The following is a 57,150-nucleotide window of genomic DNA, read 5'->3' on the forward strand; positions in this document are numbered from 1 at the left end:
GCCAGACGGGCTTCATCACCGGCTCGGACGGCATCGCCACCGCGAAGGAGGGCGAGCGCGCCGACGCTCCCGAGCTGTCCGGCGAGACCGTCGACGGCGGCCAGGTCGACGTCGCCGACTACAAGGGCAAGGTCGTCGTCCTCAACGTCTGGGGCTCCTGGTGCCCGCCCTGCCGGGCCGAGGCCAAGAACTTCCAGAAGGTGTACCAGGACGTCAAGGACCAGGGCGTCCAGTTCGTCGGCATCAACACCCGCGACACCTCCACCGGCCCGGCCCGCGCCTTCGAGAAGGACTACGGGATCACCTACCCGAGCCTGTACGACCCGAGCGGCAAGCTGCTGCTCCGCTTCGAGAAGGGCACCCTCAACCCGCAGGCCGTGCCCTCCACGCTGATCATCGACCGGGAGGGCAAGGTCGCCGCGCGCACCCTCCAGGCGCTCAGCGAGGAGAAGCTGCGCAAGATGCTCGACCCGTACCTCGACGGCGGGTCCGACGGGTCCGCCGACTCCGCCAAGCCGGAGAAGTGACGTGTCGGCAACGGTCACCCTCGCCGAGACAGCGGGCTACAACGGCACGGTGCTCAACGGCGCCCTGCTGGTGGCCCTCCCCATCGCCCTGCTCGGCGGCCTCGTCTCCTTCTTCTCCCCTTGCGTCCTGCCCCTGGTCCCCGGCTACCTCTCCTACGTGACCGGAGTCACCGGCACCGACCTCGGCGAGGCCCGGCGCGGCCGCATGGTCGCCGGCGCGTCCCTGTTCGTCCTCGGCTTCACCGCCGTGTTCGTCTCCAGCGGCGCGCTGTTCGGCTACTTCGGCCAGACGCTCCAGGAGAACCGGAGCGTCCTGACCAACATCCTGGGCGCGTTCATGATCCTCATGGGCGTCTTCTTCATGGGTCTGATGCCCTGGCTCACCCAGCGCGAGTTCCGCTTCCACAAGAAGCCGGTGAACGGCCTGGTCGGTGCCCCGATACTCGGTGCCCTGTTCGGCATCGGCTGGACGCCCTGCATCGGCCCGACCCTCGCCTCCGTGCTGGCCCTCTCCGCCGACCAGGGCACCGCCGGCCGCGGCGCCCTCCTGACCGTCGCCTACTGCCTCGGCCTCGGCGTCCCCTTCGTCCTCGCCGCGGTCGCCTTCCGCAAGGCGCTCGGCGCCTTCGGCTGGATCAAGCGGCACTATGTCTGGGTGATGCGCGTCGGCGGCGTCATGATGATCGCGACCGGCCTCCTGCTCCTGACCGGCGCGTGGGACAGCATCGTGCAGGACATGCAGACCTGGTCCAACGGCTTCACTGTGGGGATCTGAGCGATGAGCACCACTTCGAAATCCAGCCCCGGGACCGACCCCGGCACGCGGCCGAAGGCCGACGGCGACCCCCAGGAGCTCGGCGCCGCGGGCTCCCAGCTCTCCACCGCCCCCGCGGAGGAGACCCCGAACCTCCCCTCGCTCGGCGTGATCGGCTGGTCCCGCTGGTTCTGGCGCCAGCTCACCTCGATGCGCGTCGCGCTGATCCTGCTCCTGCTGGTGTCGCTGGGCGCGATCCCGGGGTCGCTGATCCCGCAGGACGGCGTCGACGCCATGAGGGTCGAGGAGTTCCGGGACAACCACGACATCCTGGGGCCGGTCTACGACAAGCTCGGGTTCTTCCACGTCTACAGCTCGGTGTGGTTCTCCGCGATCTACATCCTGCTGTTCGTCTCCCTCATCGGCTGCATCGTCCCGCGCACCTGGCAGTTCGTCGGCCAGCTCCGCGGCCGGCCGCCCCGCGCCCCCCGGCGCCTGGACCGGCTGCCCGCCTACACCACCTGGCGCACCGCGGCCGAGCCCGAGGAGATCCGCGAGGCCGCGCGGAAGCTGCTGAAGAAGCGCCACTTCCGCGTGGACGCCGCCGATGACGCCGTCGCGGCCGAGAAGGGCTACCTGCGGGAGGTCGGCAACCTCGCCTTCCACATCGCGCTGATCGTGCTCCTCATCGCCTTCGCCTGGGGCCAGCTCTTCAAGTACGAGGGCAACAAGCTGATCCTCGAGGGCGACGGCTTCTCCAACACCCTCACCCAGTACGACGACTTCAAGTCCGGGAACCTCTTCGACCCGGACCACGACCTGGCCCCCTTCAGCTTCACCCTGAAGGACTTCCACGGCACCTACGAGGCGACCGGCCCCAACCGCGGCACCCCGCGCATCTACGAGGCCGAGATCACCTACAGCGAGGGCGCCGACGGCGCCGTGAAGTCGAAGACCGTCGAGGTCAACAAGCCGCTGAACGTCGACGGCTCCAAGGTCTACCTGGTCAGTCACGGCTACGCCCCCATCCTCACGGTCAAGGACGCCAAGGGCGACGTCGTGATGGACAAGCAGGCCGTGGCCCTGCTGCCGCTGGACGGCAACGTCACCTCCTCGGGCGCCGTCAAGGTCATGGACGGCTACCGCAACGCCAAGGGCGAGAAGGAACAGCTCGGCTTCAACGCGTTCTTCCTGCCGACCTACGGCGGCAAGGGCAGCGGCATGCAGTCCACGTTCCCGGCGCTGATGAACCCGATGCTCGCGCTCTCCGCCTACCACGGCGACCTCGGCGTCGACGCGGGCATCCCGCAGAGCATCTACCAGCTCGACAAGACCAACCTGGAGGAGTTCAAGGACTCCGACGGCAAGCTGTTCAAGCAGCAGCTCGCCGTCGGCGACACCATGACCCTCCCGAACGGCGCCGGCACGGTCACCTTCAACGGCGTCCAGGAGTGGGCCGGCTTCCAGGTCACGCAGCAGCCCGCCAGCGGCTGGGCGCTCGGTGGCGCCGTCGTCGCCATCTTCGGCCTGGCCGGCTCCCTGTTCATCCAGCGCCGCCGCGTCTGGGTGCGGGCGGTGCGCGGCGCCGACGGCGTCACCGTCGTGGAGATGGCCGGTCTCGGCCGCAGCGAGTCCACGAAGCTCCCCGAGGAGCTCGGCGACCTCGCCGGGGTCCTGTACGACCGGGCACCCGGCGCGCCGGACTCCTCCGACGCGTCCGAGAACGACGACACTCCAGATTCCCCCGACACCCCCGACACCCACGCCGTCACTGCCGAAGGGGCTGAGAAGAAATGAATCTCGCCGCCGCGACCAACGAGGATCTCGCGAACCTCAGCAACACGCTGATCTACTCCGCGATGGCCGTCTACACCCTGGCCTTCTTCGCGCACATCGCCGAGTGGCTCTTCGGTAGCCGCAGCAAGGTCGGCCGTACCGCCGCCGCGCTCACCGCCACGAGCCGGGCCAAGGCGGGCGCCGCCAAGGCCGGACCGGCCGTGACCGTGAAGAAGGCCGGCGGTACCGCCGTACTGGAGCGCCCCGAGGTCGTCGTACGCACCGCCTCCGGCTCCCGCGACGTGCCCGACGGGCCGGGCGCGCACGGCGGCACCGAGAAGGGCGACCTCTACGGGCGGATCGCCATCTCGCTCACCGTCCTCGCCTTCGCCCTGGAGGCCGGCGGTGTCCTCACCCGCGCCCTGTCGGTGAAGCGGGCGCCGTGGGGCAACATGTACGAGTTCAACATCACGTTCACGACGGTCGCCGTCGGCGTGTACCTCGCGCTGCTCCTGCTGAAGAAGAACGTCCGCTGGCTCGGCCTGCCCCTGGCCACCACCGTCCTGCTCGACCTCGGTCTCGCCGTCACGGTCCTGTACACGGCGAGCGACCAGCTGGTGCCCGCCCTCCACTCGTACTGGCTGTACATCCACGTCTCGACCGCCATCTTCTGCGGCGCGGTGTTCTACGTCGGCGCGGTCGGCACGATCCTGTACCTCTTCAAGGACAACTTCGAGAGCAAGCTGGCCTCCGGCGGCACCCCCGGCCGGTTCGCCAGCTCCGTCCTGGACCGGCTGCCCGCCGCGGCCTCCCTCGACAAGTTCGCCTACCGCGTCAACGCCGCGGTCTTCCCGCTGTGGACGTTCACGATCATCGCGGGCGCCATCTGGGCGGGCGACGCCTGGGGCCGGTACTGGGGCTGGGACCCCAAGGAGACCTGGTCCTTCATCACCTGGGTCGCCTACGCCTGCTACCTCCACGCCCGCGCCACCGCCGGTTGGAAGGGCCGCAAGGCCGCCTACCTGGCCCTGGCCGCCTTCGCCTGCTGGATCTTCAACTACTACGGCGTCAACATCTTCGTCTCCGGCAAGCACTCCTACGCCGACGTGGGCCTGGGCGCCCTCCAGTCCGTCGGTTTCTGAGCTTTCCGAACAAGGCACGGCCCAAGGCCGGTTCCGGTGACCCAGGTCACCGGGACCGGCCTTTCGTGTGCCGTCCGGAGACGTGAGGTTTCCGGGGAGAGTCCGCCGTACGGGGGGTGACCGGTGCGCCGACCGGGAACCGTGGGGGTGTTACCGGGAGTCCGATGCGGGGAGGGCCCGCCCAGGGAGCGGGCCGCGGCATCGCGGGTGCGGGGAGGGCGGGGCGGTGGCGTCGGTACCACTGACGGCGGGGGATCCGGTACGCGTGGGGCGGTACCGGCTGCTGGCCAGGCTGGGCCAGGGGGGCATGGGCCGGGTGTACCTTGCCCGGTCGCCCGGTGGGCGTGCGGTGGCGGTGAAGGTGGTGCGGGAGGCGCTGCTGCGGGACGAGGGATTCCGGCGGCGCTTCGTCCGGGAGGTGGCGGCGGCCCGACGGGTGACGGGGTTCTTCACCGCCGCGGTGGTCGACGCCGATCCGGAGGGCGACCCCGCCTGGCTGGCCACGGAGTACGTACCCGGACTCTCCCTCCAGGACGCGGTGGCCCGGCACGGCGTGTGGCCGGGGGACGCGGTACGCGGCCTCGGCGCCGCCCTGGCGGAGGCACTGGCCGCGGTGCACGCCGCGGACCTGGTGCACCGTGACCTGAAGCCGTCCAACGTCCTGCTGGCACCTGACGGCCCCAGAGTCATCGACTTCGGCATCTCGGCGGCGGTCGGCGACACCGCCCTCACCCAGACCGGGACGGTGATCGGCACCCCCGGCTTCATCCCTCCCGAGCAGCTGCGCCACGAGGCCTCAGGACCGGCCGGTGACGTGTTCGCCCTGGGCGCGGTGCTGGCGTACGCGGCGGCGGGCGTCGGCCCGTTCGGCGCCGGGGCGTCCCACGCGGTCAACTACCGGGTCGTGCACGAGGACCCCGACCTGCGCGCCCTGCCCCCCGCCCTCGCGGACGTGGTGGCCCGGTGCCTCGCGAAGGAGCCGGCGCAGCGGCCCACGGTGGCGTGGCTGCTGGACGAACTGGGCGAGTCGGAGACCCCCGCGCCGGACGGGGACGTGACGACCGCCGGGTGGCTGCCGGGCCCGGTCGCCGAGTCGGCCGCCCGGCTGCGGGCCGGGACCCCCACCGAACCCCTGCCCCGCCCGGGGGACGCCACCACACGGACCGCTCCCGCCCCGGCCCCGGCACCGCCCCGCGCCCGGCACCGCCGCCTGCGGACGGTGCTCGCCACCGCGACCGCACTGGCCGTCACCGCGACCGCCGTCGTGCTGTGGAGGGTGACCGCCGAAAACAAGGAGCCCGGCCGGCCGCCCCACCTGGAGCAGCTCTGGACGCACACCCTGGCCGACGGACAGCGGCTGTCGGTTTCCTCTCAGGACACGCTCTACCTCGAGCACGAGAAGGACCACCGGATCACCGCCCTGGACGTCACCGACGGCTCGCGGCGCTGGGACCGCCGGGTACGGGTCGACGACGTCAGCCAGGACACGGGCCACCTGAAGAGCGTGGGCAACGACATCCGGATCACCGGCGTCTCGGGCGGCCTCCTGTTCTACGGCAGCAACGACCACCTGTACGCGGTGGACGCGGACGACGGCGACCACCGCTGGCGGTACGTGGACCACACCTTCCACCCGTCCCCGGTGGTGGTGGGCGACGCGGCCTACGCGGACATGGTTTCGTTCTTCTATGTCCTCGACACCCGCACGGGGGACAAGCTGTGGGACTACGGGTTCGGAGTCAACGCCGACGGCAGCAACATCGCCGTCACCGACGACGCGCTCCTCGTACACAGCAAGAAGAAGCTGATCGCCGTCGATCTCCGTACCCGCAAGCAGAAGTGGACCCACCAGGCCGCGAGCGAAGCGGAGACCGGTCTCGTGGTGGCGGACGGCAAGGTCTACTTCGGCACCCTGGACGGCGCCCTGTACGCCGTCGACGCGCGTTCGGGCGAGGAGGAGTGGCGCCGCACGTTCGAGGGCGAGTTGTGGGACGGCAGGCTCGGCGAGGGGGCGGGCATGCCCCGAGTGGCCGACGGCACGGTGTACTTCGAGAACGACGCCTACGTCTCCGCCTTCGACGCGGACACCGGATCGCAGCGGTGGCGGCGGAAACAGGAGGCCGACGAGGTGACGTCCCTGGAGGTCGTGGACGACACCCTCCTCGTCGACGCCTCGGACGGCGGACTGACCGCACTGGACACCGGGAGCGGAGAGACCGGCTGGCGGGAATCGCTGGGCGGGGGCGACGAGACGGACGTCCGGGTCATCGGCGACGTGGTGGTGACCGGGACCGACGGCCGGCTGACCGCTTACCGGGCCGCGACCTGAACCCGCCCCCGCACGGGGGGACGGCCGAGACGGACCGGCACGAGGGAGGAATGGCGGAGTGCAGGCGTACGTACCGCTTCAGACGGGCGACCCCGAGCGGGTCGGCCCGTACCGGATCGTCGGCCGGCTCGGCTCGGGCGGGATGGGCCGGGTGTACCTGGCCGGTTCGCCGGGCGGCCGGGCGGCCGCCGTGAAGGTGGTGCACGAGGAACTGGCCGAGGACCCCGCCTTCCGCAGGCGGTTCGGGAGGGAAGTGGCGGCGGCACAGCGGGTCTCGGGCCCGTTCACCGCGCCCGTGGTCGCCGCGGACCCGGACGCGGACCTGCCGTGGCTGGCCACCGCCTACGTGCCGGGCGTCGCGCTGGGCACGGCGGTCGCGGCGCACGGCGTCTGGCCCGAGCGGTCCGTGCGGGCCCTGGGGGCCGGGCTGGCGGAGGCCCTCGACGCGATCCACCGGGCCGACGTGGTGCACCGCGACCTGAAGCCGTCGAACGTGCTCCTGGCGCCGGACGGACCCCGAGTGATCGACTTCGGCATCTCGGTGGCCGCCGACGACACCAAGCTCACGACCACGGGCGTCATGGTCGGCAGCCCCGGCTACCTTCCGCCCGAGCAACTGGTCGGGCGCGAAGTGGGGCCGCCCGGGGACGTGTTCGCGCTGGGCGCGCTGCTGGCGTACGCGGCGACCGGGACCGGCCCGTTCGGCGGCGGGCCCGCGCACGGGGTCAACTACCGCGTGGTCCACGAGGAACCCGACCTGGAGCGCGTGCCGGGAGGCCTCGCCGAGGTGGTCGCCCGGTGCCTGGCCAAGGACCCGCGGCAGCGGCCCGGCGTGCCCGAACTCGTCGGGGAACTGGGCCGCTGGGAGGCGGCCGACGGCACCAGGGGCACGTTCACCGCCGGTACGTGGCTGCCCGCGCCGGTCGCCGCCGACGTCACCGCGCTGGGCGCCGAGCCGCTGCCGCAGGTGCGGCCGACCAACTCGGCGCGCGCGGAGGCCGACCTGCCGACCGTCACGGCGGGTCCGGCGCCGACCGCCGTCGCCACGGCGAGGCTCGGCACGCCGCCCGCCGGCCCCTCGTCCGCCTCCCGGTCGGCGCGGTGGGAGGGCCGGCGGCGTACGGCGGTCCTCGCCGCCGCCGGTGCCTTCGTCGTCCTGGCCGTCGTCGGCGGTCTGCTGCTGCCCCGTGCCTTCTCGGACTCCTCCGGGCCGGGCGGCGACGCCGAGAACTCCGGCACTCCCACGGCCGCCGCGAAGCAGCCGACGGTGCGGGAACTGTGGCCGTCGGAAGGGGAGTTGCAGCATCCGGAAGTCGCCCGGGGAAAGCTGGTCGGCGAGGGCGACGACGGCCGGCTGCACGCGCTGACGACCGCGGACGGTGACACCGAGTGGACGTACGACAGTCCGGACTCGGCGTACTTCGAGGGCATCGGCGACGGTGTCGCGGTGGTCTCCAGCGACGCGGAGCACACCATCCAGGGCATCGACGTGGACGGCGGCAAGCGGGTCTGGGAAGTGGACGCGCGGACGCACACGCCGTCCGGAACGGAGTTCAACCTCTACATGGGGGTCGTGGTCGCCGACGGCACCGTCTACCTGAACGCCATGTACGACCTGCCCGAGGGGTCCGACCGCTCAGCCATGTACGCCGTGTCGGCGGTGGACCTCGCGACCGGCCGGCTGAAGTGGACCAACAGGATCGAGAACATCCTGTCCGACGCGCTCGCGGTCGCGGACGGGGTCGTCTACGTCGGGGTCCGGGAGCCGGACGACACCTACTTCCACGCCTGGGACGCGGAGACGGGGGACCAGCTGTGGCGGTACAGCTCGAGAACGAGTCGGCCGTACCCGGGCGAGCTGTCGGCGGTCGCGGTCTCGGACGGCACGGTCTACTTCGGTGACGACCGCGGTGTCCTCCACGCCGTCGACGCCCGGCGGGGCACCCGGCGGTGGACCTACGACGCGGACACCGGCGGCGTGCGGCAGTGGCTCGATCCCCTCGTGGTCGCGGACGGTGTCGTGTACGGCGGGATCGGCGGCGTCACCAGCGAATACGAGTCGGGGGCCGTGCACGCGGTCGACGCCGGGTCCGGCAAACCGCTGTGGAGCGAGCGCACCGAACGCGACCCCGAGGTGCACGGTCTGCTGGACGGCTCGGTGCTCTTCAGTACCAAGGCCGGCGCCCTGCACGCCGCGGACGCCCGTACCGGAGCGACGGCGAAGACCCGGCTGTCGTCCGGCGATCCCGACGCGGCCCTCGACGGGGACCGGATCTACTTCGACGGCGGCGACGGGCGTCTGCACGCGGGCGGCGTCTCCCTCACCGAGCGGTGAGCGGCGGCCCGAAGTCCCCGCGGGCGACGCCCGTGACGACGTCCCGCAGCCGCTCCACGTACAGCCGCAGGTTCTTGTGGGCGACGTCGGTGTCCGGGTAGCGGCTCGCGAACCACAGGCCCTCGGGGAGCCGGGTGACCCAGGCGCACACCTGGTCGCCGTACGAGACCCTCAGCAGCGCGTACGCCGTCCGGTCCGACCAGCTGTCCGCGCCGGGGACGCCACGGGCGTCGACGTACGACACGATCGAGTACAGGTCGGGCGAGGTCGGCCGGAAGTCCGTGCCGAGCAGGCGCAGCACGCGGTCGATCGGCATGCGGGACAGCCGCCGGTTGGCCTGGAGTTCGGCGCGGACGGTGGCGAGGGCGCTGGGGAAGTCGTGGGCCCGGTCCACCGGGACCTCGATCGGCGCGCCGCCCACGTACCAGCCGACGGACTCCGCCCACTGCGACCGCGACCGGGTGTGGAAGGGCACGACCGTGCGGTAGACGGGCTCGCCGCCGATCTCGTGGACGATCAGCGCGGTCGCGGCCAGCACCCCGACCAGGCTGCCGCCGTAGGGGCGGCAGTACGCCTCGAACGCGGCGGCGTCGGCCGCGTCCACCAACGGCTCGCGCAGCAGCCGCTGTTCGGGCAGCGGATCGCCGGTCCTGACGCCGAGGTCGACGGGGAAGGACGGCAGCCGCCCGTCGCAGCGGCGGATGAACTCCCGCCAGCGGGCGACGACGTCGTGGCCGCCGTCGATCCGGTCCGCGTCCGCCCGCTCCGCCTCGCAGAAGTCGACGTAGGAGCCCACCCGGGGGTGCGGCACGGTCCGCCCCGCCACACCCGCGGCGTACAGCTCGCCGACCTCGGCGGGGATGCGGTAGATGGAGTACGCGTCGACGTTGCTGTGGTCGAAGGCCATGTAGACGCTGACGCCGTCGTCGCGGACGACCGCCGTGTAGATGAGGTTGGGCCAGCGCAACGCGTCCGCGACCCGGTCGAAGCGGTCCTGGAGATGCCGGGCCAGCTCGGCCGCGTCCGGGAAGTCGCCGACGTCCTCGCGGTGCAGGGCCACGGCGTCCGCGTCGAGGGTGAACCGCCGCATCGTGTCGCCGCGCTCGCCGCTCCACCGGAAACCGCTGCGCAGCGTCTCGTGCCGCAGCGTCCAGGCCCGCAACGCCTCCTGGAGCACGTCGAGATCGACCGGCCCCGGGATGTCGAAGGCGGCACCGAGCCAGGTCGGCACGAACAGGCCGTCCTCGCGCACCGACCGTGCCGTCCGGATGTGCGACTCCTGGATGTACGCGGGCGGGCGCGCGTCCTCGGGCAGCGCCGCCGCGATGTCGAGCGTCCTGGGACTGAGCGTCCACTCGACGAGGCGCCCGGGACGGATCTCGCAGCGCTGGATGTCGGTCATTCGCACGAGGAGGTCTCCGTTCGCAGATGTACAGACCCGACCAAGGGAATGCCGTCCGCGCGGCCGCGCACCCGCCGTGTCGGCACTGTTCAACGGAACGGATGGCCTCTCGAACGCCGATACGCCCCCACCGCCCGGCCGCCCTTCACCCTTCCCCCCTGCACCCTTCACGCCTCGCCCGTCACTTCAGGTACGCGTGCAGGGTGCCCGCCCCCGCCAGCATCGACCGCGTCCGCGCGGTGAGGGCCCGCCCGCGCGCCTCGACCGCCGTCCGCAGCACCTCGCTGCTCCCCGCGCGCCGCAGGTCCTCCAGCACGGGCCGGATCTGCTCGAAGAGGTGGTGGCTGCGGCGCAGGGTGCGCACCACCCGCGCGTCCCGTACGTCGGCGGGCCCGTACACCCGGTACCCGGTGCCGTGTTCCCGCCCGGGCACGAGCAGCCCCGCCGCCTCCCACACCCGCAGCGCGGAGGTCCGTACGCCGACCAGCGCTGCCACCTCGCCGATGCGCAGCCCGTGCGGTCCGTCGCCGGAACGGGGTGGTGGCGCGTCGGTGTCCCGGCCGGCCAGCGCCTCCAGGGCTTCGCCCGCGACCCGCAGCGCGACCCGCTCCTCGTGCAGCGCGGCGTGCGCGGCGTCCACCAGCGCGAGGGCACCGGCCACGTCCCCGGCGTGCACCGCCCGCATGACCCGCGTCGCCGTCACCGCCCCGTACCCCGGCTGCAACGCCCGGTACGCCAGCAGTGCCTCCCGGTGCCGCTCGCCGAACACCCGGTACCCGGCGTCGGTGCGTCCGGCCGGGGGCAGGACACCGGCGTCTTCGTAATTGCGCACCTGCTGCGTCGACAGCCCGGCCGCCCGGGCCAGATCGACGGTACGCAGACGACGCTCGCGGTTGCTCACCGGGGGCAGCCTATGCGCGGGACCGGGCGGCCCCGAAGGCCCTGGGCCGTGGCGGGGGAAGCCACGGCCCAGGGCCGGTCTGTGGAGGCGGCGGCTGTTACCGGGCGTCGGCGACGCGGTCGGTGACGCTCTGGACGGCCTCGAGGGCGAGGTCGGGGCGGTCGGTGTGGATGTAGTGGCCGCTGCCCTTGGCGGTGGTGAGTTCGGCGGCGGTGGAGAGCTGCCGCCACTCCTGCTGGCCCTTGGCCCACATCTTCTCCAGGGCGGGACCGTACTCCGGGACCGCGGCGTACTGGGACTCGTGCTTGAGGATCTCGACGGGGATGTCCCCGGCGGAGTGGACCGGGCCGTCGGCGATGACGAACTGCTCCGGGTTCTGGCCCTCGTTGGCCGCGAGCGCGCCGTCCCGGACCTGGGTCGCCGGGCCGGTGGCGTCGGCGGGGATGGTGCGCTTCATGTCGCGGGTGAGGTGGGGGACGGTGGCGTCCAGGAGGACCAGGCCCTTGACGCGGTCGGTGTGGTCGGGGGTGTAGCGGGCGGCGATGTAGCCGCCCAGGGAGTGGCCGGCCAGGACGACGGGGCGGTCGCCCGCGAGGTGGTCGAGGAGCGCGGTGAGCAGGACGCTGGTGTCGTTCACGGTCTGCAGTTCGTCCTTGGCGGGCTTGTCGCTCCTGCCCTCGCCGAGGCGGTCGTAGGAGCAGACCCGGTCCGTCTTGCTCAGGGACTTCTGCAGGGCGGCCATGTTGTCCAGGCCCTCGCCGCCGCCCGCCATCAGCATCACCAGCGGCCGGTCCGCGTCCCAGTGGCCGGAGCAGGAGACGTTGACCTTGTGGCCGTCGGCGTCGATCTTCTTCGTGCCGGTGAAGGAGGCTCCCGCGGAGGCGGTGGTGTCCTTCGCGTCGGAGTCGTCCTTGCCGTACTCCTCGTTCAGGACGAGTCCCGCGCCGGCCACGGCGCAGACGACGGCGATCGCGGCGGTCGCCTTGGCGAGGGTGCGGAACATGGGGGGCCTCCAGCGGGCAAGGGTGGGGTGGGGACGCGGTGTTGGGGGGTTCTTCCGGTCGGCCTGCGGTGCTCGGCGACTGATGAAGACTCTATGGATCCACCGGTCCCGGATCGTCACCCCGCGGTGGACACCTGCCCGTAGCTCCCTCGGGGGACAGCCCCGCCGTCCCGCGCGGCCCCTACGCCCCGTCCGCGCTGATCGACCGCCAGATCCGCTCCGGCAGGATGCGCGCCGCCTCGTCCAGGTCGACGTCCCGGACCCCGGACAGCCGGCGCCGGGCCACGGCCACGACCGGGCCCAGGACCAGGCTCTCCAGCAACGGCATCGGCAGCGGGGCCACTTCACCCGCGTCGATGCGGGGCTGGATCCACCGGGACATCGCCGAGACGGTCGGCTGCTGCGCGTCCCGTATCTCCCGGCCCCGTGCCAGCAGGCGCCGGTCGGCGCTCGGGGAGTGCACGAGGAGGGCCGCGCCGGGGTGGTCGCGGACGAAGGCGAGGTAGGCCCCGACCACCGCCCGGATTCCCTCGCGGGCGGTCTCGGCGCCGGTCAGCGCGGTGACCAGCTGCTCCAGGAGGCGTCCGGTCCAGCGCTCGGTGAGTGCGGTGAGCAGGCCGTCGAGGCTGCCGAAGTGGTGGTACAGGCTGCCGAGGCTGACCCCGCTGGTGCGGGTGACGGCGGTGACGGTGACGCCCTGTTCGCCCGACTGCGTGTAGAGCCGGAGGGCGGCGTCCAGGAGGAGGTCGGAGGTGACCTCGCCGCGGTGTTGTTTGGGGCTCATGGGCAGGCGCGCTCTCGTTTCCCGTTTTCTAGAACAATTTTCTAGAAGCTCCTTCCAATCCTAGGTCCGTCTGACTCAGACTGTCCCCTGCGGGACGCGCGAGTCCGCCCGGACTTCGGAGGGGAGCGGGCGGGCCGCGGGTCCCCGTCCGTCGGGACAACGGGGAGACGAGGCTGACGTGTTGGAGCTGGACGGCAGCGGGGCGGATCCGCTGGGGGACGGGGACCCGCGGTGGATCGGGCCGATCCCGCTGATCGGACGCCTCGGTGCCGGCGGCATGGGCCGTGTGTATCTCGGCGTCCACGAGGGCCGGTACGCGGCCGTCAAGCAACTCCTGCCCTCGGTCGTCGCCGAGGACGAGGACTTCCTGCGCCGCTTCGGGCACGAGCTGGACAACCTCGCCCGCTTACCCGGGGAGGCGACCGCGCCGCTGCTCGCGGGGGACCGGGAGGCCCGCCCGCCCTGGTTCGCCACCGCCTACGTGCCCGGCCTCACCCTGACCGAGGCGCTGGAGCTCCACGGCGGCCCGCTGCCCGCCGGTGCGCTGTGGCTGCTGCTGCGGGAGGCCGCCAAGGGGCTGGCGGCGGTGCACGCGCTGGACATGGTGCACCGCGACCTGAAGCCGTCCAACGTGATGCTGACGCTGGAGGGTCTGACCCTCATCGACTTCGGGGTCGCCCGGGCCGCGGAGCAGAGCCGGCTGACGAGGACGGGCATGGTGGTGGGCACGCCCGCCTACATGTCGCCGGAGCAGGCCTCCGGGAGACGGGCGTCCAGTGGAGCCGTGGACGTCTTCGCGCTGGGTTCGGTGCTGGCGTACGCGGCCGCGGGGCGGCCGCCCTTCGGTGACGAGTCGGGGCACGCGGTGCTGTACCGCATCGTGCACGAGGAGCCGGATCTCGGGCCGTTGCGGGAGCTGGATCCGGAACTGGCCGACGTGGTCGCGTCCTGTCTGGACAAGGACCACGAGGGGCGGCCCACCGCCGCCGAACTGCTCGTGACCGCCGAACGGCACGGACCGTACGAGCCGCCGCTGTGGCCGGCGGCCCTCACCGAGCGGCTGGCCGAACGGGCCGCCTTCGCAGGAACGTTGCCGCGGGCGGCGGACCTTCCCGCGCCCGAACCCGAACCCGAAGCCCCGGTGTCCGGGGGCACGGGTCCCGCACGGCGTGGGAACCGGCGCCGTAACCGTGTCTTCCTCGGTGTCGTCCCGATCGTGGTGGCTACGGGGACGACCCTCGCCTTCCAGCTCCTGCCGTACACCTCCGGCCCCGACGAGGCGGAGGCGGGCACCGCCCCGTCCCCGTCCGTCTCGGCGGCCCTGGATCCGACGGGTTCGCCCCCGGCGTCGGCGCGGGGCGGGCCGACCCCGAGCCCGGCCCCGTCGGACAGCGGGACCGGCAAGGCCGGGGACGACGGAGCGGACGGCCACGGCGGCGAGGACGGCAAGGACGGCAAGGACGGCGCGAGCGGCAAGAGTGCCGGAGACGGCGACAGCGACGGCGGGGGAGCGGACCGGGCCGGCGGCACGGGTGCCGGTGACGAAGACTCGTCCAGCGGCTCCGGCAGCGGCTCGGGAAGCGGCTCGTCCGGTGATTCCGGCGGGGCCGGGGACCCGCCCGGTTCCGGCGGATCGTCCGAGTCGGGCGGCTCGTCGTCCGGCGACGGTTCCGGAGGCGCCGGCACACCCTCTTCGGGTCCGTTCACCCTCAAGAACGGCGAGAACGGCAAGTGCCTCACCCAGGTCTACGGAGCGGCCGACGACGGCTCCTGCGGCAGCTCGACCGCGACCTGGAGCTTCCGGAGCGCGGCGGACGGCGCGGTCAAGGTCGTCAACGCGTCCACGGGGGCCTGCCTGAGCGCGAACATGATGGGCCAGTCCGTCGCCACCGTCGACTGCGGCTCCTTCGGCAACGCCCACCTGTGGCGTCCCGGCTCCGGGGGCAGCCTGACGAGTGTCTTCAACGACGGCTGCCTCGACCTGGCCTTCGGTGGCGGGGTCTCCTCGCAGCCCTGCCGGTCGGGAACGGCCTCGCAACGCTGGACGCGGACCTAGGGAGTGTCGTACACGGCGACCGCGAGCCTGACGAACGAGCGGATCAGCGGGTTCGGGTCGGTCCGGGGCCAGGCCACGACCACGGGGCTCGGCGGCAGGCCCGTCAGCGGGACCACGGTGAGCCCCTCCGCGGGCACGTGGTCGGCGAGGGTCATGCCGACCGTGCCGTTCCACAGCACGACCTGCTGACACTCCCGCACGGTGCGCACCACCGGCCCGGGCCGCGGCTCCCCGCCGTTCCAGTACGCCTGCCACAGCGGGTCCGTGCCCTCCGGGAAGCGGAACCAGCGGCGGTCGGCCAGCTCGACCGGCGTCAGGCTCGCCCGGCCGGCCAGCGGATCGTCGGCGCGCAGCAGGGCGCCCACCGGGTCGGCGCGCAACGTCCGCGTGGTCAGGCCGGTCGGGTCGAAGGGGCCGCGGGTGAGGGCCACGTCGACCAGTCCGGCGTGCAGCCCGCAGGTGGGGTCGGTCAGGTCGGTCTCGCGGACGGTGACCTCGACGTGCGGGTGGTGCCGGCGGTAGGCGTCCGCCAGCCGGACCACGTCCGGGTCGGTGCTGTCGCCGAGGATGCCGACGGTGAGGGTCGCGGCACCGGCCGCGGCCGCCACGCGAGCGGGCACGCGTGCGGCCCGGTCGAGCAGGGTGCGCGCCTCGTCGAGCAGCACCGCGCCTGCCCCGGTGAGGGTGACGCCCGCGGAGGTGCGGTGGAACAGCGTGGCGCCGAGGTCCGCCTCCAGTGCCCTGATCGCCCGGCTCAGCGGCGGCTGGCTCATGTGCAGGCGGACGGCCGCCCGGCCGAAGTGGAGTTCCTCGGCGACCGCCACGAAGTAGCGCAGCGTCCGCAGCTCGAGCCGGTCCATCCGGTTCACCCGGTCCATCCTGCGACGATACCCGCGCGGTATCGAGGGTGCGGAACGGGTCTTGGACGCTCCCAGTGCCCCGGCGGTGGAATCGGGGCATGAGCGACGAACCGCGGAACGACGAGAACAGCGAGAGCAACGAGAACGACGAGAACGGCGGGAACAGCGAGAACGACGAGAACGGCGAGAACAGCGCGACGGGCGCCGACCCCGCCGTGTCGGTGGTCGGCCCGGGAGACGGCGAGACGATCCTCCTCGGCACCACCCGCATGCGCGTCCTGGAGGACGGCAGCCACACCGGCCACCGCCTCGGCATGGCCGAGTCCGTACTCGCCCCGCACACCCCCGGGCCGCCCCAGCACCGTCACGCCCGGCACGACGAGGGCTTCTACGTCATCTCGGGCACGGTGCGGTTCACCGTGGGGGACGAGGACATCGACGCGACGGCGGGCACGCTCGTGATGGTCCCGCCCGGCGCGCCGCACACCTTCGCCAACACCACCGGCGAACCGGCCCGCATGCTCAGCACGTTCACCCCCGACCTGTACGTCCAGTACTTCCGGGACCTGGAGGAGCTGTACGCCGGCGGCCGCACCCCGACTCCGCAGGAGAGCCTCGGGACGATGAGCCGCTACGCGACCGAACCCGCCACCGACTTCGCCCCCCGGCCCACGCCGGCCCGGGGGACCGGGTCGTGAACGTCGCGTACTGGATCGCCGCCGGGCTCCTCGCCGCCTTCTACCTCTACGGCGGCGCGGTGAAGGCGGTGCGCGGCCGGGACGCGCTGCGGCCGATGATGGCCTGGGTGGACAGCGTGCCGATGCCCGCCGTCCGCACCATCGGCGTGGTCGAGCTGCTCGGCGCGGCCGGGCTGGTCCTCCCGCCGCTGACCGGCGTCGCGCCCGGGCTGGCCCCGGCCGCGGCCGTCGGGTTCGTGGTCCTCCAGATCGGCGCGACCGGGGTCCACCTGCGTCTCGGGGACCGGCAGGTCGCCCTCAACCTCACCCTCCTGGTCACCGCCGCCGTCACCGTCTGGCTCGCCGTGGCCCGGCCGTGACCCGGCGTCCGCCGTCAGTCGCGCGGCGGCGGAGTGCCCCGGGCCGCGTCCATCAGCCGGCCCGCGAGGTCCGCGACGAGACCGCGCAGCTCGTCCGGCCGCTCGACGGCGAAGGGGCGGTCCAGCGACGCGAGGAGGCCCGGCAGCCAGTCGAGCCGTTCGGCCCGGATCTCGACCCGGCACCATCCCCCGCCCTCGCCCTCGCCCTCGCCCTCGCCCTCTCCGTCCGCATCGGCGACGACGGCCACGCTGCCCGGCAGCAGGGCGCGGATCTCCTCGGCCGTTCCCCGGACCCGCACCGTGACCTCGTGCCGGTAGGGCGCGGTGGCCAGGGCCGTCAGTACGCGCTCCGCCGGACCGGGCCCCGGCGGCGGTTCGAAGGTGCCGGGCAGGACCCGCGCGCCGTCGATGCGGTCGAGGCGGAACGTCCGGTCCGCCCCGACCGAGAGGTCCCTGCCCGTCACGTACCACCGGCCCGCGTGCGCGACGAGCCCGTACGGGTACACGGTGCGTTCGCCGCTCCCACCGCGCCCGCCGGTGTAGCGGATCGCCAGCGGCCGGTGATGGCGAACGGCGTCCGCGACCGGGAGCAGCACGGCGGCCTCCGGGGCGGCGGACCCGGCGGGGGCGGCCGTGAAGGTGAGGGAGTCCAGCACCGCGTCCAGGCGGTGGCGCAGCCGCTCCGGCAGCACCCGCCGGACCTTCGCCGCCGCCGTCTCGCCCGCCGTGCCCGCCGCCGCCGTGATCCCCGTCCGCCGGCCCGCGACCAGGCCGAGGAGTACGGCCAGCGCCTCGTCGTCGCTCAGCATCAGCGGGGGCATGCGGTGGCCGGGAGCCAGCCGGTAGCCGCCGTAGCGGCCGCGCACCGACTCCACGGGGACGTCGAGGTCGACGAGGTGGTCGACGTACCGGCGCACCGTGCGCTCCGCGACGCCGAGCCGCTCGGCCAGTTCGGCCACGGTCCGCACACCGCCCGCCTGGAGCAGTTCGAGCAGGGTCAGCACACGGGAGACGGGACGCGACATGGCCCCAAGTCTGCCGCCGATACCGGCCGGATTGTGACCGGTATTGCTCCTAGCGTGAGGCCAACGCAGGACGCCGGTAGGCACTGATCAGCCCCAGGAGGCACCCCATGAACCTCGTCTCGCTCCGCGTCATCACGGACGACGTCGCCCGTCTCGTCGGCTTCTACGAGCGCGCCACCGGCCTGCGCGCGACCTGGGCCACCGAGGACTTCGCGGAACTGCGCACCCCGTCCGGGACGCTCGCGATCGGCAGCACCCGCACCGTGCCGCTCTTCGCCCCCGGCTCGGCCCACCCGGCCGACAACCGCAGCGTGATCATCGAGTTCCTCGTCGACGACGTGGACGCCGTGCACCGCAACCTGACCGGGTTCGTCGGGGAGTTCGTCAAGGAGCCCACGACCATGCCCTGGGGCAACCGTGCGCTCCTCTTCCGCGACCCGGACGGCAACCTGGTCAACTTCTTCACGCCCGTCACCCCGGCCGCCGTCGAGAAGTTCGCCGACGTCGCCCGCTGACGGCCCCCCTATGCTGGACCCGCCCGCAGGGGCGAGGAACCGCACGCCGGGAGGGATCTGTGTCAGCGCTGGAGCCGGACGACCCGCGCTCCGTGGGGGAGTACCGGCTGCTGAGCCGGCTGGGCGTGGGCGGCATGGGCAGGGTCTTCCTCGGCCGGTCCCCGGGCGGGCGGCTCGTCGCCGTCAAGGTGGTGCACGCCGAGCTGCTGCGCCGGCCCGAGTTCCGCGACCGCTTCCGGCGCGAGGTCCGGGCGGCCAGGACGGTCAGCGGTGCCTTCACCGCGCCCGTCGTCGACGCCGACCCGGACGCGCCGCTGCCCTGGCTGGTCACCAGCTACATCGCCGGGCCGTCACTGGAACAGGCGGTGGCCGAGCGGGGGCCGTTCGAACCGCAGGCCGTGCTCACCCTGGCCGCCGGTCTCGCCGAGGCCCTGGTGTCCATCCACGCCGCGCACCTCGTCCACCGCGACCTCAAGCCCTCCAACGTGCTGCTCGCCGAGGACGGGCCGCGCGTCATCGACTTCGGCATCGTCCGCAGCGTCGACGCCGACTCCCTCACCGGCACCGGGCACATGGCGGGCTCCCCGGGCTTCATGTCCCCGGAGCAGGTCAACGGGGACGAGGTCACCTGGGCCAGCGACGTGTTCTGCCTGGGCGCGGTGCTGGCCTTCGCGGCGACCGGCGCGGGCCCCTTCGGCGCCGGACCGACACCCGCGCTGCTCTACCGCGTCGTGCACAACGCCCCCGACGTGGACGCCGTCGCCGACCCCGCCCTGCGGTCCCTGATCGCCGACTGCCTCGCCAAGGACCCGGCCCGCCGTCCCGCCCCGCGCGAGATCCTGGCCCGCATCGGCCCGCTGGGCGGCGACAGCGCGACGGCCCTGCCGCACGCCCACCAGTGGACGCCGTCCGTCCGGCCGACCCGCGCGGACGCCGTGCCCACCCGGATCGTCCCGCCGGCCGCGGCACCTCCGGCGCACCAGGCACCCCCGGCGCACCAGCACACCCGCGTCGACACATCACGTCCGCAGGCGCACCCGTCGGCACCTCCACAGGCGTACCCGTCGGCGCCCGCACCGGCGGACGTACCCCCGACGGCGACCGGCGACGGCGGCCGCCGGAGCCGACGGGCCTTCCTGCTCTCCGGCGCGGGCGCGCTCGCCGCCCTCGGCGTGGGGACCGGGTTCTGGCTCAACCGCCCGGCGGACTCCGGCCCGGCGGACGACGCACCGCCCGCGCCGTCGCCGTCGCCCTCGTCCGCGCCCTCCCCGCCCCCGGGCCTGGTCGGACTCTGGCCCCTCGACGAGGCCTCCGGCCAGGTCGCGCGGGACACCGTCGGCGGCCACGACGGCACCGTGACCGGCGTCGCCTGGCAGGGCGCCGGGGGAGGCGCCGCCTTCGACGGGACCGGCAGCCAGATCGTGACCGACGGCCCGGTGCTGAAGACCGGCGCGGGCCGCGGCTTCACCGTCGCCGCCTGGGTGCGCCTCGCCGTCGTGCCCGGCGTCTTCGCCACCGCCGTCAGCCAGGACAGTGCCGACGCCAGCGGCTTCTACCTCCAGTACTCCAGCGAGGACCGGGGCTGGGCGTTCTCCCGCCCGGGCCTGCGCGCCGTCGGCCGCACCGCGCCCGCCGCGCACGTCTGGACCCACCTGACCGGCGTCTGCGACGGCGCCGGCCGCAAGCTGCGCCTGTACGTCGACGGCGTCGAGGAGGCGGTCGTCGACGACACCGCCTCCGCGCCCGCGACCGGCGCCTTCGTGATCGGCCGGGCCTCCTTCGACGGACAGCCCCGCGACTTCTTCCCCGGCGCCATCCGCGACGTACGGGCCTTCGACCGGGCGCTGGCCCCGGCGCGGGTCGCGAAGCTCGCGCAGTCCGGGTGACGCGGCATCACCGGCGGTCTGTCGAACGGTAGTTGGGACAGTGATCGGTGCTCCCGTGCTAAAGATGTAGCTTTCCGAGGAGTGGCCGCGGCATCCGCAGGGAGCACGCGGCGCCGGCGAACGGGGAGAGAGTTGAGCGGGGAAGCCGGAACCGGCCTCACGGGCAGTGGTGCCGAGCCGTTGGAGGACGAGGACCCGAGCCGGATCGGACCGATCCCGCTGCTGGGCCGGCTCGGGGCCGGTGGCATGGGCCGGGTCTATCTCGGCGTCCACGAGGGCCGGTACGCGGCCGTCAAGCAGGTCCTGCCGTCGGTCGCCGGCGAGGACAAGGAGTTCCTGCGCCGCTTCGGACACGAGCTGGACAACCTCGCCCGACTGCCCGACGGGGCCACCGCGCCGCTGCTCGCGGGAGACCGGGACGCCCGGCCGCCGTGGTTCGCCACCGCCTACGTGCCCGGCATCACCCTGCGCGAGGCCGTCGACCTGCACGGGCCGCTGCCCGCCGAGGCGCTGTGGCTGATCCTGCGGGAGGCGGCCACCGCACTGGCGGCGGTGCACGCCCTGGACATGGTCCACCGGGACCTCAAACCGTCCAACGTCATGCTGACCCTGGACGGCCTCACCCTCATCGACTTCGGCGTCGCCCGCGCCGCCGAGCAGAGCCAGCTCACCAGGACCGGCATGGTGGTGGGCACGCCCGCCTACATGTCGCCCGAGCAGGCCTCCGGCAAGCGGGCGTCCAGCGGAGTCGTCGACGTCTTCGCGCTGGGCTCGGTCCTCGCGTACGCCGCCTCCGGCCGGCCGCCCTTCGGCGACGAGTCCGGGCACGCCGTGCTGTACCGCATCGTGCACGAGGAGCCGGACCTCCAGCCGTTGCGCGACCTGGACCCCGAGCTCGCCGACGTCGTCGCGTCCTGCCTGGACAAGGACCACGAGGGCCGGCCCAGCGCCGCCGAACTCGTCGAACACGCCGCGGGACGCGGTCCGTCGGCCGCCTCGCCGTGGCCGGAGGACATCACCGGGCGGCTGTCCGAGCGGGCGGCCTTCGCCGCACGGGTCCCCGAGCCCGTACCGCTGCCGGAGGCGGACGAGCCGGAGGAGCCGGGGGAGCCGGACCAGAAGGGCGGGCAGGGGGAGGGGCGCGAGGCGGTGCCCGCCGCGCCTTCCGTCCCCGTGGTCACGGGCGGACCGCCGGAGAAGCGTGAACGGCGGGCTCGTACGAAGGTGCTGGCGCTCGTGATCCCGGTCGCCGTGACCGGGGCGACGCTCGGGTTCACACTGCTGCCGTACGTGATGGACGACGACCGGGACGGGAACACGGCCGCGCCGCCCACGGCCACCGCGACGGCCGCCCCCGGTCCGGTCGGCTCCGCCACCGGCTCGACCGGCCCGAGCGCCTCCGCCTCCCGCAGCCCCGACGGCGGGAAGAAGGACGGCAAGGACAAGGGCGACGACAAGGACAAGGGCAAGGGCGAGGGCGAGGAGAGCGGGAAGGGCGGCGGAAGCGGCGACGCGGAGCAGGGGGCGTCCGGCGGCGGCTCGGACTCCGGGGGCGCCTCCGGCTCGGGGGGATCCTCCGGTGCCGGAGGGTCGTCCGGCACGGGGACGTCGGACTCGGGCGCATCCTCCGGCTCGGACGCGTCCGCGGGCTCCGGAAGCGGGTCCGGGGAGGGCGGGGCCGACGACGACTCGGAGGGCGGCGGGTCCGCGTCGGGCAGCTTCATGCTGAAGAACGGATCGAGCGGGAAGTGCATGTACGTCGGCATGCCCATCGACGACGGCGCCTGCTCGGGCGACAGCGCCGTCTTCCGCTTCCAGAGCACCTCCGACGGAGCCTTCCGCATGCTCAACGTGGGAACCGCCCAGTGCATCCACTCCCGGAGCGCGAACGCCTGGCTCGTCAAGGACGCCTGCGGCTCGTTCGGAGGAGAGTGGCGGGAGGGGGCGAACGGCTCGCTCAGGAACCTCAACACCGGCGGCTGCCTCGACCTCAACCGGCGGGCGTCCAGGATCGGTCTGACCACCACGACCTGCACCGGCTCCGCCTCCCAGCGCTGGACCAGGATCTGACGGAGCGGGACGGAGTGGGACGGAGCGCGGAGCGTCAGGGCTCGTCCCGCCTGCCGCCGCTCCGGTCCTCGTCGTCCTTGCCGTCCTTGCCGTCCTCGTCCTCTTCGTCGTCCTTGCTCAGCGACTTCAGGAACTCGGGGTTGTCGTCCGGCGCCACCCACTGCCGTCGCCCGCCGCCGCCCTGCCGGGGCGAGGAGCCGGCGGGCTGCCGCTTCTTGCCGGCGATGATCCAGGAGATCGAGCCGACCAGCGGGAAGAGCAGCACGAGGATCGCCCACAGCGGCTTGGGCATGTGGCGGATGTCCGCGTCCTTCGTGCTGATGCAGTCGATGAACGCGTAGACGCTCAGGGCCAGTGGAACAAGGAACATCAGCACCCGGAGCATGGGGCCTCTCCAGCGGGAAGCTAGGGGGTGGGGACGCGTCACGGCCCCCAGGTACAGGGCCAGGGTAGCCGCTCGGGGATACTGGACGGCATGGCTTACGACGATCTTCGCTCCCTGCTCAGGGCGCTGGAGCGCGAGGGCGACCTCAAGCGCATCAAGGCCGAGGTGGACCCGTACCTGGAGGTCGGGGAGATCGTCGACCGGGTGAACAAGGCCGGCGGCCCCGCGTTGCTCTTCGAGAACGTGAAGGGCTCCGACATGCCGCTGGCGATGAACGTCTTCGGCACCGACCGCCGCCTGCTCAAGGCCCTCGGCCTCAAGGCGTACAGCGACATCTCGGACAAGATCGGCGGCCTGCTCCGCCCCGAGCTGCCGCAGGGCTTCGTCGGCATGCGCGAGGCGTTCGGGAAACTCGGCACGATGACCCACGTACCGCCGAAGAAGGTGAAGCCGGGCAGCGCGCCCGTCCAGGAGGTCGTCCTCACCGGCGACGACGTGGACCTGGAGCGCCTCCCGGCCCTGTTCACCTGGCCGGACGACGGCGGCTCCTTCTTCAACCTCGGCCTCACCCACACCAAGGACCCGGAGACGGGCATCCGGAACCTGGGCCTCTACCGCCTCCAGCGCCACGACAGGCGCACCATCGGCATGCACTGGCAGATCCACAAGGACAGCCGCAACCACTACCAGGTCGCCGCCCGCCGCGGCGAGCGCCTGCCCGTCGCCATCGCCTTCGGCTGCCCGCCCGCCGTCACCTACGCCTCCACCGCCCCGCTCCCCGGCGACATCGACGAGTACCTGTTCGCCGGGTTCCTCCAGGGCAAGCGCATCGAGATGGTCGACTGCAAGACGGTCCCGCTCCAGGTCCCCGCGCACGCGGAGGTCGTCGTCGAGGGCTGGCTGGAGCCCGGCGAGATGCTCCCCGAGGGCCCCTTCGGCGACCACACCGGCTTCTACACCCCGCAGGAGCCCTTCCCCGCCCTGAAGATCGACTGCGTGACGATGCGCAAGCGCCCGCTGCTCCAGTCGATCGTGGTCGGCCGCCCCCCGACGGAGGACGGACCCCTCGGACGGGCCACGGAGCGCTTCTTCCTCCCCCTCCTCAAGATCATCGTCCCGGACATCGTGGACTACCACCTCCCCGAGGCCGGCGGCTTCCACAACTGCGCGATCGTCTCGATCGACAAGAAGTACCCCAAGCACGCCCAGAAGGTGATGCACGCCATCTGGGGCGCCCACATGATGTCCCTGACCAAGCTGATCGTGGTCGTCGACTCCGACTGCGACGTCCACGACCTGCACGAGGTCGCCTGGCGGGCGCTCGGCAACACCGACTACGGCCGGGACCTCACCGTCGTCGAAGGCCCGGTCGACCACCTCGACCACGCCTCCTACCAGCAGTTCTGGGGCGGCAAGGCGGGCATCGACGCCACGAAGAAGCTGCCCGAGGAGGGGTACACGCGCGACGGGGGCTGGCCGGACATGGTGCTGTCCGACCCGGAGACGGCGGCGAAGGTCGACCGCCGCTGGAAGGAGTACGGACTGTGACGTCGGCTTCCGCCGCCCTGCCCCAGCAGCCGGGGCGCACCAAGGCGTTCCTGCGCCTGGTGATGATCGAGCACTCGGTGTTCGCGCTGCCCTTCGCCTACATCGCCGCGCTGACCGCGATGTACCTGTGGGACGAGAACATCCACTGGGGCCGGCTGCTCCTGGTCACCGTCGCCATGGTGGGCCTGCGCACCTTCGCGATGGCGGTCAACCGGATCATCGACCGCGAGATCGACGCCCGCAACCCCCGCACCGCCCACCGCGAACTGGTCACCGGCGCCATGTCGGTCAAGCACGCCTGGACCGGCGCGCTGATCGCCCTGGTCGTCTTCCTGGGCGCGGCGGCCCTGCTCAACCCGCTCTGCCTGGCCCTCGCCCCGGTGGCCGTCGTACCGATGGTGGTCTACCCGTACGGCAAGCGGTTCACGAACTTCCCGCAGGCCATCCTCGGTCTCGCCCAGGCCATGGGCCCGATCGGCGGCTGGCTGGCGATCACCGGCGAGTGGTCCTGGGAGGCGGTGATCCTCGGCCTCGCGGTCGGCATCTGGATCGGTGGCTTCGACCTGATCTACGCCTGCCAGGACGTCGAGACCGACCGGCAGGTCGGCGTGAAGTCCGTCCCGGCCCGCTTCGGCATCCCCGCCGCGATCTGGGGCGCCCGCGCCTGCCACACGGTCACCACGGCCCTGTTCGTCTGGTACGCCCTCGCCACCGACGCCGGCGCGTTCTTCTGGCTCGGCCTGGTGATCGTCGCGGGCGCGTTCCTCTACGAGCACACCATCGTCCGCCCCACCGACCTGACCCGCCTCAACAGGGCGTTCTTCAGCGTCAACGGCTTCATCGGCATCGCCCTGTTCGTGTGCGCGCTGCTGGATCTGCTCGTAAGGGGCCTCACGGTCTGAAAACCCTGAGCCTGCGACTAGGCTCGGCATCATGAAGCCAGGACAGACGCAGCGCGTGCCTTGGATCGTGGGGGTGTCCGGGGCGTCCGGCACCCCGTACGCCGCCGCCGTGCTGCGTGCGCTGCTCGCCGCCGGCGAGAGCGTCGACCTGGTGGTCAGCCGGGCCTCGCGGCTCACCCTGCTCGACGAGACCGGCATCTCCTTCCGCGACGCCCACTGGCAGCACGACCTGCGAGAGTGGCTGGCCCGCGGAGCCGACGGAAAGCCGGACACGTTCGACGCGGACGTCTCCGGCGTACGGCACTGGAGCGCGGGCGACCTCGCGGCCGGGCCGTCCTCGGGGTCGTACCCGACGAAGGGCATGCTGATCGTGCCCGCGTCCACGGCCTGCGTGGCCGGTGTCGCGCTGGGGCTGTCCAAGGACCTGCTCCAGCGCACCGCGAGCGTGACGCTCAAGGAACGCCGCAGGCTCGTCGTGGCCGTACGGGAGACCCCGCTGGACGGCCGGACACTGCGGCACCTGGTGACCCTGGACGACGCCGGCGCGAGCGTGGTGCCCGCGTCCCCGGCGTTCTATGCGGGGGCGACGCACATCCAGGACCTGGTGGACTTCGTCGCCGGACGCGTCCTCGACGCCGCGGGTGTCGGGCACGACCTGTACCGCCGCTGGCGCGGCGACCTCGGCGGGGCCCGCCCCACCGACTGAGCACCAACTCCCCCCACACGTTTGTTACCCACATCTTCAGAACTCTTCAGTGGAAGGCTTCGATCGCATGGACGCGGTGGACAGGCAGCTCATCCAGGCCCTGAGGGAGAACGGCCGGGCCTCCTACGCGGAGCTGGGGCGCCTGGTCGGACTCTCCGGACCCAGCGTCACCGACCGCATCAACCGGCTCGAGGCGGCCGGTGTCATCACCGGCTACCGGGCCACCGTCGACGCCGCCTCGCTCGGCCTCGGCGTCACCGCCCTGATCGGCGTCTCGCTCTCCGACGCCGCCGACCACGAGGACGTGGCCCAGCGCCTCAAGGAGCTGCGGGAGATCGAGGACTGCTGGTTCATCGCCGGCGACGACTCCTACATGCTCAAGGTGCGCGCCGCCGACGTGGACGGCCTGGAAAGCATCATCCGGCGGCTGTCGGGCACCAAGGGCGTGTCCCGGACCCGTACCACCATCGTTCTCTCCACCAAGTGGGAGAACCGGGTGGGCGAGCTGCCCGAAGAGGTCCAGTAACCGGGGCGTACGGTTGACCCGTCTGTCTCAGAAAGAGGTATCGCATGGACGCCGGGCTCAAGCGCGAGCTGGAGCAGAAGGTCCGCTCCGGTGAGCGGCTGACCCGCGAGGACGGCATCGCGCTGTACGAGTCGGACGATCTCGCCTGGCTCGGCGGCCTCGCGCACGAGGTGCGGACGCGGAAGAACGGCGACGTCGTCCACTTCAACGTCAACCGCCACCTCAACATGACCAACGTGTGCACCGCGTCCTGCGCGTACTGCTCCTTCCAGCGCAAGCCGGGGGAGAAGGACGCGTACACGATGCGCATCGAGGAGGCGGTGAAGCTCGCCAAGGCGATGGAGGGCGAGAACCTCACCGAGCTGCACATCGTCAACGGCCTGCACCCCAACCTGCCGTGGCGCTACTACCCGCGCTCGCTGCGCGAACTGAAGGCCGCGCTGCCGGACGTCTCGCTGAAGGCGTTCACGGCCACCGAGATCCACCACTTCGAGACCATCTCCGGGATGTCCGCCTCCGACATCCTCGACGAGCTGATCGACGCCGGTCTGGAGTCCCTCACCGGCGGCGGCGCGGAGATCTTCGACTGGGAGGTGCGGCAGCACATCGTCGACCACCGCACCCACTGGGAGGACTGGTCCCGCATCCACCGCCTGGCGCACGAGAAGGGGCTGAAGACCCCGTGCACCATGCTCTACGGCCACATCGAGGAGCCCCGCCACCGCGTGGACCACGTGCTGCGCCTGCGTGAACTCCAGGACGAGACGGGCGGCTTCCAGGTCTTCATCCCGCTGCGGTACCAGCACGACTTCGTGGACATGAAGGACGGCAAGGTCCGGAACCGCCTCCAGGCGCGGACGCAGATGGCGACCGGCGCGGAGGCGCTGAAGACCTTCGCGGTCTCGCGGCTGCTCTTCGACAACGTGCCGCACGTCAAGGTCTTCTGGGTCATGCACGGCGTCCAGACGGCCCAGCTCGCCCTCCAGCACGGGGCGGACGACATGGACGGCTCGGTCGTCGAGTACAAGATCACCCACGACGCGGACGACTTCGGCACGCCGAACAAGCTGACGCGCGAGGACCTGCTGGACCTGATCCGCGACGCCGGGTTCCGGCCGGTGGAGCGGAACACGCGGTACGAGATCCTGCGGGAGTACGAGGGCCCCGACCCGGCGCGTCGGGAGTCGCCGCAGCCGATGCGGGTCTGACACGGGCGGTTCGGTTGTTCGCCGGGTGCGGGCCGGTGGGGGCCGTTCGCGCAGTTCCCCGCGCCCCTGGGTCGGTACGGTCCCGGCGCCTTGTGAGTGGGCGCTGGGGGCATGCCGTTGAGGGGCGCGGGGAACTGCGCGACCAGCCACAGACCACCCGCACCCGGCACGGGTCCGCAGGACGACGGCGGGTACCCGCACCCCATGGCCGGTCCCGAGGACGCATACACTGCCGAACCCTTCGTTCCACGGCGCGGCGGCCTCCCCGCCCTGCGCGAGGCCGCAGCCGAATGCCGGGGCTGCCCCCTGCACCGGGCCGCCACCCAGACCGTCTTCGGCGCCGGCAAGGCCTCCGCCCGGGTCATGCTCGTCGGCGAGCAGCCCGGCGACCAGGAGGACCGCCAGGGCAAACCCTTCGTCGGCCCCGCCGGCAAACTCCTCGACCGGGCGCTGACGGACGCCGGCATCGACCCGGCGGACGCCTACGTCACCAACGCCGTCAAGCACTTCAAGTTCACGCGCGCCGAACCCGGCAAGCGCCGTATCCACAAGGCGCCCACCCTGCGTGAGACGACCGCCTGCGGTCCCTGGCTGGCGGCCGAGCTGGACCGGGTGGAGCCCGAGCTGATCGTGGTGCTTGGCGCCACGGCGGGCAAGGCGCTGCTCGGCCCGTCGTTCCGGGTCACGCAGGTGCGCGGCACCGTGCTGGAGGAGGAGATCCACGGGCGCCCGGAGCGGCTCGTCCCCACCGTGCACCCCTCGGCGGTGCTGCGGGCCGACGACCGGGACGGGGCCTACCGGGGACTGGTGGCGGACCTGAAAGTCGCTGCGGAGACACTCACGTAATAGTTACCATGGCTCGGTGTCCCTTACCTTCACTTTCGATCCGGCCGTCACCCCCGACCTCCGCGACGGCGTCCTCGACCTGTGGACCGACGTCTCCAACGCCGGCGGCTCCGTGGGCTTCGTGCCGCCGGTGACCCGCGAGGACATCCGCCCCGAGCTGGTCAAGCACCTGGCGTGCATGGCCGAGGGGCGAACCCGGCTGCTGGTCGGCCACGACGAGCAGGGGCGGGTGGCCGCCACCGCGTTCCTCGCCCTCAACACGCACCGGCTGATGCGGCACTGGCTGTGGCTCTACACGGTCATGGTCCACCCGCGACACCAGGGCCGGGGCTACGGCCGTGACCTGATGGCCGCCGCCGCGGACGCCGCCCGCACCTGCGACGGCATCGAGGCGATCCGGCTCACCTGCCGCGGCGGGCTCGGCCTGGAGCGGTTCTACGAGTCCTGCGGCTACAAGGAGGTCGGGCGGGTCCCCGGCGCGATCCGGGTCGCCCCCGGCGACGACCGGGACGACGTCTTCCTGCTGCTGCCCCTGGGCTGACCCCCGGCCGGTGCCCGGCCGACCCCCCTGCAAGACCGGCGGTCCGGCATGTTTCACTGGACAGTGCCTCTTTGTGCCAGAAACGGAAGAGTGGATTGAGATGCTCCGCTACACACTGATGCGCCTCGGGATCTTCGTGGGCTGCCTCGTGGCCGTCTGGGGGCTCGTCTACGCCGGAGTGTTCCCGCGCGGCCTCGGCGACTCCAACGGTATGTGGATCCTCCTGCTCTCCCTGCTGATCTCCGCCCCCATCAGCTACGTCGCACTGCGCAAGGAGCGGGACCGGGCCTCGGAGCAGGTCGCGGGCCGCGTCACCCGCATGAAGGCCAACCTGGAGGCCAACCGCGGCCAGGAGGACACCGCCGACGACACGGCACGGGCGCAGGGCCAGGCCTCGTAACGTCCGTCACGCACCCGCCCGCCCCGGCTTCCGAAATCACCGGAAACCGGGGCACTTTGCGTTGTGCGGGCAGAAGCGCGCTCCCACCTCTCAAAGTATGGCTTTGAGTGTCCCAAAGTGCGGGTGTTAAAGTCGTGTGCATGAAGCAAGCAGCCGCGCCCACCACACCACAGCGCCTCGCGCTCGTGGCGCGCCTGCACGTGGACCTCTGTCGGAACGCGTCCGCGAACTGTCGCCCCTGACGTTCCCCCCTCATCCAGTCGTTCCCACGTCAGCTCAGCGCATCCCATCCCGCGTCCCGTCCCCCTACGGAGCATGTCCGTGTCTTCACCCTCTTCCTTTGCGAAGTACTTCAAGGTGCCCTTCTGGGCCCAGATACTCGCCGGTCTCGTCCTCGGCGTCCTGCTGGGCTGGCTGGCCCGCAGCCAGGACATATCCTGGCTGGTCACCACCCTGGAGAAGGTCGGTGACACCTTCATCGGCCTGCTGAAGCTGGCCGTCGCACCGCTGGTCTTCTTCGCGATCCTCGTCTCGATCACCAACCTGCGGAAGGTGAACAACGCGGCCCGCCTGGCGTCCCGCACCCTTCTCTGGTTCATGATCACGTCGCTGATCGCGGTGGCCATCGGCCTCGTCATCGGCCTGGTCACCAACCCCGGCTCCGGCACCGGCCTCACCCCGGCCGACGGCTCCCGGCCCGAGCACACCGGCTCCTGGATCGACTTCCTGACCGGCATCGTGCCCACCGACGTCATCACGCCGTTCACCGAGCTGAACGTCCTCCAGATCGTCTTCATGGCCGCCGTCGCCGGCATCGCCGCCCTCCAGCTCGGCGAGAAGGCCCAGCCGATCCTCAACCTGAGCGAGTCCGTCCTCGAACTCCTCCAGAAGGCCCTGTGGTGGGTCATCCGCCTCGCCCCGCTCGGCACCGTCGGCCTCATCGGCAAGGCCATCGCCACCTACGGCTGGGACCTCATCGGCAAGTACGCCACCTTCACCGCCGACATCTACGTCGGCTGCGCCATCGTGATGTTCGTGGTCTACCCGACGCTGCTCGCCACCGTCGCCAAGGCCAGCCCGCTCCAGTTCTTCAAGGGCGCCTGGCCCGCCATCCAGCTGGCCTTCGTCTCCCGCTCCTCCGTGGGCACCATGCCGCTGACCCAGAAGGTCACCGAGCGCCTCGGCGTCCCGAAGGAGTACGCGTCCTTCGCCGTGCCGTTCGGCGCGACCACCAAGATGGACGGCTGCGCCGCGGTCTACCCGGCGATCGCCGCGATCTTCGTCGCGCAGATCTTCGGCATCGACCTCGGTGTCGGCGACTACCTGCTGATCGCCTTCGTCTCGGTGGTGGGCTCCGCCGCCACGGCCGGCCTCACCGGCGCCACGGTCATGCTCACCCTGACCCTCTCCACCCTGGGCCTGCCCATGGAGGGCGTCGGCCTCCTGCTGGCCATCGACCCGATCCTGGACATGATGCGCACGGCGACCAACGTGGCCGGCCAGGCGCTCGTCCCGGTGATCGTCTCGGCCCGTGAGGGCCTGCTCGACCGCAAGGCGTACGACGAGGCGCACGCCTCGCCGATCGACGAGCCCGAGCGGGAGAAGCGGGACGCGGAGCCGGTTCCGGTCGCCGCCTGACCGTCCTGTCCAGGGCGTTGCCGTCCTGGACACCACCACACGGACCGTACGCTGATTCGCATGGGTGCAGGGAAGACCAAGCGGATGCCGCGTGCGGTCCGTGAGCAGCAGATGCTGGACGCCGCCGTGAGCGTCTTCGGCAGGCGCGGGTACATGGCGGCGTCGATGGACGAGATCGCCGAACTGGCGGGCGTGTCCAAGCCGCTGGTGTACCTGTACCTGAACTCGAAGGACGACCTCTTCAGCGCCTGTGTCGGCCGCGAGGCCCGCGCCCTCACCGAGGCGGTGCGGGCCGGCGTGCGTCCGGGGCTGCCCGCCGACGGGCAACTCTGGTCGGGGCTGCGGGCCTTCTTCAGCCACACCGCGCGGCACCCGGACGCCTGGCGGGTGCTGCACCTGCACGCCCGTACGCACGGCGAGCGGTTCGCCGCCGAGGTCGCGGCGATGCGCGAGGAGATCGTCGCGTTCGTGACGCAGCTGATCGCCGCCGCCGCGCGCGACGCGCACCGGGATCCGCACCTGGCCGAGGGCGAGGTCGCCGGGCTGGCCGAGGCGCTGGTCGGTGCCGCAGAGTCGCTCGCCGACTGGGCGGGCGCCACCGAGGGGGTCACCGCCAAGCAGGCGGCGGCGACCCTGATGAACTTCGCCTGGGCCGGCCTGGGCGACCTGATGGCGGGGCGCCCGTGGTCCGCGCCGGAGGAGTCCGGAGCGGAGGAGTCCGGAGCGGAGGAGTCCGGACCGGAGGAGTCCGGACTGGAGTCGGATCCCGACCCGGTGGCGGATCCAGACCCGGAGGCGGATTCCGCGCCGGTGGCTCAGGCCGCGGGGTAGGGCCCGACCCCGCCGGACAGGTGCAGCCGTCCGTCGCGGGCGCCGCGCAGTTCGAACCGGCCGCCCGCGCCGCCCCCGCCGTCCGCGCCGTCCTCGGCCCCGTACGTCACCGTCCCCGGCAGCAGCACCGGTGACCGGAACTCCGCCCGCACCACGGCCGCGTCCGGCGTCCCGTGCTCGGCGAGGCACCGGGCCACGGTCCACATGCCGTGCGCGATGGCCCGCGGGAAGCCGAACAGGCGGGCGGTGAGCGGGTGCAGGTGGATCGGATTGCGGTCCCCGGAGGCCGCGCCGTAGCGGCGTCCGGTGTCGCCGGCGAGCCGCCACTCGGCGCGGACGGGGAGGGGCTCCCGGCGTTCCGGGGAGGGGTCTTCGGCGGGGGGCCGCGCGGTGGTGCGGTGCCGGGCCAGGTAGGTGCTGCGGGACTCCCACACGACGTCGGCGCCGGCCCGCAGTTCCGTGACCACCGACGCCTCGGTGCCGCGCCGGTGCGGGGCCAGGCCCTCGACGCGCACGGCGAGTTCGTACGCCCCGGTCGCGGGGACGACGGTCCGCCGGGTGATGCCGATGGAGGTGTGGACGAGCCCGAGCAGGGGCAGCGGGAAGCCCCGGCCGCTCATCAGGCGCATGGCCAGCGGGAAGCCCAGCACGTGCGGGTACGTCACCGGGAGCGCGTCCGCGCCGGTCGGGAACCCGCACACCCGCTCGTACGCCGCGAGCCGCGCGAGGTCCACGCGCAGGCCGGGCAGGACCAGCCGGGTGCGGGGGAAGTCCGCGTCCGGGCGCGGGCGCTTCAGCGGCGACAGCAGCGCGCCGCGCGCGAGGAGCGGCGCGAGGGCGGGGACGCCGGTCAGGGTGCTGGTCGTCGGGGTCGCGGTGGTCATCACGCCCCCAGCAGGCTCTGGCCGCAGACCCGTACGACCTGGCCGTTGACCGCGCCGGAGGCCGGGTGGGCGAGCCAGGCGGTCGTCTCGGCGACGTCGGCGGGCAGGCCGCCCTGGGCGAGGGAGTTCATGCGGCGGCCGGCCTCCCGGATGAAGAGCGGGACCGCCGCCGTCATCTTCGTCTCGATGAAACCGGGCGCCACCGCGTTCACCGTGACCCCGTGCCCGGCGAGCGCGCTCGGCGCCAGCGAGCGGACCAGGCCGACGATGCCCGCCTTGCTCGCGCCGTAGTTGGTCTGGCCCGCGTTGCCCGCGAGCCCGGCGATGGAGGCCGTCGCCACGATCCGGCCGCCCCGGTTGACCGCGCCCGCCGCGAGCAGCGCGTCCGTGGTGCGCAGGACGCTCGCGAGGTTGACGTCGAGGACGGAACTCCAGCGGTCGGCGGGCATGTTGACCAGCCGCCGGTCACGGGTGATGCCCGCGTTGTGGACGAGGACGTCGAGCCCGCCGGGCAGTGCGGCGGCGATGCGCTCGCCGGCGTCCGCCGCCGTGATGTCGAGCGCGAGGGCGGTGCCGCCCAGGCGTTCGGCGGCCCGGCGTGCCGCGTCCTCGGCCTGCGGCACGTCGAGGACGACGACGTGGGCGCCCTGCCCGGCCAGCGTCTCGGCGACCGCGGCGCCGATGCCCCGTGCGGCGCCGGTGACCAGGGCGGTGCGCCCGGCGAGCGGCAGCGCCCAGTCGTCGGGGTCGGCGCCCGCGGCCTCGGCCCCGACCTCGATCACCTGGCCGCTGACGTACGCGGAGGCGGGGGAGAGGAGGAAGCGGAGGGTGGACTCGGCGGGCGCCGCGTCGGTGAGCCGTACGAGGTTGACGGTCCTGCCCCGGCCGATCTCCTTGCCGAGCGAACGCGTGAAGCCCTCCAGCGCCTGCTGCACGGCGGCCTGGTGGTGGTCGCCCGCGTCGATCGGGGCGCCGAGCACGACCACGCGGCCGCTCGCGGCGACGGACCGTACGACGGGGTGCAGGGCGGCGTGCACCTCGGCGAGCGAGTCGATGTCCCGTACGCCGGTGGCGTCGAGGACGACGGCGGCGGGGCGGCCGTCCTCGTCCCGGGGAAGGCCCGTGCGGGCCAGGACGGCTGCGGGGTCGAGGTCCGACTTGCCGGCCGTGAGGTGCAGCAGGCCGCCGTCGAGCGCGTCCCGCCGCAGCTCGGCCGGTTGCGGCAGGCCCAGCCTGCGGGTGAGGAACCGGCCGGGTGCGGTGCCGGTGAAGCTGAGATAGCGGTCGGCCATGTCTGTCTCCCAGGCGGCTGCGACGTGGTCCAGAGGCCGGCTGCGGTGCCCACCGGGTCCACCGTGCCCACAACTGCTTACTCTGGAGTAAGGTTACCGGAGGTAAGCCTATGTCACGGGTGAGGAGCAGGTCGAGATGAGCCCTCTGGCAGCGCAGCCCGCACGCCGCGTCGCGGTCCTCGGCGGCGCGCGCGTCCCCTTCGCCCGCTCCGACGGGCCGTACGCCACGGCCTCCAACCAGGAGATGCTCACCGCGGCCCTCGACGCCCTGGTCGAGCGGCACGGGCTCCAGGAGCCGGGCGCGGTGGGCGAGTTCGTGGCCGGCGCGGTCCTCAAGCACAGCCGCGACTTCAACCTCGCCCGCGAGACGGTCCTCGGTTCGGCACTCGACCCGCGCACCCCCGCCTACGACATCCAGCAGGCCTGCGGCACCGGACTCCAGGCCGTCGTCGCCGCCGCCAACAAGATCGCGCTCGGCCAGACCGAGTCGGCGATCGCGGGCGGCGCCGACACCGCGAGCGACGCCCCGCTCGGCGTCAACGACCGCCTGCGCCGCATCCTGCTCGAGGCCCGCCGGGCGAAGAGCCTGAGCGGACGGGCGAAGGCCCTGGCCAGGATCCGCCCGGGGCACCTGGTCCCCGACATCCCCCGCAACGCGGAGCCGCGCACCGGGCTGTCGATGGGCGAGCACGCCGCGGTCACCGCACGCCGGTGGGGCGTCACCCGGGAGGAACAGGACGCGCTGGCCGCCGCCAGCCACCAGCGGCTGGCGGCGGCGTACGAACGCGGCCTCTTCCGCGACCTGGTGGTCCCCTTCCGGGGCCTGGCCCGCGACCAGAACCTGCGCCCCGGCTCGACGGTGGAGAAACTGGCCGCGCTCAAGCCCGTGTTCGGCCTCGACGCCCCCGGCCCCACCATGACGGCGGGCAACTCCACGCCCCTGACGGACGGCGCCGCGACGGTGCTGCTGGCGAGCGAGGAGTGGGCCGAGGCCCGGGGCGTCGAGCCCCTCGCCTACCTCACGGCGTACGAGACGGCGGCCGTGGACTTCGTCGGCGGGGACGCGGCGGGCGGCGAGGACGGGCTGCTGATGGCCCCGGCGTACGCGGTCCCGCGGATGCTGGAGCGGGCGGGGCTCGGGACCGGGGACTTCGACCTCGTCGAGATCCACGAGGCGTTCGCCTCCCAGGTGCTGGCCACGCTGGCCGCCTGGGAGAAGCGGGGCCTGGACCCGGTGGACCGGACCCGCCTGAACGTGGCGGGCTCCTCCCTCGCCACCGGCCACCCCTTCGCCGCCACCGGCGCCCGGATCGTGGCGACCCTGGCCACGCTGCTCGCCGAGCGCGAGGCGCCGGGGCGCGGCCTGATCTCCGTCTGCGCGGCGGGCGGCCAGGGCGTGACCGCCATACTGGAACGAACGTGACTTACCCTCAGGTAACCCCCAACACTGCACACCTCCGGCGCGGGAAGATCGTGGAACGCGCACCAACTCCCCACGCGGGCACCGTACGATCCCGGAACTGACCGCCGGTAACCCCTGTCCGCGGGACCGGCGATGAACGCCTCGGCGCGCGAGGCACGTACGTCATGCAGCAGAGCAGCGACCGCACAAGCAGCGACCGCGGAGGCGGAAAGCGGCCGCAGGAGCTGTAGCAGTGTCTTTGCCGCACGTCCCAGGAGCCGCCCGTGTCCACCCCGCTTCCGTCCTTCGCAGCGTCCGCCGCCTACGCCGACTCGCCCGGCCCCACCCTGGTGGCGCCCGAGACGCGGATGCTGGACGGGGCCGTACGGGAGGCGTACGTACCGCCGTTCGCGCCCCCGGTGCGCCGCGGGTCCCTCGCCGACCTGCCCTTCGACAACGCGGCGGCGGTACCGGGCCAGGTGGTGCTCAGCCGCAGGTCGCCGGAGGGCGACTGGTCCGACGTCACGGCGGCCGAGTTCGCCGGGCAGGTGCTGGCGGTGGCCAAGGGCATGATCGCGGAGGGGCTGACGCCGGGCGACCGCATCGCGATCATGGCGCGGACGACGTACGAGTGGACCCTGCTGGACTTCGCCGCGTGGGCCGCCGGCCTCGTCACCGTCCCGATCTACCCGACCTCCTCCCTCTTCCAGACCCGCTGGATCCTCCAGGACTCCGGCGCCGTCACCCTGGTCACCGAGACCACCGCACAGGCCGCCGCCCTCGGCCCCGAGCTGGACCGCATGCCCGACCTGGGGCACCTGTGGGTCATGGAGAAGGGGCATGTGGAGCGGCTCGCGGAGCTGGGCGCGCGGGTGCCCGACGCGGAGGTCGAGGTGCGCCGCGGCATGCTGAGCCCGAGCACCCTAGCCACCCTGATCTACACCTCGGGGACGACCGGCCGTCCCAAGGGCTGCGCGCTCACCCACGGCAACTTCTTCGCCGAGGTCGACAACGCGATCGAGCTGCTCTACCCCGTCTTCAAGGCCGAGACCGGCGAGGAACCCTCGATCCTGCTCTTCCTCCCCATGTCCCACGTCTTCGGCCGCATGGTCGCCGTGGCCTGCGTCCGCGCCCGGGTCCGCCTCGGCCACGCGCCTAGCCTGAAGGCCCAGGACCTGCTGCCCGACCTGGCGGCCTTCCGCCCGACCTGCCTGCTGACCATCCCGTACATGCTGGAGAAGGTCTTCAACAGCGCCCGCGCCAAGGCGGAGTCCGGCGGCCGGGCCTCGGCCTTCGACCGCGCGGTCTCGGTGGCGGTGCGCTACGGAGAGGCCAAGGAGGCCCACCAGACCGGCACCGGCGGCGGCCCCGGCCGGGGCCTGAGGACCGCCCGCTCCTTCTACGACCCGCTGGTCTACCGGAAGATCCGCAATGCCATGGGCGGCCGGGTCAAGTACGCCATCTGCGGCGGCTCCCCGCTCGGCCGCCGCCTGGCCGCCTTCTACGCCGGGGCCGGCATCGAGATCTTCGAGGGCTACGGTCTCACCGAGACCACCGCCGCGGCCACCGTCACACCCCCGCTCAAGCCGCGCCTGGGCACCGTCGGCTGGCCGCTGCCCGGCACCCGCATACGCATCGCCGCCGACGGCGAGATCCTGATCGCCGGCGAGCAGGTCCTGCACGGCTACTGGGACCCGCAGGCCGGCGGCGTCGTCCAGGCCGCCCCCGACGGCTGGTTCGCCACCGGTGACCTCGGCAGCCTGGACGACGAGGGCTACCTGACGATCACCGGCCGCAAGAAGGAGCTGCTGATCACCGCGGGCGGCAAGAGCGTCGCGCCGGCCCCGCTGGAGAACTGGCTGCGCTCCCACCCCCTGATCTCCCAGTGCATCGTGCTGGGCGACCGCCGCCCCTACGTCTCCGCCCTGTTCACCCTCGACCCCGACGGCCTCACCCACTGGCGCCGCATGAACGGCAAGCACCCGGTGCCGCCGGAGCTGCTGGTGGACGACGAGGAGGTCCACGCGGTGCTCCAGCGCGCCGTCGACGAGGCCAACAGGCTCGTCTCCCGCCCGGAGTCCATCCGCCGCTTCGCGATCCTGCCCAGAGACTTCACCGAGTGGGACGGTCATCTGACCCCCTCCATGAAGCTGCGCCGCGACGTGATCATGCGGGACTTCGCGGGAGCCGTGGAGTCCCTGTACGACGGGCAGGACGGCGCGGGGCTCAGCAGCGGGCGGTGAGGCAGCGGCTCAGCGGCGGGCGATGAGGCAGGCCTGCGGGACCTGGGCGGACGTGTCCGCCTCCTGCACGCGCACCGTCCGCGACAGCACGGTGAACCCGGCCTTCTCCAGCAGCCCGGCCATCGGCTCCGGCTGCCGCCGTTCGAAGTCCAGGGCGACCGGGTGGCCCCACGGCCGGTCGTGGTGGCGGGGCTCGTCGCCGACCTGGAAACCGAGCAGCAGATGCCCGCCCGGGGCCAGCACGCGCCGCACCTCCGCGAAGAGGTCCGGCAGCCGCTCCCACGGCGTGTGGATCGACGAGTACCAGGAGACGGCCCCCGCGAGGGCCCCGTCGGGCAGGTCGAGGTCCAGCATGGACCCCTGCTCGAACCGCAGCCCGGGGTTCTCGCGGCGCGCGATCGCCAGCATCGAGGCGGACAGGTCGAGGCCGAAGACGCTGAGGCCCAGCGAGGCGAGGTGCGCGGTGACCGAGCCGGGCCCGCAGCCGAGGTCGGCCACCTGCCCCTCCGGCCCCACCAGCTCGGCGAAGGCGCCCATCAGCGCCCGGTCCAGCGGGGCGTCGTCCAGCGCGGTGCGGAAGCGGGCGTGGTAGTCCTCGGCGACGGCGTCGTAGAAGGTCCGGGTGGTGGCCACGAAGGCGGGGTCGGCGGTCATGGGGGGACTCTAGGGGCAGCCACCGACAGCCGGTACGGGCGAGGTACGGGCGAGGTACGGGCGGAGAATTCACGGAGAATTCGGAAGAGCCGGCAAAAGGGCAGGAGCCCCGTCGCCGAAACGGCGCGGGGCTCCTTGGGTACTGCTGTCAATCAGACAGGAGTGACATTCTCCGCCTGCGGACCCTTGGGGCCCTGCGTGACGTCGAAGGACACCTGCTGGTTCTCCTCGAGGGAGCGGAAGCCGCTCGCGTTGATCGCGGAGTAGTGGACGAAGACGTCGGGGCCGCCGCCTTCCTGGGCGATGAATCCAAAGCCCTTTTCGGCGTTGAACCACTTCACGGTTCCGGTAGCCATAAGCCCTCCTTGGGCCCAAAGGGTTGCCCTGCTCCAGAACCCAGCAAGTGTGAAGACTTTGAATGCCGCACAACTGCATACGTCTGAGAACGACGAGAGCCCGCGGTCACATGCTCCGCAGGCTCTGTACTGCAAGGGAAACCAAACTGCAACTTGCTGTGAGCCTAGCACGCAGGCCCCCCGGCGCAACAGAGGTCAAGATCACTTCACCCGAACGTTTGAACACCTGCGCCGTTCGGCTGACGCCGGGGGTCGGCGGCGGGCGGATCACGGGGGAGGTCTAGCCTCGCGATGTGGACAATTCTCGCACCCGGCCGCGCGTCGGCCACATCCAGTTCCTGAACTGCCTGCCCCTCTACTGGGGGCTCGCGAGAACAGGCACGCTCCTCGACTTCGAGCTGACGAAGGACACCCCGGAGAAGCTCAGCGAGCAGCTGGTGCGCGGCGATCTCGACATCGGTCCCGTCACCCTGGTGGAATTCCTCAAGAACGCCGACGACCTCGTCGCCCTGCCCGACATCGCCGTCGGCTGCGACGGCCCGGTGATGTCGTGCGTGATCGTCTCCCAGGTCCCGCTGGACCGCCTGGACGGCGCCCGGGTCGCCCTCGGGTCGACCTCGCGCACCTCCGTACGGCTCGCCCAGCTCCTGCTGGCGGAACGGTTCGGCGTCCAGCCGGAGTACTACACCTGCCCGCCGGACCTGAGCCTGATGATGCAGGAGGCCGACGCGGCCGTCCTCATCGGGGACGCGGCCCTGCGCGCCAACATGATCGACGGCCCGCGCTACGGCCTCGACGTGCACGACCTGGGCGCCCTGTGGAAGGAGTGGACGGGCCTGCCGTTCGTCTTCGCGGTCTGGGCGGCGCGGCGGGACTACGTGGAGCGCGAGCCGGTCATCGCCCGCAAGGTGCACGAGGCCTTCCTCGCCTCCCGCGACCTCTCCCTGGACGAGGTGGAGAAGGTCGCCGAGCAGGCCGCCCGCTGGGAGGCCTTCGACGAGGACACCCTCGCGAAGTACTTCACCACCCTCGACTTCCGCTTCGGCGCCCCGCAGCTGGAGGCGGTCACCGAGTTCGCCCGCCGCGTCGGCCCCACCACGGGCTTCCCGGCGGACGTGAAGGTGGAGCTGCTCAAGCCCTGACACGACCGGGGCGCCGCCGCGGGCGGCCCACTACCCTGCTGACAGGTGTCGGCGTACGGGGGAGGGGTGGACGCCATGCGGCCGCTCGATGACGACGAACCCACCGTCGTGGGTCCCTACCGGCTGCTCGGCCGGCTGGGCTCCGGCGGCATGGGCCGGGTCTACCTGGGCCGCAGCGCCGGGGGCCGCACGGTCGCGGTGAAGATCGTGCACCCGCACTTCGCGCTGGACGAGGAGTTCCGGGCCCGCTTCCGGCGCGAGGTGGACGCCGCCCGCCGGGTCGGCGGCGCCTGGACCGCGCCCGTACTGGACGCGGACCCCGGGGCGCGCGTGCCGTGGGTCGCCACGGCGTACGCGGCCGGTCCGTCCCTGACCGCGGCCGTCGCGGACGGCGGCCCGCTGCCCGCCCACTCGGTACGGGCGCTCGGCGCGGGCCTCGCCGAGGCGCTGGCGGCCGTGCACGACCTGGGCCTCGTCCACCGCGACGTCAAGCCGTCCAACGTGCTCCTCACCCTCGACGGCCCCCTCCTGATCGACTTCGGCATCGCCCGCGCCACCGAGGGCACCGCCTCCCTGACCTCGACGGGCGTGTCCATCGGCTCCCCCGGCTACATGTCCCCCGAGCAGATCCTCGGCAAGGGCGTGACCGGCGCGGCGGACGTCTTCTCGCTGGGCGCCGTGCTGGCGTACGCGACGACGGGGCAGCCGCCCTTCCCCGGGGACTCCTCGGCCGCGCTCCTCTACAAGGTCGTCCACGAGGAGCCGAGGCTCGACGGCCTGGACGACGGGGAGCTGCGCGAGCTGGTCGCCTCCTGCCTGGCCAAGGACCCGGCCGCCCGGCCGGCCCCCGCCGAGGTGGCCCGGCGCCTGGCCCCCGAGGGCGCGGCCCGCCTGGTGACCGGCGGCTGGCTGCCGGGGCCGCTGGTGGAGCGGGTCAGCCGCAGCGCCGTACAGCTGCTCAATCTGGAGGCGGCGGAGTCGGAGCCCGGGGCGCCCGGGCCGGAGGCGTCGGGGCCCGTGGGGTTCAGCCGGCCCTCGGTGACGGCGGCCGGGGCGGACGCTCCCCCGGGGCCGGAGGGCGTGGCGGTGCCCGTGACCGCCGGTGCCTTCGGCCCCCCGCCGGTGATGCCGGCGGCCCCGCCGCCCGCGTCCTCGTCCGTCCCCGGCCCGAGGGACCCCGGGCCGGGCGACGACCCGGCCCCGGCACACCCGCCGGGCCGGCTCGCCCTCTCCGTCGCGGCGACCTCCACGCAGGGCGAGGGCGGACGGGGACGGCGGCTCAGCTGCACCGTGGCACTGGCGGTGGCGGGCGCGCTGGCGGCGGTGACGGTCGGGTCGGCGTTCGTCCTGGACCTGCTGCCGGGCTCGGGCAACGACGCGCACAACGCGGGGGGCGGCGAGGCCTCCCCCGAGCCCCCCGCCGCCACCGCCGGCACGCTGCCCCAGCGCTACGTCGGCACCTGGGAGGGCCAGGCCGCCGCCCTGGACGGCAAGCTGCCGCTGGGCACCTTCCGGATCACCATCAAGCAGGCGAAGACCGGCGAGCAACTGGGCAGACTCCGCCAGACCGACGCGCTGGGCGGCGTCTGCGTCGACGTGATCACGCTCAAGAAGGTGACGGCGAAGCAGATCGTCGCCGGATCCGTCGGCGCCGAGGGCAACCACGAGGGCTGCAACCCCGCGCCCACCACCGTCACCTTCACCCCGGTCGGCGACGACCTCGACTACGCGTCGAGGAGCGAGGAGTCGGGGCGGCCGGAGGCACGGATGTCGAAGGTCGGATAGCGGGGCGGGCAGGAGGCGGGGTGGCGGGGGATGGGACGGGATGGTGGTGGGGGGGCGAGGACCCCGCCCCCCGCCGGCTCAGCCCGCCCCCCCACCGGCTCAGCCCGGCACCACGACCGTGCGCAGTTCTCCGTCCCCGAGGTGCAGCATGCCCTTGCCCGGCGTGACCTGGCCGCCGACCATCTGGCGCGAGATGCGCAGCCCGATCAGGTCGCCGCTGGAGGACTCCTGCGGGGAGAGCAGGATGCCGCGGCGGGCCTTCTTGGCGTCGACCTGCCAGCCGGAGAAGCCGCTGCACACGTCCTCCTCGTCACCGGCGATGACGAGGGCGAGGCCGCGCTCGGCGCCCCGGGAGACGATCTTCTTCATCTGGCTCTCGGCGTCGCAGTCCTCCAGGATCTCGCCGTCGTCGACGAGCACGGCGATGGGCTCCTCCGGGCTGGCCCCGTCGATCAGCTCCTCGAACTCGTCCTCGTCGATGTCGTCCCCGGTGAAGACCTTCAGCACGCCCTCCGCGCCGTCCAGTTGACGCACCGGTGACTGGCGGGGCGCCGCCACGACCAGGCGGGTGCCCTGGGCGAGGAGCGACTGGGCGACGTTCATCAGCACCGTGGAGCGGCCCGACTTGGCCGGTCCCGCGATGACGAAGGACGGCACGCCGTCGGCGAGGTCGGGGCCGAAGCCGACGATCTCGTCGCCGCCGATGCCGATCAGCGCCCACAGCTTGGAGCGGGACGCCTCCGGGTCGCGCATCTCCCAGGCCTCCGGGAAGGAGATCCGGCTGGGCAGGCTGTCGACGCGGAACGGGCGCCGGGCGCGCGGGACGTCGGCGTCGCGGGCCGTGGCGGCCTCGCCGATCGCGGTGATCGCCGCGGCCTGGCCCTGACCGGTGGTGTCCTCCGAGAGCAGCGCGAACTGCGTCTCCGTACCGGCCTCGTTGCGGAAGGCGCGGCCCGGCGGGATCTCCTCGGGCACCTTGCGGGCCGGGATGCCGAGCGAGGCGAAGTCGCTGCGGTCGGCCAGGCGCAGACCGTACTTGTCCTCGGTGAGGGTCGCGATGCGGCCCACGAGCAGCGTGCGGTCGCCGGTCAGGATCAGGTGGATGCCGACGCTGGCACCCTCGCGCATCATCGTCTGCAACTCGTCGGTCAGCGACCCGTGGTCGACCTCGCCGAGGGTGGGCACCCAGCCCTCCCAGCGGTCCAGCAGGACGACGATGTGCGGCAGCCGCTCACCCTCCTCCACCGAGGCCCGCTGCTCACCGATGTCCGCGAACCCTGAGTCGGCCAGCAGGTCCTGACGGCGCGACAGCTCGCCCTTGAGCCGGTTGACGAGCCGGACCACCCGCTCGGTCTGGTTGCGGCCCACGACCGCGCCGCAGTGCGGCAGCCGGGTCAGCGCGTTGAGGGCGCCGTTGCCGCAGTCGATGCCGTAGAGGTGGACGTCGGCGGTGGAGTGGGTGCGGGCCAGCGAGCCCGCGATGGTGCGCAGCACCTGGGAACGGCCGCTGCGCGGGGCGCCGCCGATCATCAGGTGCCCGAAGCTCGCGAAGTCGACGACGACCGGGCGGCGGGCCTGGTCGGAGGGCAGGTCCTCGATGCCGTACGGGGCCGGCGGCAGCTTGCCCGGGGCGGCTCCGGCGAGGACCGGGACCTCGATCTCGTCCAGCAGCAGCGTCTCGTCCAGCGCGGGCAGCCAGGGGCTGTGCTGGGCCGGGATGCCCATCGACCGGTTGGCGTCGCGCACCGCGTCCACCAGCACCTTGAGGTCGGTGATCTCGTCGTCCTCGCGGGACTCGGTCTTCGGCTTGGTCAGCGCCGCCCGGCCCAGCTCCTCCCAGCCCAGCGGCCCGACCCAGGGCGCGAGCGCGGCGGGATCGGCGGCACCGGGCCGACGGCCACCGACGCGCCCCGACTGGAAGGGAACGAGGGAGGAGTGTCCGAGGCGTACGTAGGCGCGGCCCGGGGTGTTCTTGGAGATGTGCCCCGCCTCGGGCGAGTCGATGACGTCACTGGACTCGCCGCCGTCCGTCACGCGCAGGGCGATCCGGAGGTTGGTGTTGGCGCGGATCTCGGGGGAGACCACACCGCTGGGCCGCTGGGTGGCGAGCAGCAGGTGGATGCCGAGCGAACGTCCTCGCTGGGCGATGTTGACGAGCCCGGTCACGAAGTCGGGCAGGTCCCGCACCATGGAGGCGAACTCGTCGATGACGATGAGCAGCCGGGGCACCGGAGCGTGCGAGGGATCGCGCCTGACGAGATCCTGGTAGTCCTCGATGTCCTTGGCGTCGGCGGCGGCCAGGATGTGCTCGCGCCGCTTCAGCTCGGCCCCCAGCGACTCCAGCGCCCGCTCGACCAAGTGCGCGTCGAGGTCGGTCACCATGCCGACGGTGTGCGGCAGCTTCACGCAGTCCTTGAACGCGGAGCCGCCCTTGTAGTCGACGAGGACGAAGGTCATGTTCTCGGGCGTGTTCGCCACGGCGAGCGCCGCCACGATGGTCTGCAGCAGCTCCGACTTGCCGGAACCGGTCGTACCGGCGATGAGGCCGTGCGGCCCGTCCTTGCGCATGTCGATGCCGAACGGCCCGTCGTACGACTCACCGATGACGGCCATCGTCGACTGCCCGCCCATCCGCCACCGCGCGCCGATCGCGTCGGCCGTCGGCGGCTCCAGCTGGAGCACGTCGAGCAGCCGGCTCGCCCCGGGCAGCGCGGAGTCCTCGGTCTCGCCGCTGATGTCCCGCAGCGCGGACAGCGACCGCGCCAGCCGCAGGCACCAGGCGGGCGTGACGAAGTCGGGCCGTACGCCGGTGATCCGCTCGACCCCCGCCTCCTCGACCCGCAGCCTGAGCTTCTCGGCACGGGCCCGCTGCTCGGGCTCGGCCGGGGCGTTGGTGTGCCACGCCTGGAAGGACGGGAAGCCCCCCGCGACCTGCTGCGCGGGCTGCGCCTCCTCGTCCCGCCGCTGCCGCCCGCTCTCCTCGGCCCTGGGCTCGGCGACGACGAACGCCTGGCACTCACCCGGCAGGAACCGCTCCTCGGCGTCGATGCACACGGCGAACATCGACACGGCCGGCCCTTCGCGCAGCAGCCGTACGACTCCGGGCAACGACCGCAGCCGCCGCGAGCCGTCCCACACCACCACGATGTCCGGGTCGGCGAAACTGGACCCCTGTGCGCCGCTGCCCTTCTGTTCCGCTGCCTTCTTGCGGGCGTCGAGGATCTGCGTCAGCTCGCCGATGCGGGCGCCGACGGTCTCGGCGTCGGTACCGATCAGGACGTTGACGTCCTGCCCGCCGGAGGGCCTGGAGTGCGGCAGCCACCGCACCCAGTCCCACTCGCTCTGCGCGGAGTTCTCGCTCAGCACGTAGAACTGCACGTCCATCGGGCTGTGCAGGGCGGCGGTCTGCGCGACCGCCCACCGCCCCAGCGACCGGGCCGAGTCCCCGGGCCCCGCGATGCCGACGACCCCGAGGGTGCGCAGCGACAGCGCGACGGGCGCGTCCTCGATCTTCCAGGTGACCTGGCGCCGGTGGTCGTCCTGCTCGGGGTCGTCGAGCACGACCTCGGAGGGCAGTTGCCCGGTCCCCACCCTCAGCAGCAGGTGATCCCGGTCGGTGCGCCGCCGCTCCCACAGCCGGGTCCGGGGCCCGGTCCCCACGGACAGCACGACCGCCGGGTCGGGAATGGCCTGCCGCCGGTCGTCCCGCTCGGCGACCAGCGCGTCCTGCGCGTCCTTCTCGATCCGCGCCTTCTGCTCCTCGTACTCCTTGACCTGCTTGGCGTGGGACTTGCGCCCGTGCTTCTTGTCGTTGAAGTAGTTGGCGAACAGGAGGATCGGGCTGAGACCGGCCATGATCAGGTAGTACCAGCGCCCGAACACCATCACGGCGACGACGGCGCCGACGAGCGGCGTCAACGCCATCAGCCAGGGCAGCGGCCGGGCCTCGTAGTCGCGGGGCGGCGACGGCAGCCGGAAGTTGGTCTGCCGCTCGGCCGGACGGAGCCGGGGCGGCCGGTTGTAGTCCAGTCCCACCCCGTCCTCGGACCACTTGAGCGCGGCGTTGGGCGGCGCGTACCGGGCCAGCTCGACGAGCGAGTTCCCGACCGCTATCTGCGCCCCGAGCGGCCAGTCGTCGCCGTCCCGTTCCTTGACGGACTCCCCGTCGAGGGTCACGCCCTCCTTGTCTCCGTGCACGGCGACCTTGCAGGTCCCGTCGGTGGCGACGGAGAGGGTCAGGGCACGGGCGTCCACCTCGGGGTCCTCGATCCGGACGTACGCGGCCGGCCCGCTCCCGATGTCGTACTTCCCCACCCCGAGCCGGTGCACGAACCCGGCACCCGGCCCGCCCACTACCCGCAACTCCACGAGCCCGGTGGGCTCCCCGGGCAGACACCCGGACGGGTCCTGGAGACTGACGACGGCACCCTCGCGCAACGGCGACCCGATGACCGTGGCGGACGGATCGACGGCGTACCCGTCGACGTAGACGAGCGGCGCACCGCCGGCTCCCGCCTGGCCCTGATGCCCGATGGGGATGACCTGCGCGCCCGCGACCCCGACCTGCTTGGCCAGCTCCTCGGCGATGTCCCCGACGGTGGACTCGGGATCCGCGTCGAGCACGACGTCGGCGGAGCCCCCGCCGTACGGATCGACGACGGTCAGAGTCAGTCGCACGCTTGTCCTCCCCAGGCGAGCCCCTGCGGCCGCTTCCACACCACGGCTCACAGTCCAGGCGACGATATCCGCTGGGTGTCGCGGTCCGGCAACAGGGAGGTGACCGGACGTTCCCGTTGGCAACGCAGGGATGTGACACCACTGGCCTCCCCCGTAAGCTGCTGCCTCAAGAGCGGACGATCACACCGGTCGATACATCCGACCGGTCCGACCGGTGCGCCGGTTCGGTCCGCAAACGAGGAGCCACGGGGGTTGGCCCTGCGGCGTTGTGAGAGGAAGCGGCTTCATGGCCAAAGACCTTGACATCACATATCAGGACATGCGGGATGCCGCCAAGCATGTCGTGAAGGAGAAGGAAAAGCTCCAGGAGAAGCTCGACGGCCTCCGCAAGTACATCGGGAACCTGGTCGAGTCGGGCTACGTCACGAAGTCCTCCTCCAAGGCCTTCGACGACAACTTCGACGAGTTCACCCGCGGCGCCAAGGACACCCTCGACGGCCTCGACGGCATGGGCGACTACCTCACCACGGCCGCCGACAAGTTCGAGCAGATCGACGAGGAACTGGCTAAGCAGGCGCGGAGCAAGTGACTCCTTGCCGGTAGGCGTGGACATTCCCGCTCGGAGCGGCCCTCGGGACCTTGTCCCGGGGGCCGCATCCTTGCCGGCGATTCAGCCTCGGTCCTGGTCACCGAGAGGGTCGTCGAACGAGAGCGTCTGGAGAACGGCCGACATGAGTCGGTAGATCTCGGTCCAGTGGTCCATGGACGGCGTGTTGAGGGTGAACACCGCCGTGTACGGACCTGTGGGAAACGGGACGTGCACCTGGATCTGGCCGGTGAGGAGCTTCGTCTCCTCGAAGTTCATCGTGGCCGCCGCGTTGACGGGGTACTCGCGCAGGGTGATGCACGAAACCGCCGGACCGCAGGGGAGATCGACCCAGATGGCGTTGTTGTACGGGTCGCCGGACAACGCCGCGAGGATGCCCTGCGCGACCACGTCGGTGTCCGCGTCGGACTGGTCGGTCGGGATGATTCCCACGGTGAAGGCGCAGTGAGCGACGCCCTCGGCAGGCTCGTATCGCATCCCTCGGTCCGCATCCGAGGTCGCGTCGTCCTCGGTGGCGGTGGAGAACAGACCCATCGCGGCGTAGGAAAGACCCGTGGACGCCATCAGCTCCCCCACGGCCGCGTAGTACGGGGCAGCGGACTCCCACAGGTGTTCGTCGCCGCGAGAATACAGTTCCCGTACCAGCGCGGACGCGCTCTCCACGCGTGCCTCAGCGGTGGCATCCAGGGGAAGGGCGAAGAACCCCTCCGGGACGATGAACCAAAGCGGCGGAAGGCCGTTCCTGCGAGGTACGGCGTGCGGTATGGATACGTCAGACGTCATGAGAAGTAATGTGCCGTTCCTGTCCGGTGTGAGACACGGAATCCAGAACCTCGTCAGGTGAGGAAGTCGTCCGGATGGTATTCCGTCAGGCTGAGTTCGGTGCCGTCCGCATCCATCACCGTGTTCAGGCCGGAGTGTCCGAAAAAGGCGTGAACCGTGCTGGGGGCCAGTACCTCGATACGAAGGCAGCCGCAGGTGTTCTGCTTGACGAGTGGCGCCCGGGCGTCTGGTGCCTGTGCCGACGCGAACCGCTCCGCGGTCTCCCGTTGAGCGGGTGTCAGTCGGTCCAGCGGGATGAAATCGAGCGGCTCGATGAGATAACGAGTCAGCCTCTCTCGTTTCACGCTGCTGAATCGGCACCACGAACCGTCCGTGAAGGTGATCTTGACATCGTTGCCGACCTTGAAGTCGCGCAACTCGACGCTTCTTATGTCGGACCGTGGAATCTCCCACAGGTGTTCGTCGTCGATGAGAGCGTCGTCTCCCTTGACGTACGGAAACCCGACGATCACCAACCGACGGTCTGTGACGACCGCGTGCGTGCGGTAGTGATCGGCAGAGGACCGTGCCGGGTCCAACTGCCACGGCAGCGTGCGGGCCGTGGTGTCCGGAGCGGCCCAGATGACCGGGAAGTCCTCGACCTCGTCCGCACGGTCGTGAGAGCGGTCCGCACCAGTCCCGCCGGACGGTCCGCCGACGCTCCCGCCCTGGGAAGACAGCGCTCCCCAGGCCAGGGTGACCGCGGCGATCGCCGTGCCCTTCAGCGTGTTCAGCGCACCCGCCTGCGGTGCCGACCGCGCCGTGTACGTCGGTCCTTCAGGCCAGCCGGGCAGTTGCCCCTGGATGTCGTTGCGCTCCGTGTCGCGGAACCAACGCCGTCCCCTGACGCGCATGGCCGCGCCGGAAGCGAACACGACGGGGGCGCGAGCGAGGAAGGTCTCTCCCTGCGGGGGTAGCCAGAGGTTCATGGCCGTCGTTCCTTCTCCTTGGCGAACATGGCAGTGATGCGCCTCTCCGGGTACCTCAGTCGGTCACGTGCCCATAGATCTTCGGAGCGACCTTGAGGCCGGCGTCCAGCGCCATCCCGGCAGCACTGAACGGTTCCAGGTTCACGCCCGGTATCAGGTTCGCACCCTTGGTTCCGATCAACTGACCCGGGTGGTAGCCGGCGTAGGACAGGCCGCCCATGCGCGACATCAGACCACTGCTCGAGTGCGCGACCTCGAAGACCTCGTCGGAGAAGCCGCCGATCTTCACGAGGCCCGCCTTGCCCAGACCTCCTGTGATATTGGCCGACTCCTTTCCGAAGGAAAGCACCACTCGTGCTCTACCGATTTCGGTGGCTTTGAATCCCTTACCCAGTCTGCTCGCGGTAGTGGCCGCTTTTGCCGCGCCGACGACCTTGGCTCCCTTGCCGAGCATGCCGATACCCGGAAGCAGCCCCACGGCGTCGAGACCGATCTGTGCCCAGCCCACGTCGGCGCCGGCCGCCTTCGCTACGCCGTGAGTCGCCAGTGACAAGCCGGCGCCGATGAGCGCGGCCGTTCCGAAGATCGCTGAGAGCGGCGGGAACGGGAGGGTCACGATGGCCAGCATGCCCAGCACCGCTGTGATGTCGCTGAGCACGTCGCCGATCGCCTTGATCAGGTCCGCGTGTTCCTTCAGCCAGTCGCCGGTGGCGTCCCAGGCGTCGGCGATGCCCTTGCCGAGTTTGTCCCAGAAGCCGGGCTCGTTGGGCGCGATGTCGGCGGCCTTGTCCAGCTCCTTGCCGATGTTGCGAGCCGCTTCCCTGAAGCGTTCCTCCAGGTCGTGGACCTTCTGGATGACGCCGTCGACCGCGCTGGACGCCTCACCGAGCTCCTTGCTGCCCTTGCCGTCGGCCTTGGCCTCGGCGTCGGCTCTCGCGTCGAGTTTGTCACCGGCCGACTTCTCGAGCCGGTTCGCCTCGTCCTGGAACTCCTTCAGCTCGTTGGACCAGCGGTGCAGCGCACGTGAGGCCTTGTCGAAGGACTCGAAGCTCTTGCGGATGAGCGGGGTGACGTCCTCGCCGATGTACTCGGTGAACGCGATTGCGGTCTTGCCCTTCCAGGCGCCGCATTCGATCCGCTCGAGTTCCCTCACCGCGGTGCCCAGGTCACTGGCCAGACCGCCGAGCTTCTTGGCGAGGTCGCGGGTGTCCTCGACATCTCCCGGGGTGGGGTCCCAGCCTATGTTGGGGAACGCGGGACGCGTACCGGCCACGTCTACTTCCCCTTCTTGGCCTTGGCGGCTTTGAGGGACTCCGCCAACTCCAGGTCGAGGTCGCCGAACGTGTCGCCGATGTGGTTGATCATCTTCACGGCGCCTTGCGTGTGCTTGCCCAGCTGCTTGATCCCGTAGCCCCACTCGTCGGCGAAGTCCTGGACATCTTCGACGAGTTCGGGTTCACCGACGGCCGAGGCGTCGGCGCCGCGCAACGTCCGGCGTGTGGCTTCCATGCGGTCGCTGATGGTGGAGAACGTCTCCTTCAGGTGCTGGAAGATGGTGTCGTCGAGTGTCAGGTCGCTCATGCGGCGGTCGGGTCCCTCCGGGCTTTGCGGTCAATCTCACTGACCGTATCGATCAGTCGCCCGGTTTCTCCACCGCGAACTGGTCAAGTGTCCGCATTCACTGTGGCGCACCCGGAAGTCCCCGATGTGGACGCGGGTGGTGTGCATCACCAGAGGCATGTAGGTCAGTGGAACGGGGCCCGCTGACCCGTCCAAGGGAGTCGATGTCGCTCACCGCCGGGTGGAGTCAGAGAATGCCCGCAAAGCGGTACAGGCGGTGTGCTGCACTGTGTTGTCGCCGTCGCTCAGTCTCTCGGGAGGACTGGGGAGCGCTGGGCGTCAGTGCTGCCGAGGCGGGGCAGTCGCATCAGGTACTTGTGGATCTCGCTTGGTTCTTCATCGGTGATGACCGTCAGCCACGATCCGTCGGAGAACAGGACGCGGAGCCTGTCACTGGGGTGGATGCGGAGAAGCGGATCCTCCACCCGGGCTTCCTGCACCGGTATCTCGGCAACGACGACCATGCGCTCCGTCTGTCGGACGGACACACGCTTGGGAGGAGCGGCCAGTACGACGTGGTCCGGCGTCAGTACGAGGAGGCGCTTGGGGTGCGACGAATGCCCGTACCAGCGCAGCAGGAACTGTCCGGCCGCCGCCGTCCAGTCCCCGTCGAAGAGTTGGTCCAGGGCGTGGGCCTTGATGGCCTCTTTCCGCCCCTTCTTGTCCAGAGCCCGAGCGCGGGCCCTGGCACGCTCCTTGGAGCTCAGGAGCCATTCCGCCAAGTCCTCCAACGAAGCGAGTAGCGCCAAGAGTGCCCCAAACGGCCAGAGGACGCCTACGAGCGCGACACCCAGCATGCCGAGCGGCCGCATCGACGCAGGACGTAGAGGCGCTCCGCCCGCAGCCTCGCGCACTTCCGCGGGCGGTTCCGGAATCTTGCTGATCCGACACCAGGCGGCACAGTCGGCCGCAAGGCCGAGTCGCGTCTTCGCAAGCTTCGCGAGGCCTGTGGATCTCATCATCGGTTGACTGCCTGTGATTCCTGGACCGTTACAGCCTGTGCGTTTTCGAAGGTGCCGTCTCCGGAGGAGCGGAGGTAGCTGATGTCGCAGGGTGGTGTCTGGTCGGCTTTGCCCTTGGCGTAGGGCTCGCCGATGGAGCCGTCTTCGTCGAACCCGCACTCGCCGGAGGCCGGGTAGGTCTCGGCGTCCGGGGTGCCCGGCTCCAGCTTGAGCGTCATCGGCTTGGCGGTGGTGGTGGCCGTGAGGGCGAAGCCAGGGACATTGATGGACGCCGTGGCCCGGATCTCGTGGAAGTCGGTCTTGTCGAGCCAGGCCCAGGTCGGCAGGTTCACCTTCGTGGTCTGGGCGGGGGCGAGGGTGACCTCGGTGCCGGGGAGCTTCATGTGCTGGTAGGCGAGGGCGGCGAGTATCTCCGGGGTGATGGCCCGCTCTGTACCGGGGCGGCGGGGCCTCGCCGTTGTCGACCCAGAAGGGGAGTTCGGTGCAGGATCTGCGCTTGAGGATGTCGGGCTCGTCGGGATTCTCTACGCCGGCCCAGAACATGCCCTCGCCGTCCTTGGCGACGAGGTAGGGGGCGTACCAGCAGGGGGGGCGGGGACCAGTTGACGTCGGCGGACGTCACGTTCCCGCTGCCGCCGTTCGGGGCGACGGATCCGGTGTATTCGATGCGTACGGCGGAATGGATGCCGGAGCCGTCGCGGCCCCCATTCTCTTTGATGCTGGCGCCTTGGCCGTTCCCGGTCGGTCCTTCGGCCTGCGCCGGCGCACCGAGTACGACGGCATCGGAGCCCAGTATCAGTGCTGCCGTCCCCGCGCTCGATGTCGTACGCACTGAGCCCTTCACCGGCACTGCTCCGCCTTCGTCTCGACAAACACCTTGGAAGCCTGCCAGAGGTGTTCGGCCGTGGGGTACTTGACCATGATGATTTCGAAATGGTCGAAGTCGGCGATGCTGGGCTCGCTCTTGAGTACCTTCCCGGTCTTGACCTCTTTCCCATAGAACTTGCTGGAGTCCACGCAGAAGGAGACCTCCACCGAGGTGCCGTTGGAGGCAGACCGAGTGGCGACGTCGTAGTGACGTCGGGTGCCGGTCGAAGTCCATCCGCCGTCGATGCGGCTGTTGATCTGCGTCTCGGCGTAGTGCAGCCCGTCCCCGGTGGCGTATGCGGCCACGGCGGCGTCCTTGGCCGTGCGTTTGTCGACGCCTCGATAGATCGCGCGGACGTAGTTCGCCGCGTCGTCCATCGCGGCCGCTTCGCTCTCGTCCCTCGGCTTGTCCCAGTCGAAGACCAGGTTCATGTCCTTGGGGAGCGACACGTCGACGCCGTCCGGCTTGTCCACCGCCGGTGTCGCCGAAGGCTTCGGCGATTCCTTAGGAGTCTGCGCGCCCTGATCGGCCCCCGCGATCTTGTCGTTGTCGCTGGACTTGTCGTCCCCGCCCCCGCAGGCCGTCAGCAGCAGAGCTGCTGAGGCGGCGAGCGCGGCAGCAACGGGCAAAGAGCGGCGCTTCACAGTGAACTCCCCGTGAGACAGACGTGCGGTCGAGGCTACTGGCGGTATCCGCGGGGTTCCCGGTTTCGTCAGAGCGAATTACTCACGTCATCAGGGTGATTCGGTGAGCATGAGTGCTTCGGTTGCGTCTTGTGTCCTGATCGCGCCTGAACGTACGACAGTCCAGGCCGCACTCGCCCTTCGCCGTCTGGAAGTACTCTTCCACCGTCCACCTCGTGGCAGCCACCTTGACCAGGTCTTTCAGCCGGGAGGTGGCCGGTCCGCAGCAGAGGTAGTAGACGATCTCGACAGGGTCGGCGACGCCGCGGCGGGTCAGGGCCCAGTGCCCCAAGCCGTCCGCCCAGCAGGGCCGGATCGCGATGCGGGCCCAGTCGTGGATCCGCTCCCCGTGCGTGCCCAGCCCGCCGGAGATCCGCTTCCAGCGCTGCCGGGGCAGTGCGGCGATCAGGGCATCGACGCGTGCCGTCATTCCCGAGCAGCTCACAGGTCGAGTTGACCCTGGTCTGCTGCGTGGACGCCACGACGGCGTCGACCCATGCGCCACGCTGTTGCAGGGCCCGGTCCCGGATCAGGAAGAGGCCGACGACGAAGAGCGCAGCGGCGGAGAGGAAGAAGAGGAGCGTCAGGACCAGCCGCTGATCGGTGTGGACCGCGACGAGCCACAACACCCCGAGCGCGACCGCCAGGCCGGGAAGGACGAGCCAGCGGCCGGCGAGTCCGGAGAGCGCGGCGCCGTCGAGGATGGCCAGGAGGCTCACGCTCGTGTAGAAGAGCGGGGCGGAGTGGCGCCGTTCCAGGCGGTCGAGCCACGCGGGCCCCGCCATCAGCGGGTGATGAGGCTGGGCCAGGTCTTCTCCTCCGAGACTCTCGCCCGGGCTTCTCGCAGTGCCCACGTATAGTGCCGCAGCCCCTTGGCCATGCCCCAGAGACCGACCGCGGCGATCGCGATGCCCGCCCCAGCCACGGCCACCTGGGCGCACGTACCGCCATTCTCCTGGCCGAGATCCCCCGTCAGGGCGACGAGGACCAGGATGCCCCCGGCCAGTAGCGGGGCGACGGGCGCCATCATCCACATGAGCGACTTGCCGGACAGGAACGCCAGGTACCGGCGTCCGTCCAGTGGAACGGTGTTCTTCCAGGGTTGCCCCGCCCGCATCAGGTCCCATGTCGAGGCGAGGGGCTGCGGGATGTTCCCGGGAGGCAGCGCACGGGCCGGGGGCAGGCGGTCGAGCGCGGTCCATGCCTCCAGCAGCCGATGCGCTGCGCGGCCTCGTCGTACCACGCGCCTGAATGCCGCGGCGGCCACTCCCGCCACCAGGAGCGAGACGACCACGAGCACGACGGTCACGAGCAGGTCCGCGCCCTCGGGATCGTCCAAGTCGAGGTACCACCCGAGACCCACCCAGGCGAAGCACCAGCCTCCCGCAACCACCGCCGTGGCCAGCCAGGACCACAGCAGGTTCCGCAGCGCCATACTGCGCGGGGCCAGGACGTCTGTTGCGGCGGACCGAGCGGTGAGGAGCGCGGCCCGGTCGTACCAGACCAGGGTCCGCGGGTCGGGTGGCAGGTCGGGCGGGTTTCCAGGGCTCATGACAACGCACCGTCCTCGTCGGGTTCCGGCTGTTCGAGAAAGGTCGACTTCCCGGCGATGAGGGCCACGATGCTCGCCATGGACAGCACCTGTTCGGCGTCCAGGCAGGTACCCACGACCATGAGTCAGGGTCGGCCGTCGTGGGGCCCGCTGAACGATCCGGGGCCGGGCTGCGGATATGGCTGGCCCGGGTTGGTCGACGGCGGGTACGGAGGCGGCATGGGGGGATGGCGACGGCCTCCCCTTCGGAAGGCGACTGTCACGCCGGTGACGAGAACGACTCCTGAGATCCCCGCAGCGAGATCGGTGGCGACGGTGTTGGGGGCGGATCGCCGTGGCCGGACCTCTCCCTCCGGGTCCTCCAGCACGCTGAGAGTAGCCCCCCGGGAGAGATCCGCGCAGTCGTCCAGAAGATGGGGAACGGCTGTCCCATCGTCCGTGCGTCGCAGTTCACACACCGTGTCGCGTCTGGGGCGTTCAGTGATCTGGACCACTGTCACCTCGGTCCAGCGTCCCCGTGCCTCCAGTACGTCGTTGCTGTGCCCGTTCCAGGAGAGGAGCGTCAGTGCGGTCGCGGATACGGCGTACAGGAGCGTCAGGTACCAGGCCCGGCCGAAGTAGTTGACCTCGGTGAGCAGGGCCAGAAGGGCCAGCGCGACAACGAAGAGCAGAACGTAGGCAGGCCACGCGTTCGCAGGAACGAGCAGGAGCAGCAGACGTAGTGCGAACGGCAGTGCACAGGCGACAAGGGCGAGAGCGAAGCCTGTCCTGGTCAGGGCGGCGCGTGACAGGCCTGGTGCACGTTCCGTGAGCCCCTTGCTCAGGGAGTGTGCCACGAAAGAGGCGTTCACATTCATGAGTGCTCCCCCAGAGTCACGTTTCCGACTCTGTTTCATCTGCATCCGGGGCATCATCGACGAATGTCGAATTACCCCCTATCACTGCGACGACTCCGGCGAGGGGCACCACTTGTTCGGGGTCCAGGCAATTTCCCACGACCAGTAGACCGTGGTCGCCTCCGGGCGGGCATGAAAGTGACACGGCGAGTCCGATGCGGCCCACCGATGCATCCGCCCCCGACTGTGCCTCCTCCGTGGGGAACAGAGTGAGGTCTCCCTCCGGAGACATGACTGGCTGCGAGATGATGCCCAAGCCGAAGCCCATTTGTGTCGGGTAGGACTCCGTGTAAGCTACGCGCCCCTCCAAATCCTCTCCCAGTAGCCGGACGGCAACCTCGCCCAGGTCGAGGTCTGCCTGCACGGTGGGCACATCCACCACTGCGGCCATGATCTGCCAAACTGCCGGACCGCCATCCTTCGCTGGAACGGTCACCAGGCCGTAGGAGATCAGGCCTTGCTTCCGGAGGATTCCACGCCATGTGAGGAGAGCGGCGGTGAAGTCCGCGCGCACACTCGGTTCATGCTGGGGATAGCTGCGATTGATCAGATCTTCGTAGCGCGCTCGTGTCGAGTCCTCGGAGATGTCCTCTACTAGATCGAACCAGTCCGTGGGCGCATACAGATTGACGGCGCCTGCTGCCGACGGCCTGGCAGACAACGGGGTGGAGGTGGCCGTGGACATCAACTGGCGCTCCCGTTGGGCGAGATGAACGGGCCGGTCGGGGTCGGGAAGCCGCCTGGGATGAGACTCGGCAGTTTGGGCGGCTTGAAGATGTCGGGCATCCGGCCTTGCCCGAGGTCCGTCAGAGCGTCGGCCCCACCGCCAGGAGCCAGGCCCATGAAGTTGCCTCCAATGGTGTTGGTGAACTGGGCTGCCTGAAAACCGAACTCGGGCGTGTGCATCCCACCCCTGCCCATCTGGCTGGCGAACCGGAAGAAGCCCGGTACGTCGGGGCCAGCGTTGCCGATCTTCATGGTCTGTGCCGCGAGCTTCGGGTAACTTCCGGCGGCACCGGCGAGCTTGCTCAGCTTCAGCCCGGCTGCGAAGGCGGCACCGCCAAAGGCGAGGGTGACGGCGTCGAGTATGACCGCTGGGTCGGTGAGAGCCTTGAGGAAGCTGCCCGTCGTCCCCACGGCCGAGAGGTAGTGACTGGCGAGCGCGATGCCACCGAGTGCCAAGGCCGGCAATGCGAGGAACTGGAGTCCGGGAACGAGGGACAGCAACCCCAATATGGTGCTGGCGAAGCCTGCGATGTCTCCCACGAACTTCAGTAGGGGCGCGAGTTCCTTAAGTGCCGCCTTGATCTCATCGAGCAGCGCGTCCTGGAACTCAGCGATGTTCTCTACCAAGTCCGCGATGGCCTCGCCGATCTTGTCCCAGATCCCCGGCTCGTTGGGCGCGATGTCCATCGCGTGCTTGAGCCGGTCGGCGACCGCTCCGCCTTCCTCGATGTAACGTTCCCGCAGGCGCTCGGCCCGGCCGCGTATCTCCTCCAGGTCGGCATTGGCCGCGTGGAGCGACTTCTCCTTGCCGCTGCGCTTCTCTTCCTGCCGTTCCTGCTTCGCCTTCTCCTCGTGCGTCTGGTCGCCCAGCCGCTCGGCCCACCCGGGCTTGGGCGGCATGCCGTCCAACTCGCGCTGGAGCCCGGCAGCCTTGCCCTTGGCGTTCTGCGCCTCGCTCTCCAGCTTTTCCGCGTATGCCTGCTGCTCGCGCATGTAGCGCGCCCAGTCGTCCAGGGCCTGTCCGGCGTCGGTGAACGAGTCGCGCGCGTCGTTGACCTTGGGACGGAAGTCGTCGTGGAACTGCTCACGGAACGCCT

50 protein-coding genes and 2 pseudogenes (2 of these 52 running past the window's edge) are annotated in these 57,150 nt (G+C 71.6%); 28 read left to right on the forward strand and 24 right to left on the reverse strand.

From position 1 onward, the window contains the following. The 6 genes from Sco07f_RS35930 to Sco07f_RS35955 all read left to right on the forward strand — a co-directional run. On the forward strand, window positions 1–527 hold the 3' portion of the coding sequence (locus tag Sco07f_RS35930; protein ID WP_007387548.1) for a TlpA family protein disulfide reductase. 175 nt of this gene lie to the left of the window's left edge; only the last 527 of its 702 coding nucleotides appear in the window; the start codon falls outside the window, past its left edge; it ends in the stop codon at window positions 525–527. Between the two features lies 1 nt (window position 528). Further along, the gene (locus Sco07f_RS35935) at window positions 529–1,302 is read left to right on the forward strand and encodes a cytochrome c biogenesis CcdA family protein (RefSeq protein WP_007387549.1); all 774 of its coding nucleotides are present in this window, start codon (window positions 529–531) and stop codon (window positions 1,300–1,302) included. A 3-nt stretch (window positions 1,303–1,305) separates the two neighbouring features. Beyond that, complete coding sequence (gene resB, locus Sco07f_RS35940) at window positions 1,306–3,078, forward strand: cytochrome c biogenesis protein ResB (protein ID WP_108990346.1); 1,773 nt, start codon at window positions 1,306–1,308, stop codon at window positions 3,076–3,078. Continuing rightward, window positions 3,075–4,199: a c-type cytochrome biogenesis protein CcsB gene (ccsB, locus tag Sco07f_RS35945; protein ID WP_007387551.1), complete on the forward strand. Its 1,125-nt coding sequence runs from the start codon at window positions 3,075–3,077 to the stop codon at window positions 4,197–4,199. The genes resB and ccsB overlap by 4 nt, the downstream gene beginning before the upstream one ends. A gap of 226 nt (window positions 4,200–4,425) precedes the next feature. Next, window positions 4,426–6,528 (forward strand): serine/threonine-protein kinase, encoded by a 2,103-nt coding sequence (locus Sco07f_RS35950; protein WP_159107024.1) that lies wholly within the window; start codon window positions 4,426–4,428, stop codon window positions 6,526–6,528. A gap of 58 nt (window positions 6,529–6,586) precedes the next feature. Then, window positions 6,587–8,863, forward strand: coding sequence for a serine/threonine-protein kinase (locus Sco07f_RS35955; RefSeq protein WP_087789952.1), 2,277 nt, complete (start codon window positions 6,587–6,589; stop codon window positions 8,861–8,863). Here Sco07f_RS35955 and Sco07f_RS35960 read toward each other — a convergent pair. From Sco07f_RS35960 to Sco07f_RS35975, 4 genes are all read right to left on the reverse strand, one after another. Then, complete coding sequence (locus Sco07f_RS35960; RefSeq protein ID WP_087789951.1) at window positions 8,850–10,271, reverse strand: condensation domain-containing protein; 1,422 nt, start codon at window positions 10,269–10,271, stop codon at window positions 8,850–8,852. The two genes, Sco07f_RS35955 and Sco07f_RS35960, sit on opposite strands and share 14 nt — an antisense overlap. 175 nt (window positions 10,272–10,446) lie before the next feature. Next, the gene (locus Sco07f_RS35965) at window positions 10,447–11,166 is read right to left on the reverse strand and encodes a MerR family transcriptional regulator (RefSeq protein ID WP_087789950.1); all 720 of its coding nucleotides are present in this window, start codon (window positions 11,164–11,166) and stop codon (window positions 10,447–10,449) included. A gap of 97 nt (window positions 11,167–11,263) precedes the next feature. After that, window positions 11,264–12,169, reverse strand: coding sequence for an alpha/beta fold hydrolase (locus tag Sco07f_RS35970; RefSeq protein WP_108990348.1), 906 nt, complete (start codon window positions 12,167–12,169; stop codon window positions 11,264–11,266). Window positions 12,170–12,350: 181 nt separating this feature from the next. Continuing rightward, on the reverse strand, window positions 12,351–12,953 hold the full coding sequence (locus Sco07f_RS35975; protein ID WP_007443756.1) for a TetR/AcrR family transcriptional regulator: 603 nt from the start codon (window positions 12,951–12,953) through the stop codon (window positions 12,351–12,353). Between the two features lie 178 nt (window positions 12,954–13,131). Here Sco07f_RS35975 and Sco07f_RS35980 point away from each other — a divergent pair, with 178 nt between their 5' ends. Further along, window positions 13,132–15,009: a serine/threonine-protein kinase gene (locus Sco07f_RS35980; RefSeq protein WP_108990349.1), complete on the forward strand. Its 1,878-nt coding sequence runs from the start codon at window positions 13,132–13,134 to the stop codon at window positions 15,007–15,009. On the opposite strand, the gene Sco07f_RS35985 is transcribed toward Sco07f_RS35980, so the two are convergent. Next, complete coding sequence (locus Sco07f_RS35985) at window positions 15,006–15,887, reverse strand: LysR family transcriptional regulator (protein WP_244942225.1); 882 nt, start codon at window positions 15,885–15,887, stop codon at window positions 15,006–15,008. The genes Sco07f_RS35980 and Sco07f_RS35985 overlap by 4 nt on opposite strands. 80 nt (window positions 15,888–15,967) lie before the next feature. Here Sco07f_RS35985 and Sco07f_RS35990 point away from each other — a divergent pair, with 80 nt between their 5' ends. After that, window positions 15,968–16,567 (forward strand): cupin domain-containing protein, encoded by a 600-nt coding sequence (locus Sco07f_RS35990; protein WP_174855470.1) that lies wholly within the window; start codon window positions 15,968–15,970, stop codon window positions 16,565–16,567. Continuing rightward, window positions 16,564–16,926 (forward strand): DoxX family protein, encoded by a 363-nt coding sequence (locus tag Sco07f_RS35995; RefSeq protein ID WP_108990351.1) that lies wholly within the window; start codon window positions 16,564–16,566, stop codon window positions 16,924–16,926. Before Sco07f_RS35990 ends, Sco07f_RS35995 begins: the two co-directional genes overlap by 4 nt. Window positions 16,927–16,940: 14 nt before the next feature. Here the strand turns inward: Sco07f_RS35995 and Sco07f_RS36000 are convergent, their stop codons facing one another. Then, window positions 16,941–17,951 (reverse strand): helix-turn-helix transcriptional regulator, encoded by a 1,011-nt coding sequence (locus Sco07f_RS36000; RefSeq protein WP_108990352.1) that lies wholly within the window; start codon window positions 17,949–17,951, stop codon window positions 16,941–16,943. Window positions 17,952–18,058: 107 nt separating this feature from the next. Here Sco07f_RS36000 and Sco07f_RS36005 point away from each other — a divergent pair, with 107 nt between their 5' ends. From Sco07f_RS36005 to Sco07f_RS36015, 3 genes are all read left to right on the forward strand, one after another. After that, the gene (locus Sco07f_RS36005) at window positions 18,059–18,466 is read left to right on the forward strand and encodes a VOC family protein (protein WP_007445745.1); all 408 of its coding nucleotides are present in this window, start codon (window positions 18,059–18,061) and stop codon (window positions 18,464–18,466) included. Between the two features lie 59 nt (window positions 18,467–18,525). Then, window positions 18,526–20,352 carry a protein kinase domain-containing protein gene (locus Sco07f_RS36010; protein WP_108990353.1) on the forward strand — a complete coding sequence of 609 codons (1,827 nt, stop codon included), beginning with the start codon at window positions 18,526–18,528 and terminating at the stop codon, window positions 20,350–20,352. A 132-nt stretch (window positions 20,353–20,484) separates the two neighbouring features. Further along, window positions 20,485–22,422, forward strand: a complete 1,938-nt coding sequence (locus Sco07f_RS36015) for a serine/threonine-protein kinase (RefSeq protein ID WP_108990354.1) — start codon at window positions 20,485–20,487, stop codon at window positions 22,420–22,422. Window positions 22,423–22,456: 34 nt separating this feature from the next. Here Sco07f_RS36015 and Sco07f_RS36020 read toward each other — a convergent pair whose 3' ends face one another. Further along, window positions 22,457–22,807, reverse strand: coding sequence for a PLD nuclease N-terminal domain-containing protein (locus Sco07f_RS36020; RefSeq protein WP_087789940.1), 351 nt, complete (start codon window positions 22,805–22,807; stop codon window positions 22,457–22,459). A 90-nt stretch (window positions 22,808–22,897) separates the two neighbouring features. On the opposite strand from Sco07f_RS36020, the gene Sco07f_RS36025 reads away from it, so the two are divergent. The 11 genes from Sco07f_RS36025 to Sco07f_RS36070 all read left to right on the forward strand — a co-directional run bounded on the left by Sco07f_RS36025 (window position 22,898) and on the right by Sco07f_RS36070 (window position 31,953). Continuing rightward, the gene (locus Sco07f_RS36025) at window positions 22,898–24,355 is read left to right on the forward strand and encodes a menaquinone biosynthesis decarboxylase (protein WP_007443783.1); all 1,458 of its coding nucleotides are present in this window, start codon (window positions 22,898–22,900) and stop codon (window positions 24,353–24,355) included. Further along, window positions 24,352–25,257 carry a menaquinone biosynthesis prenyltransferase MqnP gene (gene mqnP / locus Sco07f_RS36030; RefSeq protein ID WP_007443784.1) on the forward strand — a complete coding sequence of 302 codons (906 nt, stop codon included), beginning with the start codon at window positions 24,352–24,354 and terminating at the stop codon, window positions 25,255–25,257. The genes Sco07f_RS36025 and mqnP overlap by 4 nt, the downstream gene beginning before the upstream one ends. A 55-nt stretch (window positions 25,258–25,312) precedes the next feature. Further along, window positions 25,313–25,963: a UbiX family flavin prenyltransferase gene (locus tag Sco07f_RS36035; protein ID WP_042824853.1), complete on the forward strand. Its 651-nt coding sequence runs from the start codon at window positions 25,313–25,315 to the stop codon at window positions 25,961–25,963. Between the two features lie 67 nt (window positions 25,964–26,030). Then, a complete protein-coding gene (locus tag Sco07f_RS36040) occupies window positions 26,031–26,489 on the forward strand; it encodes an Lrp/AsnC family transcriptional regulator (protein WP_007443788.1) in 459 nt (152 codons plus the stop codon). 44 nt (window positions 26,490–26,533) lie between these two features. Continuing rightward, window positions 26,534–27,697, forward strand: a complete 1,164-nt coding sequence (gene mqnE / locus Sco07f_RS36045) for an aminofutalosine synthase MqnE (RefSeq protein ID WP_087789939.1) — start codon at window positions 26,534–26,536, stop codon at window positions 27,695–27,697. Window positions 27,698–27,901: 204 nt separating this feature from the next. Further along, a complete protein-coding gene (locus tag Sco07f_RS36050) occupies window positions 27,902–28,543 on the forward strand; it encodes a UdgX family uracil-DNA binding protein (protein WP_108990355.1) in 642 nt (213 codons plus the stop codon). A gap of 16 nt (window positions 28,544–28,559) precedes the next feature. Then, complete coding sequence (locus Sco07f_RS36055) at window positions 28,560–29,084, forward strand: GNAT family N-acetyltransferase (RefSeq protein ID WP_108990356.1); 525 nt, start codon at window positions 28,560–28,562, stop codon at window positions 29,082–29,084. A gap of 100 nt (window positions 29,085–29,184) precedes the next feature. Then, window positions 29,185–29,484 carry a DUF4229 domain-containing protein gene (locus Sco07f_RS36060; protein ID WP_108990357.1) on the forward strand — a complete coding sequence of 100 codons (300 nt, stop codon included), beginning with the start codon at window positions 29,185–29,187 and terminating at the stop codon, window positions 29,482–29,484. 140 nt (window positions 29,485–29,624) lie between these two features. Then, window positions 29,625–29,726, forward strand: coding sequence for a putative leader peptide (locus tag Sco07f_RS41275; protein WP_315978814.1), 102 nt, complete (start codon window positions 29,625–29,627; stop codon window positions 29,724–29,726). A 73-nt stretch (window positions 29,727–29,799) separates the two neighbouring features. Beyond that, on the forward strand, window positions 29,800–31,122 hold the full coding sequence (locus tag Sco07f_RS36065; RefSeq protein WP_108990358.1) for a dicarboxylate/amino acid:cation symporter: 1,323 nt from the start codon (window positions 29,800–29,802) through the stop codon (window positions 31,120–31,122). Between the two features lie 60 nt (window positions 31,123–31,182). Then, window positions 31,183–31,953 carry a TetR/AcrR family transcriptional regulator gene (locus Sco07f_RS36070; protein WP_108990359.1) on the forward strand — a complete coding sequence of 257 codons (771 nt, stop codon included), beginning with the start codon at window positions 31,183–31,185 and terminating at the stop codon, window positions 31,951–31,953. On the opposite strand, the gene Sco07f_RS36075 is transcribed toward Sco07f_RS36070, so the two are convergent. Both Sco07f_RS36075 and Sco07f_RS36080 read right to left on the reverse strand, forming a co-directional pair. Beyond that, entirely contained in the window at window positions 31,938–32,837 is a 900-nt protein-coding gene (locus tag Sco07f_RS36075) for a MaoC/PaaZ C-terminal domain-containing protein (RefSeq protein ID WP_108990377.1), read from the reverse strand. The two genes, Sco07f_RS36070 and Sco07f_RS36075, sit on opposite strands and share 16 nt — an antisense overlap. Further along, complete coding sequence (locus Sco07f_RS36080; RefSeq protein WP_108990360.1) at window positions 32,837–34,129, reverse strand: 3-oxoacyl-ACP reductase; 1,293 nt, start codon at window positions 34,127–34,129, stop codon at window positions 32,837–32,839. The genes Sco07f_RS36075 and Sco07f_RS36080 overlap by 1 nt, the downstream gene beginning before the upstream one ends. 136 nt (window positions 34,130–34,265) lie before the next feature. Here Sco07f_RS36080 and Sco07f_RS36085 point away from each other — a divergent pair, with 136 nt between their 5' ends. Both Sco07f_RS36085 and Sco07f_RS36095 read left to right on the forward strand, forming a co-directional pair. Beyond that, window positions 34,266–35,552 carry an acetyl-CoA C-acetyltransferase gene (locus Sco07f_RS36085; protein ID WP_108990361.1) on the forward strand — a complete coding sequence of 429 codons (1,287 nt, stop codon included), beginning with the start codon at window positions 34,266–34,268 and terminating at the stop codon, window positions 35,550–35,552. A 263-nt stretch (window positions 35,553–35,815) separates the two neighbouring features. After that, a complete protein-coding gene (locus tag Sco07f_RS36095) occupies window positions 35,816–37,774 on the forward strand; it encodes an AMP-dependent synthetase/ligase (protein ID WP_054099408.1) in 1,959 nt (652 codons plus the stop codon). Between the two features lie 9 nt (window positions 37,775–37,783). On the opposite strand, the gene Sco07f_RS36100 is transcribed toward Sco07f_RS36095, so the two are convergent. Next, complete coding sequence (locus Sco07f_RS36100; RefSeq protein ID WP_087789931.1) at window positions 37,784–38,428, reverse strand: class I SAM-dependent methyltransferase; 645 nt, start codon at window positions 38,426–38,428, stop codon at window positions 37,784–37,786. 152 nt (window positions 38,429–38,580) lie between these two features. Beyond that, complete coding sequence (locus Sco07f_RS36105) at window positions 38,581–38,784, reverse strand: cold-shock protein (protein ID WP_003992177.1); 204 nt, start codon at window positions 38,782–38,784, stop codon at window positions 38,581–38,583. Between the two features lie 293 nt (window positions 38,785–39,077). Between Sco07f_RS36105 and Sco07f_RS36110 the strand changes: the two genes are divergently transcribed. Together Sco07f_RS36110 and Sco07f_RS36115 are read left to right on the forward strand one after the other, a co-directional pair. Beyond that, a complete protein-coding gene (locus tag Sco07f_RS36110) occupies window positions 39,078–39,926 on the forward strand; it encodes a menaquinone biosynthetic enzyme MqnA/MqnD family protein (RefSeq protein ID WP_007443802.1) in 849 nt (282 codons plus the stop codon). Between the two features lie 75 nt (window positions 39,927–40,001). Then, complete coding sequence (locus Sco07f_RS36115) at window positions 40,002–41,711, forward strand: serine/threonine-protein kinase (protein ID WP_108990378.1); 1,710 nt, start codon at window positions 40,002–40,004, stop codon at window positions 41,709–41,711. Between the two features lie 99 nt (window positions 41,712–41,810). Here the strand turns inward: Sco07f_RS36115 and Sco07f_RS36120 are convergent, their stop codons facing one another. Next, a complete protein-coding gene (locus Sco07f_RS36120) occupies window positions 41,811–46,388 on the reverse strand; it encodes an FtsK/SpoIIIE domain-containing protein (RefSeq protein WP_087789930.1) in 4,578 nt (1,525 codons plus the stop codon). A 286-nt stretch (window positions 46,389–46,674) separates the two neighbouring features. On the opposite strand from Sco07f_RS36120, the gene Sco07f_RS36125 reads away from it, so the two are divergent. Continuing rightward, window positions 46,675–46,977: a WXG100 family type VII secretion target gene (locus Sco07f_RS36125; RefSeq protein ID WP_007443855.1), complete on the forward strand. Its 303-nt coding sequence runs from the start codon at window positions 46,675–46,677 to the stop codon at window positions 46,975–46,977. 81 nt (window positions 46,978–47,058) lie between these two features. On the opposite strand, the gene Sco07f_RS36130 is transcribed toward Sco07f_RS36125, so the two are convergent. The 12 genes and pseudogenes from Sco07f_RS36130 to Sco07f_RS36180 form a co-directional block, all read right to left on the reverse strand. Beyond that, entirely contained in the window at window positions 47,059–47,778 is a 720-nt protein-coding gene (locus Sco07f_RS36130) for a hypothetical protein (RefSeq protein WP_244942226.1), read from the reverse strand. A gap of 53 nt (window positions 47,779–47,831) precedes the next feature. Further along, a complete protein-coding gene (locus tag Sco07f_RS36135) occupies window positions 47,832–48,746 on the reverse strand; it encodes a hypothetical protein (RefSeq protein WP_108990363.1) in 915 nt (304 codons plus the stop codon). A 55-nt stretch (window positions 48,747–48,801) separates the two neighbouring features. Beyond that, entirely contained in the window at window positions 48,802–50,019 is a 1,218-nt protein-coding gene (locus Sco07f_RS36140) for a hypothetical protein (RefSeq protein ID WP_108990364.1), read from the reverse strand. 2 nt (window positions 50,020–50,021) lie between these two features. Beyond that, entirely contained in the window at window positions 50,022–50,327 is a 306-nt protein-coding gene (locus Sco07f_RS36145) for a hypothetical protein (protein ID WP_108990365.1), read from the reverse strand. A gap of 284 nt (window positions 50,328–50,611) precedes the next feature. Then, complete coding sequence (locus tag Sco07f_RS36150) at window positions 50,612–51,328, reverse strand: vWA domain-containing protein (RefSeq protein ID WP_159107025.1); 717 nt, start codon at window positions 51,326–51,328, stop codon at window positions 50,612–50,614. Then, window positions 51,325–52,178, reverse strand: a pseudogene (locus Sco07f_RS36155) (hypothetical protein). The gene Sco07f_RS36150 and the pseudogene Sco07f_RS36155 overlap by 4 nt, the downstream one beginning before the upstream one ends. Continuing rightward, entirely contained in the window at window positions 52,169–52,840 is a 672-nt protein-coding gene (locus Sco07f_RS36160; protein WP_174855471.1) for a hypothetical protein, read from the reverse strand. The pseudogene Sco07f_RS36155 and the gene Sco07f_RS36160 overlap by 10 nt, the downstream one beginning before the upstream one ends. Before the next feature lie 160 nt (window positions 52,841–53,000). Further along, window positions 53,001–53,300 (reverse strand): annotated as a pseudogene (locus Sco07f_RS36165) (IS701 family transposase); the annotation flags it as partial. 363 nt (window positions 53,301–53,663) lie between these two features. Further along, window positions 53,664–54,431 carry a hypothetical protein gene (locus Sco07f_RS36170; protein ID WP_108990367.1) on the reverse strand — a complete coding sequence of 256 codons (768 nt, stop codon included), beginning with the start codon at window positions 54,429–54,431 and terminating at the stop codon, window positions 53,664–53,666. A gap of 125 nt (window positions 54,432–54,556) precedes the next feature. Beyond that, on the reverse strand, window positions 54,557–55,288 hold the full coding sequence (locus Sco07f_RS39895) for a hypothetical protein (protein WP_007443841.1): 732 nt from the start codon (window positions 55,286–55,288) through the stop codon (window positions 54,557–54,559). Window positions 55,289–55,304: 16 nt separating this feature from the next. Next, window positions 55,305–56,012, reverse strand: coding sequence for a hypothetical protein (locus Sco07f_RS36175; RefSeq protein WP_239109610.1), 708 nt, complete (start codon window positions 56,010–56,012; stop codon window positions 55,305–55,307). Beyond that, window positions 56,012–57,150: the 3' portion of a WXG100 family type VII secretion target gene (locus Sco07f_RS36180; RefSeq protein WP_108990368.1), read on the reverse strand. It continues 208 nt past the right edge of the window; 1,139 of the gene's 1,347 nt are visible here — the last part of the coding sequence; its start codon lies beyond the right edge, outside the window; its stop codon occupies window positions 56,012–56,014. Before Sco07f_RS36180 ends, Sco07f_RS36175 begins: the two co-directional genes overlap by 1 nt.

Origin of the sequence: Streptomyces coelicoflavus, assembly GCF_003112555.1 — a bacterium.
Lineage (GTDB): Bacteria > Actinomycetota > Actinomycetes > Streptomycetales > Streptomycetaceae > Streptomyces > Streptomyces coelicoflavus.

Excerpts from the sequence above, each read along its gene's own strand:
- resB (WP_108990346.1), top strand. The coding sequence starts at position 1,306 with ATGAGCACCACTTCGAAATCCAGCCCCGGGACCGACCCCGGCACGCGG.
- ccsB (WP_007387551.1), top strand. The coding sequence starts at position 3,075 with ATGAATCTCGCCGCCGCGACCAACGAGGATCTCGCGAACCTCAGCAAC.
- Sco07f_RS35970 (WP_108990348.1), bottom strand. The coding sequence starts at position 12,169 with ATGTTCCGCACCCTCGCCAAGGCGACCGCCGCGATCGCCGTCGTCTGC.
- Sco07f_RS35975 (WP_007443756.1), bottom strand. The coding sequence starts at position 12,953 with ATGAGCCCCAAACAACACCGCGGCGAGGTCACCTCCGACCTCCTCCTG.
- Sco07f_RS35985 (WP_244942225.1), bottom strand. The coding sequence starts at position 15,887 with ATGGACCGGGTGAACCGGATGGACCGGCTCGAGCTGCGGACGCTGCGC.
- Sco07f_RS35990 (WP_174855470.1), top strand. The coding sequence starts at position 15,968 with ATGAGCGACGAACCGCGGAACGACGAGAACAGCGAGAGCAACGAGAAC.
- Sco07f_RS36000 (WP_108990352.1), bottom strand. The coding sequence starts at position 17,951 with ATGTCGCGTCCCGTCTCCCGTGTGCTGACCCTGCTCGAACTGCTCCAG.
- Sco07f_RS36005 (WP_007445745.1), top strand. The coding sequence starts at position 18,059 with ATGAACCTCGTCTCGCTCCGCGTCATCACGGACGACGTCGCCCGTCTC.
- Sco07f_RS36020 (WP_087789940.1), bottom strand. The coding sequence starts at position 22,807 with ATGCTCCGGGTGCTGATGTTCCTTGTTCCACTGGCCCTGAGCGTCTAC.
- Sco07f_RS36025 (WP_007443783.1), top strand. The coding sequence starts at position 22,898 with ATGGCTTACGACGATCTTCGCTCCCTGCTCAGGGCGCTGGAGCGCGAG.
- Sco07f_RS36040 (WP_007443788.1), top strand. The coding sequence starts at position 26,031 with ATGGACGCGGTGGACAGGCAGCTCATCCAGGCCCTGAGGGAGAACGGC.
- mqnE (WP_087789939.1), top strand. The coding sequence starts at position 26,534 with ATGGACGCCGGGCTCAAGCGCGAGCTGGAGCAGAAGGTCCGCTCCGGT.
- Sco07f_RS36050 (WP_108990355.1), top strand. The coding sequence starts at position 27,902 with ATGGCCGGTCCCGAGGACGCATACACTGCCGAACCCTTCGTTCCACGG.
- Sco07f_RS36060 (WP_108990357.1), top strand. The coding sequence starts at position 29,185 with ATGCTCCGCTACACACTGATGCGCCTCGGGATCTTCGTGGGCTGCCTC.
- Sco07f_RS41275 (WP_315978814.1), top strand. The coding sequence starts at position 29,625 with ATGAAGCAAGCAGCCGCGCCCACCACACCACAGCGCCTCGCGCTCGTG.
- Sco07f_RS36065 (WP_108990358.1), top strand. The coding sequence starts at position 29,800 with ATGTCCGTGTCTTCACCCTCTTCCTTTGCGAAGTACTTCAAGGTGCCC.
- Sco07f_RS36070 (WP_108990359.1), top strand. The coding sequence starts at position 31,183 with ATGGGTGCAGGGAAGACCAAGCGGATGCCGCGTGCGGTCCGTGAGCAG.
- Sco07f_RS36075 (WP_108990377.1), bottom strand. The coding sequence starts at position 32,837 with ATGACCACCGCGACCCCGACGACCAGCACCCTGACCGGCGTCCCCGCC.
- Sco07f_RS36080 (WP_108990360.1), bottom strand. The coding sequence starts at position 34,129 with ATGGCCGACCGCTATCTCAGCTTCACCGGCACCGCACCCGGCCGGTTC.
- Sco07f_RS36085 (WP_108990361.1), top strand. The coding sequence starts at position 34,266 with ATGAGCCCTCTGGCAGCGCAGCCCGCACGCCGCGTCGCGGTCCTCGGC.
- Sco07f_RS36100 (WP_087789931.1), bottom strand. The coding sequence starts at position 38,428 with ATGACCGCCGACCCCGCCTTCGTGGCCACCACCCGGACCTTCTACGAC.
- Sco07f_RS36105 (WP_003992177.1), bottom strand. The coding sequence starts at position 38,784 with ATGGCTACCGGAACCGTGAAGTGGTTCAACGCCGAAAAGGGCTTTGGA.
- Sco07f_RS36115 (WP_108990378.1), top strand. The coding sequence starts at position 40,002 with ATGCGGCCGCTCGATGACGACGAACCCACCGTCGTGGGTCCCTACCGG.
- Sco07f_RS36125 (WP_007443855.1), top strand. The coding sequence starts at position 46,675 with ATGGCCAAAGACCTTGACATCACATATCAGGACATGCGGGATGCCGCC.
- Sco07f_RS36130 (WP_244942226.1), bottom strand. The coding sequence starts at position 47,778 with ATGACGTCTGACGTATCCATACCGCACGCCGTACCTCGCAGGAACGGC.
- Sco07f_RS36135 (WP_108990363.1), bottom strand. The coding sequence starts at position 48,746 with ATGAACCTCTGGCTACCCCCGCAGGGAGAGACCTTCCTCGCTCGCGCC.
- Sco07f_RS36145 (WP_108990365.1), bottom strand. The coding sequence starts at position 50,327 with ATGAGCGACCTGACACTCGACGACACCATCTTCCAGCACCTGAAGGAG.
- Sco07f_RS36150 (WP_159107025.1), bottom strand. The coding sequence starts at position 51,328 with ATGATGAGATCCACAGGCCTCGCGAAGCTTGCGAAGACGCGACTCGGC.
- Sco07f_RS36170 (WP_108990367.1), bottom strand. The coding sequence starts at position 54,431 with ATGAGCCCTGGAAACCCGCCCGACCTGCCACCCGACCCGCGGACCCTG.
- Sco07f_RS39895 (WP_007443841.1), bottom strand. The coding sequence starts at position 55,288 with ATGAATGTGAACGCCTCTTTCGTGGCACACTCCCTGAGCAAGGGGCTC.
- Sco07f_RS36175 (WP_239109610.1), bottom strand. The coding sequence starts at position 56,012 with ATGTCCACGGCCACCTCCACCCCGTTGTCTGCCAGGCCGTCGGCAGCA.